The 55428-nt window shown below is 69.1% G+C and carries 54 protein-coding genes and 7 pseudogenes (1 of these 61 only partly in view); 35 read left to right on the forward strand and 26 right to left on the reverse strand.

Going from position 1 to position 55428, the window contains the following annotated elements; genetic code table 11:
• Positions 1-237 precede the first annotated feature (237 nt).
• Complete coding sequence (locus ACWC0C_RS34160) at positions 238-918, forward strand: DUF998 domain-containing protein (protein ID WP_450868007.1); 681 nt, start codon at positions 238-240, stop codon at positions 916-918.
• A gap of 287 nt (positions 919-1205) precedes the next feature.
• On the opposite strand, the gene ACWC0C_RS34165 is transcribed toward ACWC0C_RS34160, so the two are convergent.
• Together ACWC0C_RS34165 and ACWC0C_RS34170 are read right to left on the reverse strand one after the other, a co-directional pair.
• Positions 1206-1658 carry a hypothetical protein gene (locus ACWC0C_RS34165; RefSeq protein ID WP_450868009.1) on the reverse strand — a complete coding sequence of 151 codons (453 nt, stop codon included), beginning with the start codon at positions 1656-1658 and terminating at the stop codon, positions 1206-1208.
• A 178-nt stretch (positions 1659-1836) separates the two neighbouring features.
• The gene (locus ACWC0C_RS34170; protein WP_450868010.1) at positions 1837-2046 is read right to left on the reverse strand and encodes a transposase; all 210 of its coding nucleotides are present in this window, start codon (positions 2044-2046) and stop codon (positions 1837-1839) included.
• Positions 2047-2592: 546 nt separating this feature from the next.
• Here ACWC0C_RS34170 and ACWC0C_RS34175 point away from each other — a divergent pair.
• Positions 2593-3885 (forward strand): cytochrome P450 family protein, encoded by a 1293-nt coding sequence (locus ACWC0C_RS34175; protein ID WP_450868011.1) that lies wholly within the window; start codon positions 2593-2595, stop codon positions 3883-3885.
• A 391-nt stretch (positions 3886-4276) separates the two neighbouring features.
• Here the strand turns inward: ACWC0C_RS34175 and ACWC0C_RS34180 are convergent, their stop codons facing one another.
• Both ACWC0C_RS34180 and ACWC0C_RS34185 read right to left on the reverse strand, forming a co-directional pair.
• Complete coding sequence (locus tag ACWC0C_RS34180) at positions 4277-4741, reverse strand: DUF2199 domain-containing protein (protein WP_450868013.1); 465 nt, start codon at positions 4739-4741, stop codon at positions 4277-4279.
• A 700-nt stretch (positions 4742-5441) separates the two neighbouring features.
• The gene (locus ACWC0C_RS34185) at positions 5442-6149 is read right to left on the reverse strand and encodes an NAD(P)-dependent oxidoreductase (RefSeq protein WP_449196627.1); all 708 of its coding nucleotides are present in this window, start codon (positions 6147-6149) and stop codon (positions 5442-5444) included.
• A gap of 117 nt (positions 6150-6266) precedes the next feature.
• Here ACWC0C_RS34185 and ACWC0C_RS34190 point away from each other — a divergent pair, with 117 nt between their 5' ends.
• From ACWC0C_RS34190 to ACWC0C_RS34200, 3 genes are all read left to right on the forward strand, one after another.
• A complete protein-coding gene (locus ACWC0C_RS34190) occupies positions 6267-6983 on the forward strand; it encodes a TetR/AcrR family transcriptional regulator (protein WP_450868014.1) in 717 nt (238 codons plus the stop codon).
• Between the two features lie 60 nt (positions 6984-7043).
• Positions 7044-7529 (forward strand): transposase family protein, encoded by a 486-nt coding sequence (locus tag ACWC0C_RS34195; protein WP_450868016.1) that lies wholly within the window; start codon positions 7044-7046, stop codon positions 7527-7529.
• Between the two features lie 222 nt (positions 7530-7751).
• Entirely contained in the window at positions 7752-7964 is a 213-nt protein-coding gene (locus ACWC0C_RS34200) for a hypothetical protein (RefSeq protein ID WP_450868018.1), read from the forward strand.
• Between the two features lie 440 nt (positions 7965-8404).
• Here the strand turns inward: ACWC0C_RS34200 and ACWC0C_RS34205 are convergent, their stop codons facing one another.
• Positions 8405-8881, reverse strand: coding sequence for an alkylmercury lyase family protein (locus ACWC0C_RS34205; protein WP_450868020.1), 477 nt, complete (start codon positions 8879-8881; stop codon positions 8405-8407).
• Positions 8848-9282, reverse strand: a complete 435-nt coding sequence (locus ACWC0C_RS34210) for a hypothetical protein (protein ID WP_450868022.1) — start codon at positions 9280-9282, stop codon at positions 8848-8850. Before ACWC0C_RS34210 ends, ACWC0C_RS34205 begins: the two co-directional genes overlap by 34 nt.
• Positions 9283-9411: 129 nt before the next feature.
• On the opposite strand from ACWC0C_RS34210, the gene ACWC0C_RS34215 reads away from it, so the two are divergent.
• Positions 9412-9882 (forward strand): heavy metal-responsive transcriptional regulator, encoded by a 471-nt coding sequence (locus ACWC0C_RS34215; RefSeq protein ID WP_450868024.1) that lies wholly within the window; start codon positions 9412-9414, stop codon positions 9880-9882.
• Here the strand turns inward: ACWC0C_RS34215 and ACWC0C_RS34220 are convergent.
• From ACWC0C_RS34220 to ACWC0C_RS34230, 3 genes are all read right to left on the reverse strand, one after another.
• Entirely contained in the window at positions 9836-10918 is a 1083-nt protein-coding gene (locus ACWC0C_RS34220; protein ID WP_450868026.1) for a PP2C family protein-serine/threonine phosphatase, read from the reverse strand. The genes ACWC0C_RS34215 and ACWC0C_RS34220 overlap by 47 nt on opposite strands.
• Positions 10919-11300: 382 nt before the next feature.
• Entirely contained in the window at positions 11301-12059 is a 759-nt protein-coding gene (locus ACWC0C_RS34225) for an MBL fold metallo-hydrolase (protein ID WP_450868027.1), read from the reverse strand.
• Positions 12060-12162: 103 nt separating this feature from the next.
• Positions 12163-13140, reverse strand: coding sequence for a GlxA family transcriptional regulator (locus ACWC0C_RS34230; RefSeq protein ID WP_450868028.1), 978 nt, complete (start codon positions 13138-13140; stop codon positions 12163-12165).
• Positions 13141-13482: 342 nt separating this feature from the next.
• Between ACWC0C_RS34230 and ACWC0C_RS34235 the strand changes: the two genes are divergently transcribed.
• From ACWC0C_RS34235 to ACWC0C_RS34250, 4 genes are all read left to right on the forward strand, one after another.
• Positions 13483-14214, forward strand: coding sequence for a hypothetical protein (locus tag ACWC0C_RS34235; protein WP_450868029.1), 732 nt, complete (start codon positions 13483-13485; stop codon positions 14212-14214).
• 279 nt (positions 14215-14493) lie between these two features.
• A complete protein-coding gene (locus tag ACWC0C_RS34240) occupies positions 14494-14634 on the forward strand; it encodes a hypothetical protein (RefSeq protein ID WP_449196634.1) in 141 nt (46 codons plus the stop codon).
• Positions 14635-14681: 47 nt separating this feature from the next.
• Positions 14682-15128 (forward strand): hypothetical protein, encoded by a 447-nt coding sequence (locus tag ACWC0C_RS34245; RefSeq protein ID WP_450868167.1) that lies wholly within the window; start codon positions 14682-14684, stop codon positions 15126-15128.
• A gap of 303 nt (positions 15129-15431) precedes the next feature.
• The gene (locus ACWC0C_RS34250; RefSeq protein ID WP_450868031.1) at positions 15432-17885 is read left to right on the forward strand and encodes a tetratricopeptide repeat protein; all 2454 of its coding nucleotides are present in this window, start codon (positions 15432-15434) and stop codon (positions 17883-17885) included.
• Between the two features lie 303 nt (positions 17886-18188).
• On the opposite strand, the pseudogene ACWC0C_RS34255 reads toward ACWC0C_RS34250, so the two are convergent.
• Positions 18189-18965: pseudogene (locus ACWC0C_RS34255) on the reverse strand (NAD(P)H-dependent oxidoreductase); the annotation flags it as partial.
• A 137-nt stretch (positions 18966-19102) separates the two neighbouring features.
• Here ACWC0C_RS34255 and ACWC0C_RS34260 point away from each other — a divergent pair.
• Both ACWC0C_RS34260 and ACWC0C_RS34265 read left to right on the forward strand, forming a co-directional pair.
• Entirely contained in the window at positions 19103-19948 is an 846-nt protein-coding gene (locus ACWC0C_RS34260; RefSeq protein WP_450868033.1) for a helix-turn-helix transcriptional regulator, read from the forward strand.
• A 704-nt stretch (positions 19949-20652) separates the two neighbouring features.
• Positions 20653-21150, forward strand: coding sequence for a peptidylprolyl isomerase (locus ACWC0C_RS34265; RefSeq protein ID WP_450868035.1), 498 nt, complete (start codon positions 20653-20655; stop codon positions 21148-21150).
• Between the two features lie 959 nt (positions 21151-22109).
• On the opposite strand, the gene ACWC0C_RS34270 is transcribed toward ACWC0C_RS34265, so the two are convergent.
• Complete coding sequence (locus ACWC0C_RS34270; protein WP_450868037.1) at positions 22110-22670, reverse strand: hypothetical protein; 561 nt, start codon at positions 22668-22670, stop codon at positions 22110-22112.
• Positions 22671-22753: 83 nt separating this feature from the next.
• Entirely contained in the window at positions 22754-23971 is a 1218-nt protein-coding gene (locus ACWC0C_RS34275; RefSeq protein WP_450868038.1) for an alpha/beta hydrolase family protein, read from the reverse strand.
• Between the two features lie 111 nt (positions 23972-24082).
• Here ACWC0C_RS34275 and ACWC0C_RS34280 point away from each other — a divergent pair, with 111 nt between their 5' ends.
• Positions 24083-24706 carry a TetR-like C-terminal domain-containing protein gene (locus tag ACWC0C_RS34280; RefSeq protein ID WP_450868039.1) on the forward strand — a complete coding sequence of 208 codons (624 nt, stop codon included), beginning with the start codon at positions 24083-24085 and terminating at the stop codon, positions 24704-24706.
• A gap of 187 nt (positions 24707-24893) precedes the next feature.
• Here ACWC0C_RS34280 and ACWC0C_RS34285 read toward each other — a convergent pair whose 3' ends face one another.
• Positions 24894-25793 carry an MBL fold metallo-hydrolase gene (locus tag ACWC0C_RS34285; RefSeq protein ID WP_450868041.1) on the reverse strand — a complete coding sequence of 300 codons (900 nt, stop codon included), beginning with the start codon at positions 25791-25793 and terminating at the stop codon, positions 24894-24896.
• Positions 25794-26098: 305 nt separating this feature from the next.
• On the opposite strand from ACWC0C_RS34285, the gene ACWC0C_RS34290 reads away from it, so the two are divergent.
• Together ACWC0C_RS34290 and ACWC0C_RS34295 are read left to right on the forward strand one after the other, a co-directional pair.
• Entirely contained in the window at positions 26099-26674 is a 576-nt protein-coding gene (locus ACWC0C_RS34290) for a TetR/AcrR family transcriptional regulator (RefSeq protein WP_449199853.1), read from the forward strand.
• A gap of 381 nt (positions 26675-27055) precedes the next feature.
• The gene (locus ACWC0C_RS34295) at positions 27056-27889 is read left to right on the forward strand and encodes a PIG-L family deacetylase (RefSeq protein WP_450868042.1); all 834 of its coding nucleotides are present in this window, start codon (positions 27056-27058) and stop codon (positions 27887-27889) included.
• An 85-nt stretch (positions 27890-27974) separates the two neighbouring features.
• Here the strand turns inward: ACWC0C_RS34295 and ACWC0C_RS34300 are convergent, their stop codons facing one another.
• Complete coding sequence (locus ACWC0C_RS34300; protein WP_450868043.1) at positions 27975-29156, reverse strand: hypothetical protein; 1182 nt, start codon at positions 29154-29156, stop codon at positions 27975-27977.
• Between the two features lie 302 nt (positions 29157-29458).
• Here ACWC0C_RS34300 and ACWC0C_RS34305 point away from each other — a divergent pair, with 302 nt between their 5' ends.
• Positions 29459-29830 carry a hypothetical protein gene (locus ACWC0C_RS34305; protein WP_450868045.1) on the forward strand — a complete coding sequence of 124 codons (372 nt, stop codon included), beginning with the start codon at positions 29459-29461 and terminating at the stop codon, positions 29828-29830.
• Positions 29831-29849: 19 nt separating this feature from the next.
• Positions 29850-30049: pseudogene (locus ACWC0C_RS34310) on the forward strand (ISL3 family transposase); the annotation flags it as partial.
• 9 nt (positions 30050-30058) lie between these two features.
• Here the strand turns inward: ACWC0C_RS34310 and ACWC0C_RS34315 are convergent.
• Together ACWC0C_RS34315 and ACWC0C_RS34320 are read right to left on the reverse strand one after the other, a co-directional pair.
• Positions 30059-30532 (reverse strand): hypothetical protein, encoded by a 474-nt coding sequence (locus ACWC0C_RS34315; RefSeq protein WP_450868047.1) that lies wholly within the window; start codon positions 30530-30532, stop codon positions 30059-30061.
• Between the two features lie 149 nt (positions 30533-30681).
• The gene (locus ACWC0C_RS34320) at positions 30682-31290 is read right to left on the reverse strand and encodes a TetR/AcrR family transcriptional regulator (RefSeq protein WP_450868048.1); all 609 of its coding nucleotides are present in this window, start codon (positions 31288-31290) and stop codon (positions 30682-30684) included.
• A gap of 71 nt (positions 31291-31361) precedes the next feature.
• On the opposite strand from ACWC0C_RS34320, the gene ACWC0C_RS34325 reads away from it, so the two are divergent.
• A complete protein-coding gene (locus ACWC0C_RS34325) occupies positions 31362-31943 on the forward strand; it encodes an alpha/beta fold hydrolase (protein WP_449199859.1) in 582 nt (193 codons plus the stop codon).
• A 329-nt stretch (positions 31944-32272) separates the two neighbouring features.
• Here ACWC0C_RS34325 and ACWC0C_RS34330 read toward each other — a convergent pair.
• Positions 32273-32591 (reverse strand): annotated as a pseudogene (locus ACWC0C_RS34330) (VOC family protein); the annotation flags it as partial.
• Positions 32592-32719: 128 nt separating this feature from the next.
• Positions 32720-33016: an ArsR/SmtB family transcription factor gene (locus ACWC0C_RS34335; protein WP_449199860.1), complete on the reverse strand. Its 297-nt coding sequence runs from the start codon at positions 33014-33016 to the stop codon at positions 32720-32722.
• An 83-nt stretch (positions 33017-33099) separates the two neighbouring features.
• Here ACWC0C_RS34335 and ACWC0C_RS34340 point away from each other — a divergent pair, with 83 nt between their 5' ends.
• Complete coding sequence (locus ACWC0C_RS34340) at positions 33100-33477, forward strand: VOC family protein (RefSeq protein WP_450868051.1); 378 nt, start codon at positions 33100-33102, stop codon at positions 33475-33477.
• Between the two features lie 463 nt (positions 33478-33940).
• Here ACWC0C_RS34340 and ACWC0C_RS34345 read toward each other — a convergent pair whose 3' ends face one another.
• A complete protein-coding gene (locus tag ACWC0C_RS34345) occupies positions 33941-38314 on the reverse strand; it encodes a CHAT domain-containing protein (RefSeq protein ID WP_450868053.1) in 4374 nt (1457 codons plus the stop codon).
• 68 nt (positions 38315-38382) lie between these two features.
• Here ACWC0C_RS34345 and ACWC0C_RS34350 point away from each other — a divergent pair, with 68 nt between their 5' ends.
• The 5 genes and pseudogenes from ACWC0C_RS34350 to ACWC0C_RS34370 all read left to right on the forward strand — a co-directional run bounded on the left by ACWC0C_RS34350 (position 38383) and on the right by ACWC0C_RS34370 (position 42715).
• Positions 38383-38763, forward strand: coding sequence for a hypothetical protein (locus tag ACWC0C_RS34350; RefSeq protein WP_449199863.1), 381 nt, complete (start codon positions 38383-38385; stop codon positions 38761-38763).
• Positions 38764-38771: 8 nt separating this feature from the next.
• Positions 38772-39584 carry a hypothetical protein gene (locus ACWC0C_RS34355; protein ID WP_450868055.1) on the forward strand — a complete coding sequence of 271 codons (813 nt, stop codon included), beginning with the start codon at positions 38772-38774 and terminating at the stop codon, positions 39582-39584.
• Positions 39585-40343: 759 nt separating this feature from the next.
• Positions 40344-41816 (forward strand): glycosyltransferase family 39 protein, encoded by a 1473-nt coding sequence (locus ACWC0C_RS34360; protein ID WP_450868169.1) that lies wholly within the window; start codon positions 40344-40346, stop codon positions 41814-41816.
• A gap of 144 nt (positions 41817-41960) precedes the next feature.
• Positions 41961-42183: pseudogene (locus ACWC0C_RS34365) on the forward strand (IS630 family transposase); the annotation flags it as partial.
• 184 nt (positions 42184-42367) lie between these two features.
• Positions 42368-42715 (forward strand): VOC family protein, encoded by a 348-nt coding sequence (locus ACWC0C_RS34370; protein WP_449199868.1) that lies wholly within the window; start codon positions 42368-42370, stop codon positions 42713-42715.
• A 31-nt stretch (positions 42716-42746) separates the two neighbouring features.
• Here ACWC0C_RS34370 and ACWC0C_RS34375 read toward each other — a convergent pair.
• Positions 42747-43621 (reverse strand): IS5 family transposase gene (locus tag ACWC0C_RS34375; RefSeq protein WP_450868057.1). Its coding sequence is split into 2 segments (ribosomal slippage): positions 42747-43231 and positions 43231-43621, totalling 876 coding nucleotides; the frame shifts between segments, so codons are not numbered across the junction.
• A 101-nt stretch (positions 43622-43722) separates the two neighbouring features.
• On the opposite strand from ACWC0C_RS34375, the gene ACWC0C_RS34380 reads away from it, so the two are divergent.
• From ACWC0C_RS34380 to ACWC0C_RS34395, 4 genes are all read left to right on the forward strand, one after another.
• Positions 43723-44178, forward strand: coding sequence for a VOC family protein (locus ACWC0C_RS34380; protein WP_450868059.1), 456 nt, complete (start codon positions 43723-43725; stop codon positions 44176-44178).
• A gap of 153 nt (positions 44179-44331) precedes the next feature.
• On the forward strand, positions 44332-44958 hold the full coding sequence (locus tag ACWC0C_RS34385; protein ID WP_450868060.1) for a hypothetical protein: 627 nt from the start codon (positions 44332-44334) through the stop codon (positions 44956-44958).
• Positions 44959-45285: 327 nt separating this feature from the next.
• Positions 45286-45957 carry a hypothetical protein gene (locus ACWC0C_RS34390; protein WP_450868062.1) on the forward strand — a complete coding sequence of 224 codons (672 nt, stop codon included), beginning with the start codon at positions 45286-45288 and terminating at the stop codon, positions 45955-45957.
• A gap of 67 nt (positions 45958-46024) precedes the next feature.
• On the forward strand, positions 46025-46615 hold the full coding sequence (locus ACWC0C_RS34395) for a hypothetical protein (protein WP_450868064.1): 591 nt from the start codon (positions 46025-46027) through the stop codon (positions 46613-46615).
• 175 nt (positions 46616-46790) lie between these two features.
• Here ACWC0C_RS34395 and ACWC0C_RS34400 read toward each other — a convergent pair whose 3' ends face one another.
• Positions 46791-47006: a transposase gene (locus tag ACWC0C_RS34400; RefSeq protein WP_450868065.1), complete on the reverse strand. Its 216-nt coding sequence runs from the start codon at positions 47004-47006 to the stop codon at positions 46791-46793.
• A gap of 445 nt (positions 47007-47451) precedes the next feature.
• Here ACWC0C_RS34400 and ACWC0C_RS34405 point away from each other — a divergent pair, with 445 nt between their 5' ends.
• Positions 47452-48090, forward strand: a complete 639-nt coding sequence (locus tag ACWC0C_RS34405) for a transglycosylase family protein (RefSeq protein ID WP_450868067.1) — start codon at positions 47452-47454, stop codon at positions 48088-48090.
• Between the two features lie 568 nt (positions 48091-48658).
• Here the strand turns inward: ACWC0C_RS34405 and ACWC0C_RS34410 are convergent.
• On the reverse strand, positions 48659-49423 hold the full coding sequence (locus tag ACWC0C_RS34410) for a YqjF family protein (RefSeq protein ID WP_450868069.1): 765 nt from the start codon (positions 49421-49423) through the stop codon (positions 48659-48661).
• Between the two features lie 4 nt (positions 49424-49427).
• Positions 49428-49628, reverse strand: a complete 201-nt coding sequence (locus tag ACWC0C_RS34415; RefSeq protein ID WP_450868172.1) for a hypothetical protein — start codon at positions 49626-49628, stop codon at positions 49428-49430.
• Here ACWC0C_RS34415 and ACWC0C_RS34420 point away from each other — a divergent pair.
• From ACWC0C_RS34420 to ACWC0C_RS34435, 4 genes and pseudogenes are all read left to right on the forward strand, one after another.
• Positions 49593-50330: pseudogene (locus ACWC0C_RS34420) on the forward strand (transposase); the annotation flags it as partial. The gene ACWC0C_RS34415 and the pseudogene ACWC0C_RS34420 sit on opposite strands and share 36 nt — an antisense overlap.
• Before the next feature lie 175 nt (positions 50331-50505).
• Complete coding sequence (locus ACWC0C_RS34425; RefSeq protein ID WP_450868070.1) at positions 50506-51849, forward strand: lipase family protein; 1344 nt, start codon at positions 50506-50508, stop codon at positions 51847-51849.
• Positions 51850-52070: 221 nt separating this feature from the next.
• Positions 52071-52349 (forward strand): hypothetical protein, encoded by a 279-nt coding sequence (locus ACWC0C_RS34430; RefSeq protein ID WP_450868072.1) that lies wholly within the window; start codon positions 52071-52073, stop codon positions 52347-52349.
• 40 nt (positions 52350-52389) lie between these two features.
• Positions 52390-53253: an amidase domain-containing protein gene (locus ACWC0C_RS34435; RefSeq protein ID WP_450868074.1), complete on the forward strand. Its 864-nt coding sequence runs from the start codon at positions 52390-52392 to the stop codon at positions 53251-53253.
• Between the two features lie 105 nt (positions 53254-53358).
• Here the strand turns inward: ACWC0C_RS34435 and ACWC0C_RS34440 are convergent.
• Together ACWC0C_RS34440 and ACWC0C_RS34445 are read right to left on the reverse strand one after the other, a co-directional pair.
• Positions 53359-53463 (reverse strand): annotated as a pseudogene (locus ACWC0C_RS34440) (phosphotransferase-like protein); the annotation flags it as partial.
• A gap of 52 nt (positions 53464-53515) precedes the next feature.
• Positions 53516-53989 (reverse strand): MarR family winged helix-turn-helix transcriptional regulator, encoded by a 474-nt coding sequence (locus ACWC0C_RS34445; RefSeq protein WP_450868075.1) that lies wholly within the window; start codon positions 53987-53989, stop codon positions 53516-53518.
• A gap of 57 nt (positions 53990-54046) precedes the next feature.
• Here ACWC0C_RS34445 and ACWC0C_RS34450 point away from each other — a divergent pair, with 57 nt between their 5' ends.
• Positions 54047-54823 (forward strand): alpha/beta fold hydrolase, encoded by a 777-nt coding sequence (locus ACWC0C_RS34450; protein ID WP_450868077.1) that lies wholly within the window; start codon positions 54047-54049, stop codon positions 54821-54823.
• Positions 54824-54883: 60 nt separating this feature from the next.
• Positions 54884-54971, forward strand: a pseudogene (locus ACWC0C_RS34455) (transposase); the annotation flags it as partial.
• A gap of 208 nt (positions 54972-55179) precedes the next feature.
• Here ACWC0C_RS34455 and ACWC0C_RS34460 read toward each other — a convergent pair.
• Positions 55180-55428: the end of an FAD-dependent monooxygenase gene (locus tag ACWC0C_RS34460; RefSeq protein ID WP_450868078.1), read on the reverse strand. 1035 nt of this gene lie beyond the right edge of the window; the window shows 249 of its 1284 coding nt (coding positions 1036-1284); its start codon lies beyond the right edge, outside the window; it ends in the stop codon at positions 55180-55182.

A 55428-nucleotide genomic window follows, 5' to 3' on the forward strand; every position in this document is an offset into this window, starting at 1 on the left:
GAGCCCGCCCCCTTGCGGATACCTCATGTGACCGGCCTACCGCGACAACCACCACTTGTCAGCCACGACATCACGCCAACAAGGTCAGTAACCGCTAACCCAAAGCCAGCCTCGCCTTGCTCGCCTTGTTCCCGTGGGGTCTGCCCTACCTCGTACCCGGGGGCTTGCCGGAGTGCCCGAGGTCAGCGGCGCATGATCCGCTGTTCGCACGTGAACCGTGCGAGAGAAGGTGGATAGTTGAAGCCACGGATCGGATACGCCGCGTGGGTCGCTGGTGTGGCACAGTTCTTTGTGGCCCATGCGATCGTCGAGTCGGCCTGGACCAAGCCATACAGTTGGGCACAGAACAACATCAGCGACTTAGGGAACGCTCACTGCGCCATGCAGTCGAAGCCCGAGCCCCGCTACATCTGTTCGCCTGAACACGGCCTGATGGACGCCTCGTTCATCACTTTGGGAACGCTCCTCTTCGTCGGTGTCTTCTTCACCAGGTCCGTATGGCGTAGAGGCGCGACCGCGCTCGTGGCCCGAGGGCTGCTGGCCTGCGCCGGCGTGGGATTCGTGTTGGCCGGGCTAGCGCCCGCGGACGTCCACGAGAACCAGCATGTCCTCGGTGCGCTGCTCATCATGGCCCTGGGGAACATCGGTCTTGTGCTGGCGGGCTTCGGCCTCGCGGACGATGTGCCGAGACCGCTGCGCTGGGCGACCAGCCTGCTAGGAGCCATGGCGATCACGGCTTTCGGGCTCTTCCTCTCCCACCGCTATCTCGGACTCGGGATGGGAGGCATGGAGCGGGTAGCAGCATTTCCCCTTCTGGTATGGGCACTCGCAGCCGGAGTCCGCGGCTTGTTCCACCAGGCGACTCGGATGCAGGAGGCGCCACCGAGAAGGCATGGCACGCAGGCCGCCCGCAGCTGATGCGACGTCCTGTAGTCCGAGCGCTGGTGTGTGCGCGGTCGGTGAGGGGTCCTCGCTGAAGGCCCAGCGCGGCGCGTACGCCGAGGCGTAACCGTTTCTCCACATCGCCTGGGAACCCGGCGGCGACTCCGCGTACGGGACGGCGGCCGCCGGGTACGGACTCGTCCTGCATCGGCTGGGCCGCCTCGCGGAACCCATCGACCCACGGCGGCGCTGACGGCGTGACGCTGCCGACTGGAGTTCTAAATGGCGAAGTCAAGCTGTGTCGGAGGAACGGAATTCCGTGATCAGTCGAACCAGACCACGAGTCGCACGTGTTCGGGTCCATGCAGCTCGGCAAGTGTCCGCATCACGTCCCAGACCGGCGCCCAGTGGGTCCCCGGCCCGGCGACCGTGCTGCGGCTACGCGTGCCGGACCGATCGGTCTCGTCCCAGTCGGCGGCTGCCAACTCGGCCCAGCTGATCCACGTTGTTGCGGGTGCGTCCTGTGGCCCACCCCACGCGTTGAACACGGCCCGCAACCCGTCCGAGGCGTCGTCCGGCAGGCCACGGTCTTCGGTCAGCGGCTGGAATCCGAACGAGTTGCGGACGCCGAAGAGGCAGGCGAGTGCGTCATAGGCGTTGCCGGTGTTGAGAAGAAAGAGGTCGATGGCGGGGTGCCAAACCGCGTCCTCGTCATCCTCGCCCCAGATCCGGGCCAGAGGTCTGCACTCGATCATCCCGCTCACGTCGGTGGACATGTTGGCAGTCTGCCGAGAACGGACAAGGCTCGTCGACTCGATTGCGCTGCTGAACCTAACCGGTGGGCTGCGGTGGGGTGACTTCGTAGAGGCGCCGGTCCCGAACCAGGGCCCACAGCACGTTGATTCTGCCGAGGGCGAGGGCGAGGGCGATCACGGCCTGGTGTGGCGTTTGCCGTCAGCGCGCTTGCGATCGTAAAACGTCCCGGAGACCTCGGCGATAGTGACGGGGCCGGGTGCAGGTTGCCGTTCCGCTTCCCGGAATCGTGCGGCGCACCGGAGCCAGCCCGGCGAAGGCCGCGAGCGCGGACGGGCTCGTGAAGTCCGCGAGGTCGCTGCCGATCGCGGCGAGGAACTCGGTGCCCGGCAGTGGACCGATGCCGGGCATCCCGGCCAGGACCTCGGCGAGTTCGTGGGTCCGGAGTCTGGCCGCGATGAGCTGGTCGACCGCGGCGACCTTTAGGTTCAGGGCTTGGAACCGGAGCCCGATGATGGCCTCGTCGCTGGGGCCGCAGCGATTTCAGGTTCCGGCGGGTGCGGCCTGGTCAGCGATGACCAGCGCGTCGCGGGCGTCGGTCTTGCCGTCGCCCTTGTAGCCGTCACCGGCCCGGTTGACCACGTGGCAGGCAACGGCCATCTACAGCGTCGGACCTGGCCCACGAGCACGCTCAGGGGCGGGAGCCAACTGCGGCGCTCAGGCACAACATCCCCGAAGTCGTCACATGGCCGGCGACGCTGAATGTGCCGGACCTCCGTCACGGGCGTCGGCGGAGCCGAAGGCGAGGCCGGAGTTGCCGGCCCCCGGCTTCGGAAGTCAGCCGGGCTTGAGGGGCCGGGCCCTCGGTCGAGGCGTCCCGGCAGGACGGACTTGTACAACCAGCCTTCGATACCGCACTGTTGGCCGGTATTCGTCCATACGGTCAGGAGTCCCGGCTTGCCCTCCCACACCCCCGCTCTCGCCCACGTCGTCGACCCCGCCGGCGGCTGCCCGCACGCCCTGAACGCCGACCTGCGGGCCCGGGGGCCCGTTGCGGACATCGTCCTGCCCGGCGGGGTACCCGCAGCGGTCGTCCTGGGGCACGAAGCGCTCAAGGAGTTCCTCTCCCACCCCGACGTGGCCAAGGACGCCCGCCACTGCCCGGCCCTGAACGACGGCACGATCCCCGCGGACTGGCCGCTGCGGGTCTTCGCCAACGCCCAGGGCATGCACACCGCCGACGGCGCCGACCATCGTCGGCTGCGCTCCCTCGTCGGCAACGCCTTCACCGCCCGCCAGGTGGAGCGGCTGCGGCCGCGCATCGAGGAGCTGACCGCCGGACTCCTCGACGACCTCGGCCGGGCCGCCGCCGAGGACCCGGACGGCATCGCGGACCTGCGCACCCACTTCGCGCTCCCGCTCCCGATGAGCGTCATCTGCGAGCTGCTCGGCGTGGACCCCGAGCACCGCGGCCGACTGCACGACCTCACCTACACGGTGGTCATCGCCACCGACACCACTCCGGCGGAGGTGACGGCCGCCGTACGCGAGCTCGTCGAGCTGCTCGGCACGATCGCGGCCGCCCGCCGGGCCGCCCCCGGCGACGACCTGACCAGCGCCCTGATAGCCGTCCGCGAGGAGGGCGGCGATCGACTCAGCGAGGCCGAACTCATCGGCACGATGCGCCTGATGCTGGTCGCCGGCCACGAGACCACTCTCAACCTGATCAGCAATGCCGTACGGGCACTGTGCACCCACCGCGACCAGCTGGCGCTGGTCCTGGATGGCAAGGCCACCTGGTCGGACGTGGTGGACGAGACGCTGCGCTGGGACGGCCCGGTCAGCTGGTTCCCCTTCCGCTACCCCACCCGCGACCTGTCCCTCGGCGGCACCGTGATCCCGCAGGGCACCCCGGTCCTCGCCGGCTACACCGCCGCCGGGCGCGACGAGGCCTTCCACGGCCCGGACGCCGACCGCTTCGACGTCACCCGGCCCGGCGCGGCCCGGCACCTCTCCTTCGGCCAGGGCGCGCACTACTGCGTGGGCGCCCCGCTCGCCCGCCTCGAGGCCACGATCGCGCTGGAACGGCTCTTCACCCGCTTCCCGGACCTCAGCCTCGCCGTCCCCGAGGCCGAACTGCCCCGCCAGCGCAGTTTCATCGGCAACAGCGTCGAAGCGCTCCCGGTTCGGCCCGGTCCGCTCGGCCCGTCCGGTGCGCCCGGTCCGGCACTGAGGCGCGCTTCCCGCTGACCCCTACCGGCGTGCGGCGGGCAGCGACAGTTCTGTGCTCAGCCAGCCCAACGCGTCGGCGAACATCGCCCCAGATCTGGAAGTTGCGGCCGCGGACGAGGCGGACGAGGGACTTGACGCGGACCCCGCTGCCCGCCGCGGCCCGGACAAACGCCATGTGCGGGCCGCCGTCGTACGCAGCGGCCGACGGCAGCGCGAGGCCGGCCCCAGCGGTCCTGGAAGACCGCTGCCCGGTCGATCTCCGCAGCAGGGATCCCGCGCCCGATCCCACGTCGCGGTGGCGCCGGATGTCCTCCTGAGGGACACGGATGCCGTCCACCTCGACGACGAACCTCCGGGCTCTGCGGCTCGGTCCGGTGGGCAAGAGCGGGATCGCCGATAACGGAGTGGGTCACCGCTGCTCGTCGTCGCCGGAGTGGAGCACGGCCGCGGCGATCTCCCGCACGCGGTCCAGGGTGATCCCCATGCGCTGTTCGACGGCGAGGGGATGGTCGGTGGGCTCGAGCTCGACGCAGGGGCGCTCACCGACCGGGCGGGTGTGGACATGCGTCTTCAGGTTGAGGGTCGTGGTCGAGTAGACCGGCAGATCGGTGGTGAGCCAGCCGAAGTACGGCTTCTCAGCCTCGCGGCCGGGCCTGTCCCAAAGGTCCACCGCCTGGGAGAAGTTCTCGCGGCTGAGCGAGACCCAGACGCCCCAGGAGAACACGACGTCGCTGCCGATGACCGGTATCTCGATCAGGCCCTTGACGAAGTAGTGCTGCCTGCGGATCACGCACTGGTCCGACGAGAGCATGCAGTCGTCAGCGCCGGCGAAGGCCGGATCCCACACGGCCGGAGCCTCGGCCGAGTAGTTCATGGGCAGCTCAGGGTGGTGGGCCCCGCAGCACGTGCATGTGAATCCGAGATCACTGGTCATGGTGCTGGAGCTAGTGACGGGCTCCGGTACCACCTCGGGCGGGAGCCCCCTGCCGTCCGCTGCACGGCGGGCCATCCGCTCAGGCGGAGCGGCCCGGCACCCCTAGAACCCAACGGCCGACAGCGCTCCAGTCGGCGGGGCTGGTGGCACCGAGCGGCCTGCGGCGTGATCGCGGAGGCGCCGGGTCAGTTCCGGCAGGTCGGAGCCTGGGAAGCTCACCTGGAGCAGTCGCAGGCGGAACCGTGACGGGAGATCCTCCGTGAACATCGCCGCGTCCATCGGCTTGATTGTCATGCCCCACGCCCCACGCGCCCGGCGCCGCCCAGTGCGTCATCCGCACGTAGAACTCGAAGCATGTGGCTACGTTCCGGTCGCACTCGGCTGCTAGTACTGCATCGAGTTGCTGCCCGGCTCTCTGGCGGGATTGTGACTGAGCGACCTAGCCCGGTTCAGTCCGCGGTTGCGCGATGGCTACGGCCACATGCGGACCTGTCGCGCAGCTGGACGGGCAGCACCTCTCCGAGCCCATGTCTGGGCTGACGACACTGGAAGGCTGACCAACCAGGTTGGCTCAGACGGACGTTGCCCTGGCCCGTGGGGGAGTTCATGAGATCCCCCACGGGCACGTGGGCTGTGGCCTTCAGTAGCCGATGGTGAAGCGGCGCTGCACGAAGCGCGGCAGCTCCGCCTCATCGATCAAGGCCATGGCCGCGTCCTCCACCGAGATGCGGCTGCGACCGTCAGCGTCCAGGACCGGCTGGTCGCCGCCGATCCGGAAGTGGCCGGTGCGCTCGCCGGGGCTGATCTCCTCCGCGGGGCTGAAGTAGGTCCACAGCCGGTTCGAGGTCCGCAGGACGGCCAGGGCATCGCGGTGACCGCGTACCGCTGCGGCGTATTCGCGGGGCAACCCCAGCTGGTCGAGGGCGGCGTGCAGCAGCTCGTCGGAGTCTGCTCGCACCACTCCCGGTTCGATTTCGAGGCTGCCGGCGCCGCCGATCACGATGAGCCGGGTCCGTGGGTGGCTCTCCAGAGCCTTCAGCAGGGCCCGCGCCGCCGTCACATAGACGGTCGGGTCGGCGATCGAGCGCCGGACGGTGTCCGCGAAGTCCCTGGCGGCATTGCCCGGCTGGAATCCGCTGATCAGGACGTCGAGTCCGGGCAGGACGCCGGCGATGCTCTTCGGGTCCAGGACGTCGACGCTCGTCCAGGTGATGTTGTCCCGACGCTCCTCGCGCTGCGCCTGAACTGCGTCCCGGCTGAACGCCTTGACGTTGTGACCGCGGTCGAGAGCTTCGTTGACGACCCGGCTGCCGATGGTGCCCGTGGCTCCGATGACTCCGATGTGCATGGTTCTCCCCTGTGCATGCAGAAGTGGAACGTCACTATTGGTGACGCCGTGCAGAAACTATACGCCGTGAAGTCTTCTATACGGCACTCAGTAAGTCGACGCTGTAGAGTGCCGGGTGTGATAGTCACGGGAAACAGGGGAAGGCGCGAGCGGCTACGGGCCGAGACCACGGCCGAAATCAAGAAGGTGGCACTCGCGTTGATGGCCTCGGGCGGGCCGGACGCCATCACCCTGCGAGCCATCGCCCGGGAGATGGGCATGACCGCCAACGCGATCTACGGGTACTTCCCGACCAGGGACGACCTGGTCACCACGCTGATCAACGACGTGTACACCGCCTTGGCCGACGCTGTGGAAACGGCCTGGGAAACCACGCCCTGCACCGATCCCGCCGTCCGGATCGAGGCATGGGCCAACGCCTTCCGGACCTGGGCCCTGGTCAACCCCCAGGGGTTCCGCCTCATCTACGGTGACCCAGTGCCCGGCTACCTCGCCCCCGAGGGAGGCCCCGCCCCGGATGCCGCACGCCGGGTCTGCACCGGGCTCACCGCTCTCGCGGCAGCCGCCTGGCCCCACGCCCGGCACCTCTACCGGGACAGCGCCTTCGACTGGTCCGACTTCGACCCCGGGCTCCTCGAGAAGGTGCGTCCCGCCTTCCCCGACTTGCCGCCCGCAGCCGTCGCCCTCGCCCTGCGCATCTGGGGGCACCTGCATGGACTGGTGTCACTGGAGGTCTACGGCCACATGCACACCCAGACCACCAGCCCGGAGAAGCTCTTCCGGGAGGAACTCGCCCAGCTCGTACAGACGCTGGGCGTCCCGCGTCGGCGCTGAGCGTCCCAAGCGCCGACAGGCTCTGTGAACTGCGGAATTGGGCATGCCCAAAGTGTGAGGATGGAGAGGTTCGCAGATCTCCTACTCGCCGATCGGCGGGACGCAGCCGGGTGTGGTCTGCCGGGGCTGTGCCCGGATTGTGCTCAGCCCGTAACGCGTGTGCACAGTCGCTACTGGCCCCAGGTCACTGATCTGCCCGTTGTCAGCCAGCGGGTGGTCATTCCCCTTCGGGTTCGCCGGTTTCCGCGGGAGCAGGCCAGGTGCCGACGCAGGACCTTCGTGGAGCAGGTCCGCGGACTGACCGAACCGTTTCGGCGCGCCACGACGTCACTGCGCTCGGCGATGCGCGCGATCGCCATGGAGTTGGGTGGCCGTCCCGGCCAACGGCTCTGCCGCCAACTGCTCCTACATGGCGGACGGGCGGAGCTGCTGCGCCTGCTCAAAGCAGCATCCGCACCGGAGCATGATGTTCACCAAGGCCGTCCGTCGGGCCACTCCGCACGCCCAAGAAGTGGCGGGATCGCTGGCCCCCACTGGAGAACCTGACGGTGGCCGTGGAAAAGACCTGCCGCCAACGCCGCGACTGCCTGCGCGAGCACGTCACCCGGCACGTCCCAGTGCACGCCAATGAGCCTGCGCACATGCCCCCCACCCCGCTCCCTGGAACAGGGTCCGCAACGCCACCAGGACGTCCAGGCTCTGGCACGGGCAGGCTGGTCGCTCAGTGCGATCGGCCGGCGCCTGGGTCCAGGGGGCCTAACGCCCCATATGCCTTACATCCAAGCCCGCTTCGCCGCCGCCGGACGCACCGTCTCCCTCCAGCTCTACCGCGAGATCTGCGACCGCGGGTACACCGGCAGCCGCCACGTCGTCAGCCGTTACGTCGCCCAGCTCCGCGACGGCACTGCCGTGCCCGTTGCCGCGGTGATCCCCGCTCGACGCAGGATCACGGCCTGGATCATGCGCCCCGAGAGACGCTGAGCCGGATGGAGACCGCACCACTCGAAGACGCGCGGCTCGCCTGCCCAGACATCGCTGCGTCCTGCGACGTCGCCCGAGCCTTCACGGACCTGGTCCGCCATCGCCGTGGCCACCTGCTGATGGAATGGATCAAGCAGGCGGAGCGAGACGGGCCGTCGCCGATCCGCGGCTACGTCGGCTACCTCCGCCAGGACCTCGATGCCGTCACCGCCGGCCTGACACTCCGTACAGTTCCGGTGCGGTCGAGGGCCATGTCAATCGGATCAGGACCATCAAGCGCCAGATGTACGGGCGAGCCTCCTTCCCGCTGCTGAGAACCCGCACCCTCGTGCAGCGGTAGTCATCACGCAGGCGCACTTCCGGATGCGCCTGCAGCAGAGGGTCGTGTCGGGAATGCCCCCCTGCCCCTCACTGAGCCGGGCGGCACGTACGTCGCCTGATCAGACGGGCTGATTGCCGGCCGGCAGCGGCCCGAAGATCTGCCGCCCGATGGCCTCGGCCCGCTTCTGGCCGATGATCTGGCCGCGCACCTCCGGGTGCGCCTGCAGCCAGGCGTGGGCGGTGGCGGCGGAGGTGAAGAAGTTCAACGCGTCGCAGCACACCTCCGCGGCAGGGCCGGGACAAGAGCGGCGGCCGACGCCGACGACTGCCCCTGCCGGTTGCCAGACGGCGCGGCCGTCGCGGTTGGTGACCGTGACCGGGTCGCCGGTGATGGGATCGGATGAGTGGATTACGACGTCCTTCCCGAGCATTGCGGACATGCCGAGGGCGTCGATCGCGCACATCGACCACGCCTGTACCGTGCCGTCGATGACGACCCGGTGGGGGGTTGGCGTGGCGGAGAACGGGTACGCCGCCGCGATCCGTCCGTCCGCGTCCAGGCTCAGGAAGTCCTCCCCGGCCAGTTCGGCCAGCATTCCTGACCGGTGGCGGCGAAGTGACGCAGCACCGCCTGCTGCACAGCCCGCAGGCCCCGCTCCTGCAGAGCCAGCCGTCCGCGTCCGGCCCGGCCGACCGGATCGAGAACGTCGTTCTCGCAACAGGTGTTGTCGGGGTCATCCAGTCCGGCCGCGTCCAGCGCCTGGCGCAACTCGGCCAGGCTCGGGGCGCCGTCCGTGGTGCCGTCAGCGTGACGGTAGAGGCGACACGACACACTCGGCGCCGCCGTGCCCGGGGCGAAGGGATCGATGCCGTCGAAAAGGACGGTGGGCGATCCCGTCAAACCCCAGCGGGCCCCTTCCGCCTCAGTGAAGACCGTCACCGACTCCACCTCAGCCGCGCGTCCGGCCAGCGCGGTGTTGACGCGCTCCCGCGCCACGGGGCCATTGGGGCACTCGGGAACGGTCAGTACCGTGATCCGCATCGCCGCCTACCTCCCGGTCCGGTCCCTGCACCGACGACGCTAGACCTTCCAGTGCGCTGGAAGGTCAAGGGCTAGCCTGGAGGTGTGCGTATCGGGGACCTGGCCACCGCAAGCGGCGTGACCACCAAGACCGTCCGCTTCTACGAGCAGGCTGGTCTCCTCCCGGCACCACCACGGACCCCCGCCGGCTACCGCGACTACCCGGCCGAGACCGTCACCCGCCTGGCGTTCATCCGCGATGCCCAGCACGCGGGGCTCACCCTGGCCGAGATCCGCGGCATCCTCATCCTGCGCGAGAGCGGACAGCCTCCCTGCGACCACGTCGGCGACCTCATCCAGCAACACCTGACCGAGATCAGCCAGCGCATGGCCGAACTCCGCAAGACCCGCGCCATCCTCCGTGACCTTGCCCGCCGCACTGCCACGGTCGAGCCCGCCACCTGCACCGACACCGATATCTGCCGCATCATCCGCCAACCTGAGTTGGCCTGCTCTGGCCACGGTGGTGTCAGAGTGCGCGAGGGCCATGCAGCCTGCTCTCGCCTCCTTCGTTGAGCCGTTCAACGAGGAGCATCGCCGCGTCGTCCGCCAGGTAGCCGTGGGTGTGCCGGATCAGTTCCTGGTGCAGCTGTTCCAGGAACTCTGGCGGAGTACAGGGGTGCACCGATTCTGTGGCCTTGGGCAGGGGGAAGAAATCGCCGTTGGGGCTGCGGGCTTCGATCACGCCGTCGGTGTGCAGCAGAAGACGGTCACCCGGTGTGAATGGGTAGCTCTCCGCTTTGGCAGGCGGAACGGTGATGAAATCTTCCAGGCCCAGGGGCGGCAGTGGGCAGGCGGGAACGAGGGCCTTTACCTTGCCTTGGTGGAGCACCAGCGGGGGCGGATGGCCGCGATTGACGACCTGAACCACGAAGGCGTCCGAAACCTGTGCCACGAGCGCGGTGACGAAATCCTCGGTCAGATCGTCTTCGTCCGCCTGATCAACCGCGCTGAGCGCTGCCCGCTCGCGTTCCAGGGCTGCCGCGCAGTGATTCACCACCTCCGCCAGATCCTCGTCGTAGTGCGCAGCCTCCCGGAACGCACCCAGCACGGCTGCGGCCAGGCGCACGGCGGGCAGCCCCTTGCCGCGGACGTCTCCCACGATCATCCGGACCCCGTACCGGGTGTGCAATGCCTCGTACAGATCGCCACCGATCTGCGCGCCCATCTCTGCCGCCAGGTACTTGCTGGCCATCTGGACGGGACCGAGCCGGGGCGGCACAGGCCGCAGCAGAACCCGTTGTGCTGCCTCGGCGACCCGGCGAACCTGGTTGAGCTCACTCTGTCTGCGCGTGCGCACTGCACTACTCATGGTGACACTAGCTGTCGACACTACGAGGAGGGAGATGAGGTTGCTGTAGACCTGGCCTCCCCAGCTGTGGTGGAGGGTGGCCGTGATGACGGTGACGGCGAAGGCTCCGGCCGCTGCGGAAAGGGGGCCTTTGGGGCCCATCGTCAGCGAGGCCAATGCCGGCATGGCAGCGAGGAGAGGACCGGTGATCACCGCGTGTGCAGGGGAAAGCTCGATCCCCAGCGCGAGCAGTATGATCACGAATGGCACACACTGCGCGAGTCTGAAGAGGCCCCGGCTATGACCGCCCGCCACTGATGGACTGGATGGGCGGATGAGCGACCGCATGACTACAGCCTGCCTCCCCGATGTTGGGTGTTCCACCCGGCGCCGTCATGAGCGCTCGCGATCGTCATGCGGCCGCTGAATGCTGCGGTCGTCCGGATAGCCGTCGTACGGAGCCAGGTGCCGAAGCACCTCGCACAGTTCTGCCCAGCCCACCCTGGCCTGCATCCTATGTCTCCTCCACCGTCGAGGGCCCTGGCGGCTGCCGAAGCGGTACGGCTGGAGCCCGCAGCATGTCCGGGTGGGAGATCACGCCGGGCGACACGTGTAGGCGACGGCGCCCGAGCCGGCCTACCCGTCAGGCTGCGTCGTTTTCCGTACGGACTGAGATTCGTCCGGCTGCTTCGAGCCGGGACAGCCGTTCGTGTTCCCGGGAGGTCCAACGTCGGACCTGGTCGGGCTCCAGTGGGGCGCCGTGCCCAACGTGGAGTCTGGTGGGGTTCAGGGCAAGCATCTTCCGGAGGCTGGCCAGGTTGCGCAGCGGGTCGTCGTGGAAGGGAGGGTTGGCCGGCCTGCCCGGGATGAGGCCCATAAAGGAGTTGGCGATCAGGTCGCCCGCGACGAGGTCTCCTTGGTCAGTGAGGACGGAGATCGAACCGGCAGTGTGTCCGGGGGTGGGCATGATGCGCGCCGCGATCCCAAGGTCCTCCAGGTCCGTCTCACCCCGCACGAGTACGTCGGGGTGGAACGGTTCCGCCTGGATGTGCAGGTTCTTGTTCTTGGCCATGAGGCGGCCCATCGGGCCGGTGGGCAGGTATGGTTCGCGGACCCGGCCGTTGCGGAAAGGGCCGAGGTCGGCGATGTGTCCCGCTACCGGTGCCCCGGTCAGGCGGTGCAGTTCGGCAGCGGAGCCGAAGTGGTCGATGTGGCCGTGCGTGATGATGATCAGCGACACGTCGGTGGGGTCCACACCGTGTGCGGCGACCTGCTCGTAGATCCTTCGGCCGCTGCCGGGTGTCCCCGCGTCGACGATCACGGGCCGGCGGCCCAGCAGCAGGTATGCGTTGATGCTGTGCCGGCCCATGACCGGGATCGGGACGACCTTGGTTCGGGACACTGATTTCTCCCTGGTTGTGTCGTGTAATGCCGCTCACGCGGGCATGACCGTCTTCCGCCGGGCGGCGGTCCACGGGGCGGTCGGGGGAGGGGCTGCGTTGGGCTTAGCGGAAGCGGCGCCGGTATTGGGCGGGGGTGGTCCCGAGGCGGCGCCGGAAGGAACGGTGCAAGCTTTCCACGGAGCCGAGGCCGCTGATGGCGGCGATCTCCGGCAGGCTGCGGTCGCTGTCCTGGAGCAACTGGCGGGCGGCCTCCAGCCGGACGGACTCGACGTAGGCGGCCGGGGTGGTGCTGGTGCGCCGGCGGAACAGCCTTGAGAAGTGGCGCACGCTCAGGTGCAGCCGTGCAGCCAGGGCTTCGGCGGACAGATCCTCGGTGAGGTGCTCGCCGATCCACATACACAGGTCGTCGATCTGGTCGCCGGGGGCAGCCGGAACGGCGAGCGGGACACTGAACTGGCTCTGGCCACCAGCGCGTTTGACATACATGACCATCATGCGGGCGGTGGCCAGGGCGAGTTCGGGTCCGTGATCCACGGTGACCATAGCCAGCGCCATGTCTATCCCCGAGGTGATACCGGCACAGGTCCACAGACGGCCGGCCCGGATGAAGATCGGGTCCGGATCGACAGTCACACGCGGGTGGTCGGCGGCGAGCCGCGCGGCCGTCATCCAATGGGTCGTGGCGGAAAGGCCGTCCAGCAGGCCCGCCGCGGCCAGCAGGTGCGCGCCCGAGCAGATAGAGCCCACCCGGTGCGTCCCGGGCACCGCTTCACGCAGCCAGTCGATGATCCCGCTGTCGAGCACCGGCTCCACCCTGTGGTCGTCCACATGGACGGCACCCGACACGAGCAAGGTGTCCACGTTGCCGTTCACCTCGTCCAGTGTCAGGTCGGCCATCAGCCGGATCCCGCTGGAGGTGACCACCGGTGCACCTTCGGCTGTCGCGATGCGGACGACGTAGCCGGGTCGGCCGGTGCCGGCGACCCGCGTGGCGACCGAGAACACCTCGGCCGGACCTGTGACGTTGAGCAGTTCGACACCCGGGAAGGCGGCGATGACGACCCTGTGCGGTGGGAGCATGCGCCGATCATTTCGCCCCGCCGCGATGGCCGCAATGACCAGGTTCTGTCAGATCCGGACACGAGCAGACAGTCAGGCTCCAGGACCGGAGTCATCCAGTAGGGACCTCATGAGCGCCTTCAGCCTCCCCCGGCGGTCCCGACCCGTAAGCGGGGCGACCCCGTCACTGCGTCGCAGCACGAACCAACCGGGGAAGCCGATCGACCCTGGGGATGTTCACGGCTCTGGCCGCGATTTGGTGAAGCCGTCAGGAACGAAGCACGTCAGCTGAGTCAGGCGCTGCGCCCGGCAAACGCTGCCCGGTAGGCAGTGGACCGCCGTGGCTGCATAGGATCACCGGCCATGACCCCCAGCAGGCTGGGCGACCTGATCGCCATCGGATTGATCGACCGTCTCGACGCGCATGACAGGATGCTCCTGGAGCGCCGCGCACGTCTCAAGTCCGCTGGCGAGGAGCCTTTTCCCCTGGATCCTCGCGGCTGGTGGTACGCGGTGCCCGGTGCGACGTACGAAGGGCTTTTCGAGGCGCTCGGTCTGCACGACCGCTTCCCGGTCACCCTGGACGAGGGCGCCGACGTGGAGGACCTGCCGTTTCGCAGGGGTGCGCTTCCCACCTTCATCACTCCTGAACTGGACGGCTGGCGGCTGATCTTCGGCAACCTTGTCGATCTGGTCGGCCTCGGGTGGGACGAGTGGATGGGCGCGGTGGAACGGCTGAGCGCCCACTGCGGCCAGGCGCAGATGTTCTACGAGGACTCGGCGGCGGGTGCCGACATATGGGTGGTCGCCCACCATGGCCGCATCCGTCGGCGATACGCGGCAAGGAGCAGCCCGGAGTGGATCGGCGACCCACTCCCTGGGGAAGAACTCCGCATTGACGAAGCCGACTTCGATCCTAACCTCGACGGAGCTGTCCCGAATGAGGGGATGGCGAGCGTGGGTCACGCCTGCGGACGGCTGTCCGTCGATCCCCGCGCTATCGGCGCCACCACTCGTATGTGCGGCCACGGCTGGCTCGCGCTCAACCAACCAGGCATCGGCCACAAGAACCTGAACGCTCTCGTGTACCTGTGAGTCGGCGCTCACTCGACGAGACTGGCTTGCCGTGTCCCTGATGGGGCGATGGAACAGCCCGGAGATGCGCGATGGTCCGAGGCGAGGGGGACAAACATGGGGGCCAGCGGCATTTTCGGAGGTGTGCCGCGCGTCCCGCCGACATGTTCCGCTTCACGACCGGCGACCTGGCCCCGCTGTACGGAGCGGTCCCGTACACCTTCGGGGAGGCCGTCGAACGGCTCGGGACCGCGCTGAACCTGGACGAGGTGTGCGGGCGGCTGGCGCGGAGTGGGCTGGTTGGACGCGCTCACGGACGAGGATCTGGTTGCGGCACTGGGCAAGCTGGGGGAGTGGCAGCTGATTGACGTGGTGCAGAACCACGTTGACAACCACCGCACGGCCGAGGAGCACGAGCGCAGGACCTGCAGTGCTCGCTGACCCGGCGCGGAGAGGCCGTGTTCGTGGGCGTGCAGCGCGCCCACGCTGTGCCGGCCTCCTCCGGTGCCCTGCGGACGGCGGTGTTGGACGCCATCGCCGATCGGCTGTCCACCCTCGCCGAACTCCTCGTGGACGAGGGATCGGCCGACCGGCAGGTCTTCATCACGCTCCAGGAGCTGGAGGCAAGGGCGAGGCGGACACCGTGGCCTACCTGCCGACGTCTCCTCACCGATCCGACTCCGCCCGCTGAGCAGATAGCAGGCGTTGTCTGGGCCACACCTGACGCGGCTGCCGGGGGAGGACGCCGTGGCATGGGCGCCGTGGCATGGGCGCTTCACGGGCACCGCTGCCGATACCGAGGAAGACTCCTCCCAAGAACGCCGCCGTGCAGCAGGGCTCTCGGCCTGGTCTTGCTGAACACGTCACGACTGGCCGAGCTTCTGGGATGCGGTGGAACTCCTGAAGGACTGCTCGCACGGGATGCTGCGCACTGACGTGCGGTGCGCTGGCTTCGCTCGAACTGCCGACGCGCATGACCGGGAGACGCACTGCCGACCTACCGGAAGCCGAGGCTCTGGACAAGGCGGCCTTAGCTTTCGCAGAGCCGACGAGGCGGTCCCGTACGCCTGCCCAACCCGTCCCTGCACATCCCTTGCCGATCCAGGCGTGGAGCCGTGTCCGAGTGGGCATGTGCTGTTCGCTCAGCGGCGGTGGGGGTGGTGACCATAAGTCCCAGGCGACGACGTGAGGCGCTGATATTGGCGTCCGGCCCCGTCTTAGGGGCCGGTGTGGGCGCGGTGACGAATGTCGTCACCACCACCTGGAACTGGTGGCTCTTCGGCACGCTTCTCGTGCTGGTCACCCTTGCGGCCGTGGGTGCGGCTCTGGTGCCAGGCGGCGGCCCTTCCACGGACGATCCCGCCCCGGATGACGCGTCCGCAGGCCACAGCGGCGGCCCGAACACACTCCCACCGGGAACGGCAGTGTTCGCCGGCCGCGACAGCGCACTGGAGCGGCTCTTGACCGCCGAGCCAACCTCGGCTGCGGCACGGCCACTCGTCTGCCTCGTCACGGGCCGCTCGGGGAGCGGCAAGACGGAACTCGCCGTCCAGGCCGCTCACCTTCTCGTCGACCGTTACCCGGCCGGCCAGCTCTTTGTCGGGTACCGCAGCCATGCGGAATCGGCCGGCCGGCTCCGCCCGGAGGATGTCCTCGCCGCGGTGCTCGCCACCGTCAGGGCGGCTCCGGCGACGATGGACTTCGATCTGGAGAGCATGAGCAGTCAATGGCGGTCCGCCGTCGGGAACAGGCCGTTCGTCATCGTCCTCGACGACGTGGCCGAAGCAGCCCAGGTGCGGCACCTGCTTCCGGCATCCGCCCGTTCGATGGTCATCGTCACCAGCCGGCGCATGCTGCCCGGCCTGGACGCGGACGTGCACGTCGAGGTCGACGCCCTGAGCGAGGACGCCGCCCGGTCCGTGGTCAGCGACATTCTGCGCCGAGGCTCCCGCACCGTCGACGATACCGTGATCGCCGCGGTGGTGGCCCTGTACCGTCTGCCGTTGACCATTCGGCACATCGCCGACCGGATCGTTGCCGAGCAGACGCCCCTCGCCCTGCGCGCCGAGCCGCACCTGCCCGCGCTCGGCGAAGGGCTCGAACCGATGCTGGCGACGATCCAGGCGCTCGAGCCGGTGGACCACCTGGTCTTCCGCCGGATGGCACTCCACCCCGGGCCCCACGTCACTGCCGCGAGCGCGGCCGCCCTCGCCGACCTGTCTGTCCCGGAAACGGCCCGCGCGCTCGCCCTGCTGCATCGGCACGGTCTGGCGATCAGGCCCGATCCGCACGGCTACGGCTTCCACGACCTCGTACGGTCGCTGGCGCAGCGGGAGAGCTCATTGCGGGACGATCCCGCCGCGCGCACGCAGGCACGAGAGCGTCTGTTCCGGCTCGTGGCCCGACAACTGGTACGAGCCAACAACAGCATTCACGCCCCTCTCGTCATCGACGTCCCCGGAGCCGGCGGGCAAGAGTCTCAGTCCCCCATGACCGAAGCCGAGGCACTGGAGTGGCTCCGGCACTACTTCGACGACCTGCGGTCGGTGGCTCGGCTTGCCATCGACCATGGTTGGCCCCACAGTTGGCACCTGACAGCAGGGCTCGCCTACTTCATGCGCATCCGGCGGAACATCCCGCAAGCGGAGGAGCTGAACGATTCCGCGCTGCAGATCGCGCTCACTTCACAGGACGAAGCCGGACAGGCCCACTGCAGGGGGCAGTTGGCTGCCCTGCACCGCGCTTCAGGGCGGTACCGGACGGCCCTGGCGCTCGCCCAGGAGGCCACGGACACCTTTGAGGGGCTGGGCGACGTCCGCAATCAGGCGTACTGCATGAGTGAAGTCAGCATGAACCTCTACCACTTGGCCGACTACCCGTCGGCGCGCGCAAGGATGGTGCATGCCGTCGATCTCCACCGGCACGAGGGCCAGTGGCGCGGCGAGGCCAATGGCCTCGGAGTCCTCGGGATGATCAGCAGGGCGACCGGTGACTACCGAGGAGCACGGGACAAGCTGGCCCAAGCACTACACATCTACCGTGAGAAGGGGAACCACCGCAACGAGGCATGGATCCTCATCGAACTCGGCACCATCGACCGGCTCACCGGGGACTACGAGAGTGCCGAGAGACGGTTCGCGGCCGCACTGCGAATCAAATCCAGGGCGTCGGACCGGAACGGCTGTGCCTGGGCCCGACGCGAGATCGGGATCGTGAAGAGGATCCTCGGGCACTACAGCGAGGCGCAGTCCCTGCTCGAAGAGGCGTTGCGGGAGTTCACTCAACTGGATGGCAAGCGGAACATCGCGGACGCACACGTCGAACTCTGCACGCTCCAAAGGATGGCGGGGCACCTCGCCACGGCACGGGAACACGGCGACACCGCACTCCAGGCGTACAGAAGGATGGGAAATCTCCGAGGCGCCGCCTGGGCGGACGTGGAGTTGGGCGTCCTTGATGCCGAGGAAGGCCGATTGAGCTCCGCGGCCGAGCGGTTCGAGAGCGCGCGCGAGACGTATGCGCGGATCGGTGACCGTTCCGGCGCCGCCCGGGTCCTGCTGGAGCTCGGCAAACTCGCGCTGCTCCGGGGGCAGGCTCGGGCGGCGAGGCCGTATCTCGAAGAGGCACTGGCGCGCTACAGCGACCTCGGTGCGGCGCAGGTCGGGGAGGCGCGAGGCCTCCTCGAAAGGTGACCGGTTGGAGGCGGGGAGCGGATCGCGCTGCGCGCAGCCGAGACTGGCCGTGCGATCTTCTGCGACACCTGGCGCGATCCATCGGGGTACGCGGTCCTCATGCTGCACGGCACTTCCGGCAGCCGGGACCAGCCACACCCGCGCTCCTGCTGCTCTACCAACTCGGCATCCACCTCATCTCCTACGACCGCCCGGCGTACGGCCGTTGCACGCGTCTGCCGCGTCCGCACTCTCGCTCACGACGTGGCCGCCATCGCCGACCACCTTGGGCTGGAGGAACATCGGGTCCGCGCGTCGGGGTCGGCCGCGTACGTGCAGCCCGAAACCCGTGCGGCCCGCGGGCTCCAGTCCCTCCTTCAGGTGCAGCGAGGGGATCTCGTAGTCACCGAAGTTCTGCCGCCGGAACGCGATCGGCTCGGTCGACTCCAGGGTGAGCAGGCGTTGCTCCCAGGCCTTGGCGACGTCCGGGTAGTCCTCGCCGGTCAACCGGTCTGTGCCGTACAGCACGAACGGCGGCAGCACCTCGATGCCCGGGTAGTAGAGGATGCCGTGGTGGATCGGGAACAGCAGATCGTCGATGGGGCCGTTGATACCGCGAGCGGCGTAATGCGACTCCGGGCCGCCGGCGGTCACCGACAGCAGAGCCTTCCTGCCCGCGAGGGTGCCCTCACCGAAGCGCTCGCCGTACCTGGTGTCGCTGTGCTCGCCGACGCCGTACGCGAAGTGGTAGGTGAACACCCGGTCCACCCAGCCTTTGAGGATCGCGGGCATCGTGTACCACCACAGCGGGAACTGGAAGATGATCGTGTCGGCCCACAGCAGCTTCTCCTGCTCGGCGAGGACGTCCGGGGTGAGCGTCCCGGCGTCGAAGGCCCGGCCCGAGTCCAGGGCGACCTTCAGCGGATTTGAGGCGTGGGGGCCGTAGTCCGCGGCGTCCACGACCGCCTTCCAGTCCATCGCGTACAGATCGCTGACCCGTACCTCGTGCCCGGCGGCCTCCAATGTGGACACCGCGAGGTCCTTCAGCGAGCTGTTGAGCGACTTCGGCTCCGGGTGGGCGTAGACGATCAGCGTCTTCATGGGAACTCCTTCGGATGGGTGCCTTCGATTCTGGGCGCCGCGGCGCCCGGCGTTCAGGGGCGCCTCTTCCATCGGACGGGACTTCCTGGTACTGGCAGGACCACCTTCACGCGCACCACCGAGGCGATACTGGGCACATGGACGATCTAGCGGGCTTCCTGCGGACCCGGCGTTCCCGGGTCGACCCGGCGGCCGTCGGCATCCCCACCGACAGCCGCCGCCGCGTCGAAGGGCTGCGCCGCGAAGAGGTCGCGCACCTGTCCGGAGTCAGCGTCGACTACTACGTACGCCTGGAGCAGGGCCGCGCGACCCAGCCCTCCGAGCAGGTCCTCGACGCGCTCGCCCGCGTCCTCGGCCTCGACGAGACCGAACGCGGGCACCTCTACCGGCTCGCCCGGCAGCGCCGCCGCGCGAAGACGCCGGGCGGGAGGGTCCGGCCGGAACTGCTGCGCGTCCTCGACCTGGTCGCCGACGCACCCGCGCTGATCATCAACCACCGACTCGACGTGCTCGCCGGGAACCACCTCGCCGGGCTCCTCTACGGCCGGCCGATGCCGGGCCTGAACACCGCCCGGCACATCTTCCTCGAGGAGGCCGAGCGCGGCCTTTACGCGGACTGGGAGAAATGCACCCTCGACGTGGTCGGGCACCTGCGCCTGGCCGCCGGCAAATACCCCGAGGACCCCCGCCTGGCCTCGCTCATCGGCGAACTGGCGATGGGCAGCGAGCGCTTCCGCCGCCTCTGGGCCCGCGCGGACGTGCGCGCCCGCACGCATGGACGCAAGGCGTACCGGCACCCCCTGGTCGGACTGCTGGAACTGCACCAGGAGAACTTCGCGCTACCGGACGAATCAGGCATGGAGCTGCTGGTCCTGTCCGCGGCCCCCGACAGTCCCGCCGAGGACGGGCTGCGCCTGCTCGCGGGCCTGGGCGCGGACAGCGGCGCCGCGCATCCCCCAGTGAACGCTCAGGTCCGCGAGTAACTCAACGCGGGATCGACCCCCGCCCCGCCGTCCCCGCCCCCCGCGCTGCCGGCCTCCGCCGCCGTACGCCACCACTTCCCGCACCGCACCCTGGACGACGCGGTCATCCCTACCACCCTGCTGGACCTGGGCAGTCCAACTCGGCCTGTCGCTGATTCCCCGGAGTTGGCCCCGGAATCCTGGCTCAGACACCGGGGAACAAGTAACCCATTGACGGCTTTCAGGGCCTCGTGGCCGCAGTCCTCTTCGGCTGGCGGGGCACGGTCTTGGCCGCATCAAGGTCCTCCACGCCCTGCACGGCGATCGCGATTTGCCGGTGCGTCGAAGCAGAAGTAGGAGGCCTGCTGCAGGAGGCCAAGATCCAGTTTCGCGCCGACCGCGTAGGCCAGGGGGGACTGTGGGCCACGGCCGGGTAGGTCACTGGCGGCTGGGACGGGTGCGGCGGTGGGTGGGGGAGCGGGGGCGGTAGTGCTCCTCGGCGAGGTGGTCCAGCACGATGGCGGCGGGCTGCCGGATCGGCGCCGTTCGGCGACCTGCCCGCTGAGCGGTTCCTCCCCGCCTACCGAATACGGGCTCACTGCACATGGTGTGGCGGTACCCGGCCGTACGACCGCACCGCGCCCGGCGCTCAGTCCGTCCTGGGTGTCCGGTCACCGGCGAGCCCGTTCGGCGTGGCCGGCACGAGGGATGACAGGATGAGCCCCATGAGTAACGTGTACTTCGATATCAGCATCAACGGTACCCCCGCCGGCCGGATCGTCTTCAACCTCTTCGACGAGGTCGTCCCGAAGACCGCGCGCAACTTCCGTGAGCTGGCCACCGGCCAGAACGGCTATGGCTACGCCGGTTCGGGATTTCACCGCATCATCCCCCAGTTCATGCTGCAGGGCGGTGACTTCACCAACCACGACGGCACCGGTGGCAAGAGCATCTATGGCGAAGAGTTCGAGGACGAGAACTTCGAGCTGAAGCACGACCGCAAGTACTTGCTGTCGATGGCGAACGCCGGCCGCAACACCAACGGCTCGCAGTTCTTCATCACCACCGTCCCCACCCCCTGGCTCGACGGCAAGCACGTCGTCTTCGGCGAGGTCGTCCAGGGGAAGGAGCTCGTCGACCAGATCGAGGCCCTGGGCTCGCAGTCCGGCACCCCCAAGGGCAAGGTCGAGATCGTGGCCTCCGGCGTCGTCGACGGCCACTGATCCCCGGCCTCTCGCCCTGGTCCGGCCGACGACGGAAGGCGGGTGGACTGAGCTGGGCGTTTTCGGTGCGCAGTGAGCTCGGTGCGGTTGCGGCTGTTGCGTAGGGTGGTTGGCGCGCCTGCGGGGACGGCTCATGACGAGGCAGCGTCCGGATGAGCCGTCGCGGACCGGCCGGCCGCTCCCGCAGGTCGCACAGGGCCTTGCCCCCCCGTTGTCGACGGCCATAACGCGGTCGGACAACGGGCGGCTTGGTCCGACCGGATTCGCCGGGCTCGGCCGCCTGCACCTCGGCCCAGGCGATGGCGAGATCCTCATCCCGGTCCCGTGAGACGCTCGCAATGCGGCCTCCGGCAGGAGGCCCCGCCCCTGCCGGTCCGCTGGCGCGTCGCCATTCGGGGCAGCCGGTGCTGCGGCACCAAGGGGGCTGCTCCTGCGGCTGGCGAGGATTACCGCGGTACCCACTTGCGGTGGCACACCGCGGCGAATCCTCGCCCAGGACACACAACGCCCAGCAGGCCTTATCCAGTTCGTCGGCGAATGCCGCGTCCCAGTTGGCCCGCCCGTAGACTCGGCCGACCGTGATGCCGACCGCCGTTGCGGCCTTGTCCACGGCAGTCCCGGCAGCGATGAGCTGCCCTAGGCCGTGTGCCTGAGGAGGACGCACTGCAGCCCCCCGGAGGTCGCCGCCCTCGCCAAGGACAGCATCCCCGGTGCCATCGCTCTGTCACCTGAAGACGCGAGGCGGGTGTACGACGTCATCAAGCCCGGTGCACGGGTGGAGATCAAGGGCCGGCAGGCCACGAGCGCGGCCCCGGGCTCCGTGTGCTACGACCGCCGGCCGATCACCGGCCCTCGCTGACACCGAACTGCCGACGCGCCGCCCAGGAGGAAGGAGGAAGGAGGAAGAAGGAACCGCTCGCGCGCGAAGCGTCCGCACGGAGGGTGGCTCTGCCCGCTTGTCAGGCGAACGGGCCGTCCAGCGCGAAGCGGCGCAGGTGGCGGGCGGAGATTTCGGCTTCGCCCGGCGGCCACGAGGACAGGCTCCCCATCGGGTTGGCGGCGAGCCGCGCACGCAGCTCGGCCGCGGTCAGCCGGCCTTGCTCGGTGAGAACGAGCAGGTGTGCGCACCGGTCGGTGGGGTCGGGTTCGCGCCGGATGAGGCCGCCGTTCTCCACTGCCTGGCCCATGCCTTCGGCCAGCTTCCCGTGCAGCTGCGTGCGGGTGGTGCGCCGCAGCAGGATGCCCCCGTGCGTCCGCGATCTCGTGTTAGCGAACCCGACCGGCTCCTCAACAGCACAGAGGTCTACGTCTTCGCCGACCTCGCCCCCGACGACCGCTTCAGCCGCATCGAAGAAACCACCAGCGCCCGCTGCGGCCGGGTTGACACCTCGGGGGAGCCACGGCCGACCCAGGTCCACAGCGGCTTTAACGGCCCCGAAGAGCCCGGGCTCCGCCACCACGAAGGCCTCGTCTTCCGCCCCGACTGGGGGAATCGAATATCGCCTCACTGCCCTGGTCACCGTCGACAGCGTCTATGGCCTCTGCCGGACATCCACCCGCAACATCCCCGGCGACCGCGAGGAGTCGGAAAGACAACAGCTGCTCAGCTGCTGGGCTGAGCCGCCGAGGACAGGGTCGTGTCGAGCCAGTCGAAGGTGATCTGGTGGAAGCGGGACATGGCTCCCATGTGGCAGTGCTCGCCCGCGCCCTCGGCCTCAGGGAGGGTGATGAGGGCGTGCGGGCAGGTCAGGGCGGCCTGGACGCGCTGGGGCTGGCCGCGGAAGAACTGGTCGTTCTCGGCGTCCAGGATGAGGGTGGGACAGTCGATGAGCTGGGCTACGCCGTCGAGGGTGTAGTCGGCGGTACGGCGGATGTAGTCCGCCACCGAGGCCGCGCCGAACGCCCAGACGCCGTTGCGCAGGGCCCAGCGGAGCTGGGTGTTGCCCTTCATGAGCAGGTTCGCGACGGGGTTGGCGAGGTCGTCTTGTCCGGTCTCGACCCACTCCCGCAGGAACGGCGGCATGACCAGGGTGTGCGCGTCGTAGTAGTTGTAGAGGCCGTCGTCCAGGATCAGGGCGGCCAGGCGGTGTTCGTGGGCGGCGGCGCGGGCGGTGAGGTATCCGCCGAGGCTGTAGCCCAAGAGGGCGAGCTGGTCGCGGGCGATCTCGGGGCGGGTCAGCGCGTAGTCGACCACCGGGGTGACCACGGTCTCCCAGTCCGGGCGGAAGACCAGTTGCTGCTCGCGCAGCGCCGCCCCCTGGCCGGGCCCGTCGTAGGCCAGCACGTTGTAGCCGCGGCGCAGCGCTGCCGCGGCGACGGCGAAGTAGGCCTCCTCCAAGGTGGAGTCGAAGCCGCTGGTGAAGATGATGGTGGGGCGAGGAGTGCCAGAGTCGTCGACGAGGAAGAGGTAGCCGGGCAGGCTGCTGTCCCCGTAGGGGATGCGTACGGCTTCGACGGGAGTGTCCATCAGGGCCGCGGCGGCTGCGAAGGTCTCGCGGGAGAGCTGGGAGAGACGCTTGGCCTCGGGGTCGTTGGCGGGGTCGTCGCGACGGTAGAACTCGGCGGTGCGGTAGTAGTTCGATGCGCGCAGCAGGGCTTCGCGAGCGCTGACCCGGTGCCCGGCCGCCAGGGCGCGGTCGCCGATGGCGTGCACGCGCTCCGCGGTGCTCTTCCACTCGCGCAGCCAGGCCTCTTCGTCGCTCTCGCCGACGTTCCGGACGGTGGCCACGACCTCGCCCAGGTCGGCGCCGCCGTAGTTGGCGAACCCGGCCGCGCGCAACGTCTCGAAGGAGAACGACTCGTCCTCGAACAGGAATCGCATGGTGTATCCCCAACCCGCTGTCGAGACGGTACCGTTCCGTCTCGTCTAAGTAGGGACTCTAGCCTCCACCTAGTCGAGACGCAAGCGTTCCGTCTGGTGTACGTTCAGGGCATGTCCAGCTCGCCCACGCCTCAGACTCCCGCCCCCGCCCCCGAGCGCCGGCTCCCTGGAGGGCCCGTGCTGCAGGACTCGGTGACCGAGGCGATCTCGGCCGCCTTCTTCGAGGAGCTGGCATCGGTCGGCTATGCGCGGCTCTCCCTGGAAGCGGTCGCCAGGCGGGCGGGAGCGGGTAAGGCCGCCATCTACCGCCGCTGGCCGTCCAAGCTGGAGATGACCGTCGCCCTGGTCTCCGCCATCGCTGTGGACGCACCCGAGGTCGCGGACAGCGGCACGCTGCGCGGCGACGTGCTCGCTCTCCTTACCGAGATCGCCGGCGCTCTGCGCCACCCGCTCCCCGCGAAGATCGTCCCCGACCTGCTCGCCGAGAGCGCCCGTAACCCCGAGCTGGAACAGGCACTTTTCACCGCTGTCCGCGACACCCGCCGCGGCAAGGCCACCCACATCCTGGAACGGGCGATCGAGCGCGGCGAACTTCCCTCGGACGTGGACCTCGAACTCGCCCTCGACCTCCTCGCCGGCCCGCTCTACTGGCGTCTCGCGGTCATCCGGACCCCGACCGACCCCGACTACCTCGACCGCCTCACCGACAAGCTCCTCGCCGCCTTCGCCGCCTGACCGCCGGCCGTCGAACACCGTGGGCTGTGCAGGCAATAGTGGCAATAGAAGTCGCACAGGGCCCCCGACTGCAGGGCCTCACGGGCTCGGCAGACCGGATCCCGTGACCCGACGGCGGTGCCCCGAGCGGGGCGAGCTGCTCGGCCCGCCCTGCGTGTCACTGGGTTCCCGCCCTGCAAGCGGTCTGTCAGGCCGGGAAGACGGGCCGCAGTCCGTAGGCGTCTCCTCGTTGGATCACGCGGCCGGCCGTGGGCGGTGCGAAGTGGGTGCCGAGGACGAGGGAGTCCGTGCCCGCGAGGGAGCCGAGCAACTCGCGGCGGGTGGCTTCGGACTGCAAGGGGTCGATGTCGACACAGGCGCCGATGGCGGGGTGGGCGAGCTGGACCGGATGGTGGATGCAGTCGCCGGTGATCAGCGCCGTCTCGCCCCGGCTGGTCAGCTCCACGGCGACATGGCCGGGGGTGTGACCGGGCGTGGGCCTCAGGCGCAGGCCCGGGGCGACCTCCGCGCCCGCGGCCGGGACGTCGACCAGATCCAGCAGACCCGCCTGCTCGACCGGGACCACGGAGTCGCGGAACATCTGCTCACGCGCCGCGTCCATGTTGTAAGAGGCCCAGAATTCCCGTTCGGTGCGGGCGGTGAGGTAGCGCGCGTTGCGGAAGGTGGGTACCCATTCGCCGTTCACCTCGCGGGTGTTCCAGCCGACGTGGTCGGCGTGCAGGTGGGTGAGGATCACCAGGTCGACGGAGTCCGGGGGGAAGCCGCCGGCCGTGAGGCGGTCCAGGAAGTCCGTGTGCAGGTTGTGCCAGGCCGGATTGGCCCGCTGCTTGCCGTTGCCGATTCCGGTGTCGACGATGATGCGCAGTCCGCTGGCGACGAACGCGAAGCTGTGGCTGTCGAGGTGCAACGTGCCCTCGTGATCGGCGAAGTGGGGGTGCAGCCAGTCCTCGCCAGTCACCATTTCGGGCGTGGCGCCGGGCAGCAGCCACGCCCCGGTCGGGGGTGGCAGTGGAACCTCGTCGACGCGGTGGACGGTCACGTCGCCCACGGTCCAGCGGGGGAGGGGCGTGCCGGGGGAGGTCTGCATGGTCCACCGTTCCTTCGTTCGTGCGGCGTTCAGCGCGGCGGTCGTCGGCAGGCGTTCGTCGGCAGCTTCGGTCCGCTCCAGCGCCGTGACAGGTCGTCACCGCCCACCGCTACCCGCTTAACGCAATCAGTTCGCTTTAAGGCACCGTAGAGCCTACGATCGTTTAAGGCAAATACTTTGCTTTTGGTGCTCCCCTGTCGCGCTCGCACCGACGACCAGGAAAGAGGCTTCCATGTCCGTCGCCCAGTCACCCACGGGAGAGCGGGGCACGAGTAAACGCAAGGATTGTGCTTTAAGGTGGGCCTATGAGCCGCAAGCAGATGGTGCGCCCCGGCGGACGCAGCGCCCGGGTCCAGGCGTCGGTGCACACTGCTGTACGCGAACTCCTGTCGGAGGTGGACCGCGCTGCACTGACGGTGCCGCTGGTCGCCCAGCGCGCGGGGGTCACCCCCTCGACGATCTACCGCCGCTGGGGCGACCTGCAGGAGCTGCTGTCGGACGTCGCCGTGGAGCGCCTCCGTCCCGAGACGGCACCGCGGGACCTCGGTGACCTACGGGCCGACCTGACGGCCTGGGCCGAACAATTCCTCGACGAGATGGCCTCTCCCGCCGGCCGCGACTACGTTCGCGACGCTCTGCTCGGCGACCCGGACGGTAGTAACGCGGGGCAGTGCTCGGCTTATGCGGCCGAGCAGATCGACGTCATTCTCGCCCGTGCGGCCGGCCGGGGGGAGGCCGTCCCTGAAACCGAGACGGTCATGGACCGCGTCGTCGCCCCCTTGGTGTACCGCATCCTCTTCCGTTCCGCCGGGCTCGACGCCGCCCACGCCCGCCGGCTCGTGACCGAGCTCCTCAGGACCGGCACGGGGCCGGCCCCGTGACCGGCTGATCGTTGACACCGGATGGGGCTGGCCCGACAAGCAGCACAGCTCCATCGGCTGCGCCGCACCGATACGGTGCTGCAAGGCGGTTCGCGAGATGGAAAGGCACCGATGGCCCCACCGAGCACGGCATGAAGGTCGAGGACCTAGAAGGTCGTGGGATGGACGATGGCGGTCCAGTCTCCGTGCGGGTTCAGCTAGGTCGCGAGCACGACCTCCGCCGAGGCCAGGCCCGGATGGGCAGCGACGTCCGTCCCACCGCCGAGACGGGGCTCCCGGCTCGGCATGAGCCCCACGTCCGGTCACCCCGGTATTGCGGGCGACCGCCTGCCCGGGCACCGCAGACTCAGACCGAGCACTCTTTAACTGGAGGACTGTTTCATGAATGACCGGCCCTTGACGCTGATGGCGGTGCACGCCCACCCCGACGACGAGGCCACTGGAACCGGAGGTGTCCTCGCGCGCTACGCGGAGGAGGGCATTCGCACGGTGCTCGTCACGTGTACCGACGGCGGTTGCGGTGACGGGCCGGGGGGTGTCAAGCCGGGCGAGCCCGGGCACGATCCGCAGGCCGTCGCCGCGATGCGGCGTCAAGAGCTCAAAGCGAGCTGTGAAGTCCTGAAGGTCAGTCACCTGGAGATGCTGGACTACGCCGACTCCGGGATGATGGGCTGGCCGACCAACGACGCCCCCGGATCCTTCTGGCAGACCCCCGTGGAGGAGGGCGCAGCCCGCCTCGCCGAACTCCTGCGGCACTACCAGCCCGATGTAGTCGTGACCTACGATGAGAACGGGTTCTACGGCCACCCCGACCACATCCAGGCAAACCGCATCACGATGGCGGCGCTGGCGATGACCACGCTGACACCGAAGGTGTACTGGACGACAGCGCCCCGCTCGATGATGCAGCGATTCGGGGAGACCATGCGCGAGTTCGGTGCGGACTGGCAGGAGCCGGATCCCGCCGAGTCCGCCGCGATGGCCGAGATCGGACTCCCCGATGAGGAGATCACCACCTGGGTGGACACCACCGATTTCGGCGGTCAGAAGTTCGATGCGCTGGCCGCGCACGCCAGCCAGGGCGAGAACATCTTCTTCCTGAGGATGGGCAGGGAGAGGTTCACAGAGCTGATGGGCGTGGAGACCTTCGTCCGGGTTCAGGACACCACCGGCGCGGCCGTGCCCGAGAACGACCTCTTCGCCGGGCTGCGCTGATCATCACCCTTGTACCTGCCGAAAGCGATGTGTTGTGCGAGGCACGGGATGGGCATGACGGCGTCAGCGCCGAGTACCACGGTCGTCAGATGGCGTACGGCCAGACGGTGAGCATGTACGCGCCATACCAGCAGCCGAACAACGAACCGCCGCTCAGAACGATCGCGACGGTGCTGGTGCTCGCTCGGGCGAGGGGGCGTGCGAGGGGGATGAGGAAGAGCACGGCTGGGATCACCAGGCGCAGCTTGGAGTGGTAGAAGCTGCTCTGCCCGAGCGTCAGGACCAGGATGCCGGTGCCGTAGACGAGCAGGGGCGGCCAGGTGCTCCGGCGCCAGGTGACGCCCGTGGCGTCGATGAGGGCGAGCAGGAGGATCGCGGTGCTGACTGGGACCCACCCGTCACCGTGCGCCAGCGTCGCGCCGAGGAAATGGAGGAAGGAACTGCCGCTGTCCCAGTGGGTGTCCCAGCCGGCCTTCTCAATGGTGAACCAGGCGTCCAGTCGGCCGGCCCGCTGGCCCACCCACCATAGGTAGCCGGGCGTACCCATGCAGGCGAGTGCGACGGCCGTCAGGGGGCGCCAGGCCGATCGACGTGTCCGCGCCAGGGACAGGGCGACGGCGACGGCGAGAGCCGCCACGGCGGCCACGCCGGTCGGCCGCGTCAGGCCGGCCAGCGTGGCCGAGGCGCCAGCGGTGAGCCATGCCCCCCGTCGAGCGGCCAGCAGAGTGCCGGCGGACAGGGCGAGGAACAGTGACTCGCTGTAGGCCATGACGAAGGCCAGGGCCATGGGCTGCGCCGCGGCCAGCAGCAGGACAGCGATGACGGCCGTACGCCGTCCGTACAGCTCGGTCAGCAGCACAGCGATGGTGATCAGCGCGGTGACGAAGGCAAGATTGGCGGTGACGATCGCGGCAGTGCCATAGTCCAGGCGGGTGACGGTGTGAACGGCGCGGATCAGTAGTGGGAACAGCGGAAAGAAGGCGAGGTTGTTGCCGGTGAGCTGACCCGCAGGCGCATGGGTGAAACCGTTGGGATAGCCGTGTGCGGCGATCTGCGTGAACAGTTGGCCGTCCCAGGCGAGCAGCCGGTCACTGAGGCTGGGCCCACCCGGTGGGATCATGACAGCCAGAACGACCAGGTGCAGCAGCGTGGACGCGCCGTAGACCACGAGCGCCGGCCATCCCACGTGCACGAGCCGAAAACGCCGGCGGCCGACGAGCTCCCTCGGCAGCGCCGAGCCGAAGCACCGCGCCGCATTCCGGAACAAGCGACAACTCACCTCACCTCTCACCGCCACGGGCCGTGGGCCGACCTTGACCCGATACTGCGCCTCATCTGCGCCTGCTGCGACTTCGACAACCCACCCGGCGGTCTGGGCGGCCTGAGCGCCGCGAACCCACCGGCCGCCTCGATCACGCCACCGGAGGTCGTGTCCTCGACGCCCTCCTCACCGCCGCCGACCACACGGCGCGGCCCTAGTCGTCACCACCCACGATCCCGCCGTGGCCGCCCGCCTCACTACCCGGCGCGCCATGCGCGACGGCCGGCTGCTCGCACCGAGGAAGTGCCGTGATCGGCTTGTGGACGGCCGGCCTGGCCCGCCGACGCACCAGACGCCTGCCGACTGCGCTGGCCGGCATCGCCCTCGCGGTCACCCTCGTCGCCGCGCTGGGCGGCTTCCTCACCGCGTCCAAGGAGACCAGGACCCGACGCGCCGTGCGCTCGCTCGCCGTCGACTGGCAGGCCCAGGTACAGCCCGGCGCCGTCATGTCCTTGGTCCGCAAGGCGCCGGGCACCCGCGCCGCCCTGAGCATCGGCTTCGCCCACACCACCGGCGTGCTGCTGGGTCCTGCTGGCACAGCAGACCGACTCCAACCTGCACGCCGCCCCGGCGCCACTCCCAACCGGTCGGGCCCCGGCCGTCATCGCCCCGCGCCGTGACCCGCTGGCTCCTGAGCACGCCCTCGCCCAGCACGTACCGACCTTCGCCCACATGGTTACGGACCTGCACGGTGACCAACTGCCGAGTGGATCGAATCCGCCAGAACCGCTCCTGACCTGCCCAGTCTCAGCCGGTTCGCCTGGAACTCCGGTGTCGTGGAAGGCCATGTCAACCGCATCAAGATGCTCAAGCGCCAGATACAAAGCCACGAAGTATGAGTCGGTGCGTCACTGCTCATCCAGGGATGCCTGCCGGGCAAGGAACTCCTCGAACGCCGCCTTCTGCTTCGGATCCATGAAGCCTTGGCGGACACTGCGGGCCTTCTCCTGGAGCCAGCGCGCCTCGTCGGGGTCCAACAGCTCGGCGACCACCACGCCTTCGCGAGCAACCGCCGTCCGCCCTCCTACGCGACGACGAAAAAGCGTGAACGCGCCGAATTCCGCTGGGTGGGCAAGTTCCGGCTCCTCCGCCTCAGCCTGGTCCTCTTCCCCAGGGTCACTCGTCGGGTAGAGGGTGGGGGCCCAATGCTCCCAGAGCGCCAGCGTGGCCGCGGGCACCAGCACCGCGCGTTCCGCTTCTTTGCGCCCCTCCCACATGAACGTGACAGTGACGGGCTCGCCGACCGCCTCGGCCAGCCCGAGCACCCTCTCCATCTCATCGTTGATCGGGTAAGCCACCACTACGTCGATCTGAATGCCCATGGTGCCTGAGGCTACTGGCCGCTTCCGACATGCCAGCCCACAGCTCCTGTGCCTCGTCGACCACGGCGCACCAGGTGGACCGTCCAACACCGGTGATGGCCAGAGCCCGAGAAGCGGCAGCACCGGAGTGGGCCGCCTGTCGATGGGCCCTACTGCCCGTGTCGCACACGAAGTCCGTGCAGCAGTTGGTCGATGTGGGCAGGGACTTGGGCGGGGTCGAGGGGTTGGTGGCCGACCAGGAGGCGGTACCAGAACAGTCCGAAGACATGGTCGGTGGTGGCGTCCAGGTCGGCGGTGGCGGGGAGTTCCCCGCGTTCCACGCCCCTAGTGAGCAGGGTGAGCATGACGGCCCGCCGGCTCTCCACCCACTCGCGGAAAGGCTCGGCGAAAGCGGGGTCGAGCTGGGCTTCCGCCATGAGGCCGCGCAGGGTCTTGACTCGGATGGGGTGCGCGGTGACGCCGTACAGGGCGGTGACGAAGGCGGTCAGGTCACCGGTGAGTGAGCCGGTGTCGGGTTCGGGCATCCGCTGTTCGACGGCAGTGCGGTAGGCGTCCATGACGAGGGGCGCTTTCGATTTCCACCAGCGGTAGATGGTGCTCTTGGCGACGTCGGCGCGGGTGGCGATGCGTTCGATGGTGACGGCCTGGTAGCCGAGTTCCTCGACGAGCTCGATCGTGGTGGCGAGTACGGCGTTGTGGGCGTCCTCGCTGCGGATCCGTCCGCCGGTCCGGCGGCTTGAGGTTTCTCCTGTGGGCACTGCGACACCGTAGCAGCGTGCTATCTTCAATCGAAACGCTACGGAGCGTTTTGATTAGGGAGGGATCGATCATGAGCGAAATCGTGGTGTCGCACGGCTACGGCTCGAGCGAGGACAGCGTCTGGTTCCCGTACCTGACAGAGCGGCTCGCGGCGGCCGGACACCGGGTCACCGTGCCCCGCCTGCCGCAGACCGCCGCCCCACGGCTGGAGCCCTGGCGAAAGACCTACGGCGAGGCTGTCCTGGCCGCCGGCCCCGCCGAGTCCACGGTGCTGGTCGGCCACAGCATCGGTGGAGTCAACGTGCTGCGCTTCCTGGAGCAGCACGACCCCGAGGCACACGGGGTGTTCGCGGGCGTGCTGCTGGTGGCGACCTCGGCGCACGAGGTCGGCTACGACGAACTCGCCGAGTTCTTCGAAGGTGGCTTCGACTGGGAGCGGATCCGCCGCTCGGCCCGGCACTTCCGGGTCCTCCAGGCCATGGACGACCCGGTCAACCAGCCCGACCCGACCGAGCACGTCCGGCTGCTCGTCGACGGCCTCGGTGCGACCGCCGTTGTGACGCCTACCGGCGCGCACTTCGGGGCCACCCCGGATGACCACGTCGAGGTGCCAGAGGCCGTCCGCCTGGTCACCGAACTGCTCGCGGCCTGACCGACCCAGGGCCCTGCCTGAGGCAGGTGGGGATCTTCGTCGCCTACGTCCCGCACGGCGGCCCTCGCGGGTCCGACGTGCGGGACGTGGTCATGTTCGGCGGAGGCGCGGTGGCACAGCGGCGCGGTGGCCTTCCCCTGCGGCGCCACCTCACCCACGATGCCCTCGAAACCGCCACGCCCTGGCGAGTGCGGTCCGAACCCGTGAGTATTTCGGCGCCTGTGGATCGGTCAGGTACCTCCCGAAGTCGTGAACGTCCGCAGCGCGCGGACTGTCAGCCAACACGCGCCGAGCCCTGACCGACGGTCAGGCCATCGGCCTCAGTCGCATCAGGCGTGCTCCTCAGTGTCGCAGCGACCGACGCCCGATGGGGTGATCCCCACAGCTTCCAGGTTCCGCGCCTCCTGACTGGCCGGATCAAAGGGCTTCGCCGCAGTGAAAACGATCCGGTGGTTCTCGGGGGGTGATCAACGCCACGTCGTGGGTGTTCTAGGGGGTATCGGGCGGACCATCGACCGAGTTCGAGTGCGACCCACGACAGGCCTCGGCCAGGGAATCGATCCGGCTGAGCACGCGCGCGAAACTCAAGCTCATCGCTGGTGTCTGCTCCGGAACGCCCGCCCCCGGCACGAAGAGTACGTCCTGGAACGGCCCGCCGCGAGTACGAGAACCGCGTCAACGCGCCCCCCATGACCGACGCCCGGCACTGACGGGCCGTCAGAACAAGGGCAGGACGGCAGAGGGCCCCGTCCTCGCCGGGTCGTCAGCCGCGCCACTCATCGCCCGTCTTCAGCCAATACGGCTGCAAGGAGTCCCGGGAATCGGGCATCGAGATCGGCGCGGCGCAGAGCCATCAAGCGAGCCTTTCCCACCCGACGGGTCTGGGTGATTCCGGCTTCGCGCAGGATCCGCCAATGATTGGACAGCGTAGATCTGGGCACGTCCACGCCGTCTGGGCTGCATGCACTCTCGCCGTCGTCAGCCATCCGGCGGACCAATGCCAACCGAACCGGATCGCCCAGGGCATGGAGCACTACAGCCAAGTCCATGTCCGCATCGTCGGGCTGCCCCACTGGCCCTCCTCGTCGTCGCCCATATGACACCCGTAGTATGCAGATCACTTCGACGTTTCGGGAAAGTCGAAATGATCTGGGAGATGACCGTGCCAGTGCTCGCCACCCTTGCCCGCGTCTACGTCGACGATCTCGACGCGGCGCTGCCCACCTTCGTCGAGCTCACCGGAGAGCAGCCACGACTCCGGTTCAGCTACCGCGGCCTGGACCTCGCGAGCGTCGGCGGCTATCTGCTGCTCGCGGGTTCAGAAGAAGCCCTCGCTCCATACCGCGGCACCCACGCCACCACAATCGTCGAGTCCCTGGACCAGGTCGTGCAGCTCACCGAGCAACACGGCGGAAAGATCATCGACGGGCCCAACGAGGTCCCTACCGGTCGCAACATGACCGTGCGGCACCCCGGAGGCGCGACCATCGAGTACGTGCAGTTCCACGCAACCGCACGGTCAGCACTTTCATGAGTCAACCAGTCGCCCCGAAGTGGATGCGCGACAAGCGCTGTCGTGAGACGGGTTCCGGCTCGCTTGCCGTGACACGGCCACGCTGAGTAACTGCTCCTGGCATTAGGGGTCTTTTGCCTGGGAGGTCTTACGGGAGGCCGGAATCGATCCGGCGCCTGAACGTGGCTCCAGCGCGTGGGCCGGCTTCCTGCGCTTTTGCCCGCCCGGTTCCTGATTCGGGATCGGGACAGGGACGGAAACGTCCCCGTGCTGTTCGATGAGGTGTGGAAGGACGCGGGCGGCCAGCGCGAGCGGTCGATGGGCCGGCTGATCTTGGCACCGTCCCTCAGCGCTGTGGAGCTTCAGATGAGCAGAGCCCTACGGCGATCCCTTTGGGTGCCGTTTGACCGGCGGCGATGACGGTTGTCGAACCGCCGTGGATGTTGTGCCGGAACTCGCGGTACCCCTTGTCGCGGACCCGCGGTCAGGCGCCGGCGTGGACGTAGGCCGCCCAGACGTGGGGGCTGTCGGGTATCCGGCGTCGTAGCGCTCGGACGGTGTGGTGCAAGGCGTGTGCGGGTGCCTCGGCGCCGTCACCCGTCGTGCGCCGGTAGAAGTCCCGGGTGACGCGGTCCGCGTGAGTGCTGTCGATCTCCCAGAGCGTGCCGATCGCTGCGGGAAAACCGGCGAGCAGGAAGGCGCTGGTGATGTGGAGGGCCTCGTCGCTGAGCCGTTCGGACGTACGGGCGGTGCCGCAGGCCGCGAGAAAGGCGAGCCGTGCCGAGCGCGGCCGAGCCCGGCAGATCTCGAGGACGTTGAGCGACTCACCGCTCGGCAGGTGGAGCAGGGCGCCGGAGGGTGCCGTCGGGTCGGTGGCCGCATGGCAGCCGAAGTGCACCCAAGAGGTGCTGCCGAGTGCGGCGAGCACGGCCGCGCGGGTCGCGACGGCGCCGACCAGAGTCCGGCCCTCACCCAGTAGTCCGGCCGCGAAGTCGGCTGCCGCCGCCACGCCGGGCAACTCGTCCTCGGGCGATGCGACCAGCAGGGCACCGCCACGGTCCGCGGAGGCGCGGTGCTCGGCCCGGGTGCGCGCGTAGGCCAGCGTCTGGAACCCCGGCACGTACGATGACACCACGGTGTCGAGGGCCGCGCCGCAGCCGCCGAGTTCGCAGTCGGGCTGCGTGCACTGGGCCGCGTGCAGAGGCAGGGCGTTGAAGGCGCCCGTGGGCATCCACCAGATCCGCGGCCACGGCCCGGGAGCGGGAACCGGGGCGCCTGCCCCCACGAGTTCGAGAACCGGGCGCACGATCTTGTGCCAGGTCCAGGACAGCGTCCGGCGCATCGTGGCCCCGGCAGCGACGAGTTCGGCAGGGGACCGCCGTGACGGACCGCGGGCATTGATGGCGCCGATGGCTTCCCGCAGGTTCAGGGCCGCTTCGGCGATCTCGTCCGACTCGGCGTCGAGGCACAGGGCCGTGATCGACCCGGCCGTCACGACGAGTGCGTGGCAGAAGTGCCGCGCATGATTGAGTACGACGACCGGTCCGTCGGCTGCCAGGGTGCGCAGCTGCTGGGCGGACAGTGGACGCAGGAAGTCGTCGAACCCCGGTTGGCTGCGGATACGCTCGACCAGTTCGTCGAGTCCACGCGACGCGCGCAGTCGAGCGAGCCGGGACCGCTCAGCGTGTCCGGCGGGGGCCGGGTCCGGCGCCTCGGGTTCGGCGGCGAGCTGGTCGGTCAGCCGCTCGAAGTTGCCGGCCAGCACCGGGTGGGCTGACCGCAGCTCGCCGAGATCCGCGCGGGCCTCAAGCCGCCGGGACAGCAGGAGTCCGCGGCCGCGCTCCAGCAGCTCGGTGGCACGGTCGACGTCGGGGCCACCGATGACACGCAACGGGGCGCGGGGAGGCTTGGGCAGCGCATCGGGCAGACCCCGCCCCTCGGAGGCGGCCGTGACGATTGCTTCCAGGGCCGCGACATGCTCCTCCGCGGCTGCCACGTAGTCGTTCATCCGGTCGAGGCCGTCCCGCTGGAGAACCGCCACCAGGATCAGCTCGACGATGGCCCGTATGTCCCCTTCGAACGACGTCAGGCCGTGCTCGGCGGACTGCTGGTCGCTTCCCCGGTCGGTGATGCCGGGCATCGCCTCGACAGCCGCTTCCAGGTGGGACAGGGCGAGGTCGATGCGCGGCTCCGGCCTGCCCAGCGCGCCTGCCGCGGCCCCGATTTCCCCGTGCGCCCGGAACCAGACCGGGAGCGTGGGGTCGCGCAGCGCGGCGGGATCGGCGATGCCCGCCAGGCGGTTCAGGAGCGGCCTCAGCATGGCCTCGAGGGCGTTCGCCGGTTCCGCGGCCGGGCCTTCGGGCGCCCGCTCCGACGAGACCGGCGGCAGGCGTCGGCCCAGGATCCCGGCGGCGACCATGGCGACGAAGGGGCGCATCATGCCGGCCCAGCCATCGGGTGCGTCCGCCTCGACGGCGTCGACCAGGTGACCGGCCTCGCCCACGAGCCGCAGCGCGTGTTCCCGATCGGCCTCGCGGATCTCCAGGGCGCGCAGAGCCAGCGCCCGGACGAGCGTCATCGCGGTGGAGACCCGCCTCGGGTGGCCGGGCGGACACGCCGCGAACGTCCGGCGGCACCGCTCGACCAGGTCGTCGCTGATGCCGGGCTTCGGGCCGCCGCCCGGTCCCACCGTGTCCAGCAGATTGAGATACTCCTCGCCCAACACGTCGAGCTCTGGCGGTCGTTCGCCCGCCCCGGCATCCGCGGCACCGCCGAGCGCCTGCAGCCGCTGCGCGATCTCCCGGGCCCGGTCGAGCTGGCCCGGTTCGTGGCCGGTCAGGTAGTTCTGCAGGGCGTTGTGGAACTCCGTGTGGGCTGACAGAACCGCGCTTCCGACGTCAGCGGGGTACCCTCCGGCTGTCGCCCCGGTCAGCAGTACGGCCGCCTCGCGTGCGGCTTCCGGGTCGAGGCGTCCGGCCCCCGTCGCCGTGAGCGCCCGGGCGAGGATCGCGTCGATGCCTTCCGGGAGGTCGGACGCGTGCGAGCGGGCGTAGCGCAGCAGCCGCACGATCTCGTCGAGGTGGGCGGGATCACGGAGGGAGGACAGCGCGCTGCCGAGCGCCGCAGACAGGTGAGCCCGTTCGACGGTCTCGTCGTCGCCGAGCCCCTCGAGCAGTTCTCGTATGACGGCGCTGTCGGCTTCCAGGTGGTCGGGGTCGTTGAGGCGGATGTCGGTCATCCGGGACAGGCGGGAGACGGCCCTGGCCATGTCCGGGTCCGCCCTGCCGTCCGGTTCGCCGGTGAGAATCGTCAGCACGGCGACGGGAAGCGCTGCGTCGTAACCGCCTTTGCGCAGCAGTCCGGGCAGCAGCAGGCCGATCGGTGCCGTGGCTGCCGTTTCCTCCGTCAGCGCCCGCGCCTCCGCGTCGAGCCGGGCGGCCCTGGTGGGTTGTGCCTCGCTCAGCTCCCGCGCCCGCAGACCGGTGAGGGATGCGAGTACGGCCGTGTAGGCGTAACGGTCCGGCTTGTCCGCGGGCAGTGCGGCCAGGGCGGTACGGTAGCGGGCGATTTGTTGGTCGGAGGCCGCGCCGGTGGTGAGCGTGGCCGCGAGGGCAAGGGTTTCCAGGTCGATGTCCGGGGCCCCACCGCGTTCGGCGGCATCTTCCCTGAACTGGTTGACCAGACGGTCGATCAGCGGCCCGGCAGCGCGCAGCCGCTCCGGATCGCCGTCCTGCGCCAGCTCGTGCAATTGCCGGAAAACGGCGAGCTGTTCGTTGGCGGCGTCTCCCAGGGCGTCGGTCTTTTCGAGGGCGGCGAGCAGGTCGGCCGCTTCGCGGGCAGCCTCGGCGTCGCCGCGCTCCCGGCCAAGGGCGTCGAGCGCCTCGCTGAGCGTGGCGGTGACGAGGAGGTGGGCCGGGTGGTCGGCGGGGGTGTGCTCCAGGGCTGTGCGCAGGCGCCGTACGGCGCACGCGATACGGGCCGGGTCGTGCTCCTGAATGCCCGCTTCGGCGATGGCCGCCCCGACCTGCAGGTCGCGCTGCCCCGGCCAGGCGACGGGCTCGGCGTGCAACGCGCGCAGCAAGCGCAGGCCCTCCTCGGCCTCAGGGGCGAGCGCCCCGGCCGGGGCCGCCGCGACCAGCCGCTCGACCTCGGCGAGCGGGGGATCCCCGAGCAGCCGAGCCGCGTCCAGCACGGTGGCGAGAGCGAGCGCGCGTGTCTCGGTCTCTGCCCGGCCGACGAGACCCGGCGCGGCGGCGGCCAACCGCTCGCACACCGCCCGCCCATGCCGGGCCGCCCTGGCCAGCGCCTCCGGCTCCGCCGCCAGCTGGAACCGCGCCACCTCGATCCCGAGGGCCTGCACCGTCAGCTCGACGAAGCCCTCGTGCTCCTCGGGAAGGAGCCGCCGCGCCGTGTCCGACCAGGCGAGCGCACGGTCCAGCGCGGCCAGCCGGTCGGGCTCGGCCAGATCGGGCGCGTTGAGCACGTCGGCGTGCGCCGAGCCGACCAGGTACGCGAACCGTGCGTCGTGAGCCGGGTCGGCGGGATCGAAGGACTCCCGCAGGGGCTCGGGAAGACGTACGTGTGCGGGAACCCGTGGCTGCAGGAAACCGAAGGTGCTGACCACGACCGAGGTGTCCCGCTGCGCCTCCGGTGTGTCGGGGCCGTGATGGCCGAACCAGAAGGTCCAGAACACGGCGATCACGGCATCGAGGTCGATGGATCCCCCGGGCGACGGCGCGGCCTCGCGCAGCAGCGCGAACGCGTCGGCGGCCGCATCCGGCTCGCGCAGTGGAGCGGGGTCCTGAGCGTTCTGAGCTGCCAGCAGGCGTGCCGTGACTCGTTCCCGTAGCTCGGTCATCACTCGTTACAGTAGTTTGATTCACCGTCAGAGCACAGCGGTTCTCCTGCATAGGTGAGGGGGTTGCGATGGGCGAGGGGGCGAGGGCGCACCGGTTGTACGAGGATGCCGTCGACTACCTGTGCCGCAACGCGGACGCGCTGCGCGAACTGATCGGCCCCGCGCTCTGGGAAGCGCCCTTCGCCGTCGTCCGGGACGGTGACCCGGCGACCGACGAATGGCGCGCCGCCGTGCGGGCACTGCACGACGCGGCCGAGGCGGCCGGGATTCCCGGCGGGCTCGGTCTGCGCGCCACGATGGGCGTGGGCGACTGGCCGGCCGGGCCCACGCCGCGATCGGTCGGCTGGGTCTGCCCCACCGGCCGCTGCTCCCGGGTGGACCTGCGCGACGCGTCTTCGCAGACGCCGACGTGTGCCCTGGGCCGCAGCCCGATGCACCTGGTGGACTGAGGACCGCGGTGGGGCTGCTCGTCGAACTCCAAAAGCGCATACCTGACGGGTGGTTCCTGCGGCGGATGCTGCCCGCCGTGCTGTTCGTCGTGGTCGCGGCCGTGGGCGGTGGTCAGCTCGGACAACGTCACTGGAACGACCTCGCCCGCGCCCGCGACGGCATCGCCGGCACGCTGCGGCCGGGCGCAGGCGCCACAGCCCACGGTGCCGCGGCACTCGTGCTCGTCGCCGTGGCGGCGGCCGGGGCCGCGTTCGCGGTGCCCTACGCGGCGGGCGCGGTCGGCGCGCTGGCGTCCGGGGCCTGGCCCTGGTGGCTCGCGCCACTGGGACGGCGACTGACCCGGTGGCGGGTACGACGTTGGGTACATCCCACGGACCTGGCCCGGGAAGCCGTGCGGGCCCGCGGCGCCGGACGGGAACTGCGCGCGGCCCGGCTCGATGCGCGCCGGGCCCGCTCGACACCGGTCGAGCCCGGCTGTCCCACGTGGTCGGGCGACCGGCTCCGCGCGGTGGAGGAACGCGTCCGAACGGAGACGGGCGTCGAGATCGCCGACGAGTGGACCAAGCTGCTCCTCGTGGTGCCGGACACCTCGCGCGCCACGCTGAGCGAGGCCCGGGACACCTTCGACGCGGCCTGCGAGTCCCTGGTGTGGAGCATCGCGTTCACGCTCGTCGGTATCGAGTGGTGGCCAGCGGCAGTCCTCGGAGCCGTCCTCTGGCTGGCGTCCTGGCAATCCTTGCGCCGTGCGGTGGAGACACTGTGCCGCACCACCGAAGCGGTGTTCGCACTGCAGTACACCGTGCGCCCCACCCAGCCGTGACCCTTTCCGGGCAGAGTAGGGCGAGGCGCGCCGCTAGCGGCCGACGGGGGCGAGGCCGGGCATCGTGTCACTGGCGATGCCAGGCCGTCCGGGATATGACGGAGCGTCGGGCGAGGCCCGTTTGCCTTTACTGGGGACCAAGGGTGGAGACGGAGCGGACGCCTACGGCGTGGCGTTACGGTCACGGATGACCGGGGCGGGCGGACGAGGGCGTGAGCATGCGGGGGGAGGCATCGACAGCACCGGCCGCCACGACAGGGGCTGCGGTGGTGGACGCTGCGGGGACTGGGGCGGCGGTTTCCGGACCGGGGGCATCGGCTTAAGTGATGTCGAGGCCGCTTCCGGCTTCCGCCGACGGCCCCGCCGATGCTGGTGATGTGGATCGGTATGGTCGTGGCGCACAGGCCTGGCCCTCGACGGTCCAGCGCCACCCCTGACGAGCCGAAGTCAGGTAGACACTCCCCGCCGGTCTCATGGGCCGGCCCAGCGAGCGGCCGCAACGGCGGGTGTGAGGCATAAGGGGCGGCTAGGGTTCGGCTGGCTGGTAGTCGGTCTGGACGGCAGTGGTCTGTGAGGGGGATGGGATCCGTGGCGAGGGTGGCAGGAGCGGTCGGGCCAGGGAGTCTGCTCGCTCGTGGACGTTCTACGATCGATGCCTTCTGGACGCTGGTGTCTGCGGGTTCCCTCGAGCGAGGGGTGGCGTGGCGTGACGAGCGGTGGCTGGAGCGCCGGTATCGGCAGTCTCTTGCGTTGCTGCTCGTGGTGGCGGCGTTGGTGTTGGGCTGGTGGAAGTTGAGCCGTGACGATTCGTCATGGCGTGATGAGACGGTCAGCTACGCAGTCGGCAAGCGATCGTTCGGCCAGTTATGGCACCTACTGCACAACATTGATGCCGTGCACGGCCTCTACTACTTCCTGGCTCACCTGGTGCTGTCGGTCTGGGACGAGGGGGTGGTGTCCCTTCGGGTTGTGTCCGTGGTGGGCACGGTGGCCGCAGTGCTGGGTGTCAACGCGATCGGCCGGTATCTCGCCGGCCCCGCAGCCGGATTCCTGTCCGGCTTGGCTTTCTTGTGTGTGCCGCAGGTGCAGTTCTATGCGCAAGAGGCCCGCTCCTACGCTCTGGTCGCTGCCACGGTGGTTTGGGCGACTTGGTTCCTTGTTCGTGCCCTGCACGAGCAACAGCGCAGGTGGTGGGTCGGCTACACGGGGCTGCTCGTGCTGGGCGGCTGGTTGCACGAGTTCGCTCTCCTGGTGCTGCTCGCCCATGCCGTCACGCTGTGGCGTAGCGGGCGTTTGGCCTCGCATGGGCGGCGGTGGCTGTCGGCGAGTGTGATCGTGGGGGCCATGGTGAGCCCGCTGGCCGTGATCAGCGCGGGCCAGGCTCAGGCCCAGTTGGACTGGCTGGGTCGTCCGGGGCTGGGCGAGTGGCTTGGGTGGGGCGTCCCCGTGATCGCCGCGGTAGCTCTTGCACTGAGCCTGCACCGACACAGCAACAAGCGATCAGGCTCGGATGCTGGGCCGCTGAGCGTGCAGGCCGTGGGGCTGCCGTTGCTGGTGGCACCGGCCGGGTTCCTCCTGGCTGTCTCCCTCATACACCCCTGGTACGTGGACCGGTACGTGCTCTATGGCTGGGCTGGACTGGCGCTGCTGATCGGACCTGCGCTCAGGCAGGGACAGTTGGCACTGCGGGCCGTGGCGGATCCGCGGCGACGCCGTCGCACCGTGAGGTGCGTCATCGCCTGTGCTTTGGCCGGAGCGTCCGTGCTGGGGGTCATCTACTGGCAGGATCGGTTGCCCTCGAGCCGGACCGACACGGTGGAGAGCTTTTGGGGACTGACGGCCACTGAGCCGGGAGAGATCGAGCCGATCGTGTTCCAGCCTGCCCGGCGTCGCGCATGGATCCTCGGCCGCCCTGCCGGCTTCGGCCCGCTCGACGACATCGCTCTCAAACAGACGCCGCAGACGTCGGGCACGTTGTACGGGGTGGAAGAGCCTCCGGACGTCATCCGCAGGCGCATGCTGCAGTATCCGCGGCTGACGGTCTTGCGGGACCGCCCGGGCCAACCACAGGACCAGACCCCGGCGGAGATCACCAAGCGGGCAGTACTGCACAGGTACTTCCAGCTGTGCTGGGCCATTCCGATCCGAGGTGGAGAGTGGACCACCTACATCCGGCGCGACCACGCGCCAACCGATCCATTGTGTGCCCCCGGACGCGACATCTACAGCTGAGCGACGCTTGAGACGCTGCCGGCGGCGCGTGAACCGTGATCCGGCCGAAGAACCGAAGCGCCGCTACTCGTCCACTTTTCCGCCGTCGCTGACATACCACGGGACACGGCCACCGCCCCAGGCCCATCTGAGACGTCTCGGTGCGCGGGAGGCCCTCCCGGCCGACTCAGCCCTGAGGACGAGGACTTCGTCATCTAGACAGCCACCACCCGCCCGAACCAAGCTCGGCCAACCCTTCACCCGCTGGTCCCGGCGCAAACTGGCCGCTTGCCTGCGCAAGGTCCGCGGCCGGGTCATCCAGATCGGCCGCGAGACCTTACGCTGCCTGCTCGCCCGCCGCCGCGTGCTCACGTACCGCTGGGCCACGCGCCGTTGCCTGTGGTGGCCGTAGCCATGGCCGGCAGGAACCTCATCCGGCCAGTGTGCAGGGCGGACGCGTGTCCGGTCGGCAGGGGCCTTCTAGGACGCGTATCGAAAGTGCGTGCGGCGGTGGACGTGTCGTAGTACTCCTGGGGAGACAGAGGCACCTTGGTTCTCGTTTGGAGTCGTCGATGGCCGTTCGCCGTGTCGTGCCCAACATCCAGTCGGAGGCCGCGCAGGAGAGCCGGCAGTTCTATGGCCTGCTGGGCTTCGAGGAGGTCATGAACCACGGTTGGATCATGACGCTCGCGTCCCCGTCCAGCCCGGCAGCGCAGATCAGCGTCATGACCAGCGACAAGACCGCGCCTGTCGCCCCTGACATGAGTGTCGAGGTGGACGACGTGGATGCGGCTTATGCGGTCATGCAGGCGAGCGGCGCGGAGATCATTCACCCCTTGCAGGACGAGGAGTGGGGAGTGCGGCGGTTCTTCGTCCGTGACCCCGGCGGACGGGTGGTCAACGTGCTGGGTCACCGCTGACGGCCCTCCAGCACCCTGGTGAAAGTGCTGGTCACAGCCACTCGTTGATGGCCGCCACGAGGACGGTTGCTTCGTAGCGGACCGCGAGTTTGTCGTACAGCGTAGCCACGGCACGGTGCCTTTTGAGGCGATTGATACCGCACTCGACTGCGTGCCGAGCCTTGTAGTCCTCGGCGTCGAACTTGAGTGGCCGGCCGCCGCGGGAGCCGAGCTTCTTGCGGTTGCGAGTCTGGTCGGCCTTGTCTGGGATGGTGCAGCGGATGCCCCGGCGGCGCAGGTAGGCGCGGTTCTTGAGGGAGGCGTACGCCTTGTCGGCGCGGACCCGGTCGGGCCGGGTCCGTGGCATACCGACACCCAGGCGGGCGACACGGACCTTCTTCAAAACGGGCTCGAACTGTGGAGAGTCGCCACGTTGCCCGGCGGTGATCACGATGGACATGGGCTTTTGCCCCTGCTCAACGGCCAGGTGAAGCTTGGTAGTCAGGCCGCCGCGCGAGCGTCCGAGGCCGTGGTCGTCCGGCTCGACGGTGGTGCCGCCGGGCGGCTCAGCCTGGAGAACCCCCTTTTCCTCGCCCCGGCGGCGTGCTGGTGGGCCCGGCACACCGTGGAGTCGATGTTGAGGTCCCAGGTGATGAGCTCCTTGGCGTCGGCCTGGGCCTGCAGCGCGTTGAAGATCCGCTGCCAGGTGCCGTCCCGCTGCCAGCGACGGAAGAGGTCGTACACCCGCGCCCACGGCCCGTACCGCTCCGACACGTCCCGCCACGGGACGCCGGTGCGAGTGCGAAACCGTATGCCGTCGATCAGCTGGCGCCTGGTCCATATCGGCGGCCGCCCCGGCTTCTCGGCTCTGGGCAACAACGGCTCCAGGCGGGCCCACTGCGCATCCGTCAGATCTCCACGTGCCACGAAACAAGATCATCTCACCTCAAGATCCACTTCCGATACACGCCCTAGGGCCTCGTTGCGAAAGTGGATCGTCTGTCAGACCTGCCTGGGATGCTCTGAGCATGGAGATGACAGTGCAGCTGACGATCGACTGTTCCGATCCGCAGAGAATGATGAGTTTCTGGGCCGAGGCCCTGGGCTACGTGCCTGAGCCTCCGCCGGGCGGGCACGCCACGTGGCGTGCTTACTGGGCGGCGGTGGGGGTGCCCGAGGCAGAGTTGCCGGCCGGTGCCGGGGATGTTCCGGAGTCGATCATCGATCCTGCGGGACGTGGACCGAGGGTGTGGTTCCAGCAGGTTCCGGAGCCGAAGGTCGCCAAGAACCGGTGGCACTTCGACCTGAAGGTCGGTGGGGGCCGTGACGTCCCACTGGACGTCCGCACACAGCGGGTCAAGGCTACGGTGGAACGGCTGGTCAAAGCTGGTGCCACCGTGCTGCGGATCAAGGATGAGCCGGACACGGGGCTCTACGCCGCCGCTCTGCAAGACCCCGAGGGCAACGAATTCGACGTCGTCTGAGGGCCGTTGATGGGGATCACCGAAAATGGCTCTGGCCGCGACGTCGTGCATCTGCAAGTCGTCCACCACCAGGATCGGTGTCTGCCCCCACCAGGGAGGAATCAGGTCACCCCGGTCCTCACGGGGTGTCGAAGCCGAACTAGTCTTCGGTCCATGGCCTTGCGACCTGACGAGTTCTACGACCACGCGCTTGCCGCTACGGATGGTGAGCGTCGGCTCCCGCTCGCGCGCATGACAGGGTGGGAAATCAGCCCGTTCGAACCGGAAGGATTGCGCGTCGCGCCGCTGCGCCCTCCGGTTCTGCCCGAGCCTCCGCGACACGGCGAGGACCCTTCGGACTGCGAGGCGTGCCGTGACCGAGGCAACGGGATCTGGTGCAACGACAGTTGGCGGCTCACCCGGATCACGGGAGTTGGCGTGCCACTGGTGCTCATGCTGCATCCGCTTGAGCACTATGACATGGCTGACCTACCCGATGAGCTGGCAGCCGAGCTGGGGATCCTGTCCACTCACATCGTCCGCCACATGCAGGCCCTGCCATACATTTCGCGTGCCCACGTCTACCGCATCGGAGATGGAGGCGCACACCTGCACATCTGGTTCTTCGCCCGGCCCGAGGGACAGACCCAGTTGTACGGATCATGGATGCCCGTCTGGGACGATCTGCTACCGGAATACCCGGCAGATGTTGCCGAGGCAGACGCGGCGATCGTGGTAGACGCATTGGTCGCCTCCATCGGGGGGCGTCGCTCGGCTGCCGGCGAATCCCCGCACGACTGATCTGCCGGCGGACCCAACGCTCGATCTCGACACTCACTTGCTGAAGCACGGTCATGTTCGGGGAGTCCCATCACCGCCAAGCGGCTTGACCGGCCGTGGGCGGTGATCGGCTCATCCCGTGTGGGCGGGCCACCGAGGCCCAAAAGCGGCGCCAGCCCGGTCGACCGCGCACGGCCGGGCAAAACGCGCCGCCGAGGCTTCATCCGTCCGAGGCGACCACCGGACATGATGGCGACTCCCAAGCATCGAACCACTACCGAGCAGCACGGCGGTGGTGGCGTTCATGCGGGACAGTTGAGCGGTGGACGTCCGGTTAGAGTGACCGGCATGTATGAGGTCGAAGGCGTCAGAGCCACGCCCGGGGGACGTGTACGTGTCCAATTCCATGACCACGGCTTCGTCGTCAGACGCGACCGGCTCGCCGGCCGCATCGCTGAAGCGTTCCTCGGCGATACGGCCGGGTGTGTCACGCTCGTGGCACTGCTCGCTTCAGTGGGCCTCTACAGCCTGCTGAACAAGGTCGATGCACCGCATGTCGTCGCCGTGGGTTGCCTCTGGGTGTTCATCGTCTCGGCCTGCTACGCGACGCTCCTCGCGCTGCTGCGGTGGGCGGCTGGGGTGGTGGGGAACATCGTGGTCTTCTTCGTCGTCGTGGTGACCCTCCCGGGTCTGTTGTTTCCGGGTTATCGGCGGAAAGTGCTGCGCCGATGGCGCGGTGGCGGCCCGGAGTCCGAGGCGGGGTGGGTGCCTGCCACTGCCCTCGGCGGAGTGTGGCTGGGCCAGGAGGATCCGAGCACCGGCGCCGTGGTGACGCTCCAACTCGTCGACGGATCCGTCGTCGCCTATACCGCCCCGCCCGACAAGTCCCGGAAACTGCATGGCGGGTTCGACGCGCTGCTGCGCACCCGCCGCCCAGCACCCATGACGATGCCGCATCAGCAATCTGCGCCAGGACCCGCGCCGTACCAGTCCTGGCGTCCGGGGCCACCCCGCAGCTGACAACGACCGACGTCGCCGCGCGTGACTGTCCCGGCCCCAACGCCCCGTTTTCGGAGCCGATACGACCATGTCCTTCTTCAGCAAGCGCCGTACCATCCGGCTCTCCGAGCACCGTACGGCCGACAGCCCGTTCGGCCCGATGCGTATCAGCTACAGCCCCGGGCTGCTGACTGTCATCGCGCTCGTCCAAGGGCCCGGCATGCCGCCCGTCACGGTCGTGCCCGGCCGTGACCGCGGCACCCTCAGCATCAACAAGCAGGTCATCCCCACACGGCGCGGGAACGACAGCCGCTGGGCCCTGCGCCGCAGAACGCGCACCCGCACGGCCCTGGTGGGCGACCGCAGCTATGAGCTGCGGCCCATCGGGCTCTGCCGGGCCCGGCTCCTCCGTAACGGCACGCCCATCGCCGAAGCGCGTGGCACTCTGCGCTCGTACGGCTCTCTCCGTGACATTCCCGGCATCGTCGCCAGGCTGACCTGGTCCCACGGCCTCGACCCCACCGACGTGGCGATCGGTCAGGCCATGGTGTTCGCCTTCTGCCCTGTGCCTCGTAAGTCGGTTGATGCCGCACTCAACCGCATGCCGAGCCTTGTAGTCCTGGGCGTCAAATCTGGGCGGCCGGCCGCCTCGAGAGCCCAGCTTCTCGCGTTTCTCTAGGACGGGTTCGAACTGCGGCGAGTCCCCGCGCTGTCCAGCGGTGAGCACGATGGACATGGGCTTCTGTCCCTGCTCGACGGCCAGGTGCAGCTTGGTGGTGAACCCGCCGTGCGAACGTCCCAGCCCGTGATCGGAGGGCTCTGTGAATGCGCCGCCGGGTGGTTCTTTCTGCAGGTCACCGGAACAGGTCGTAGATCCGGCCCCACCGCCCGTACTCAACAGGGACGTCCCTCCATGGAACACCGGTACGAACCCGGAACCGTATGCCGTCGATGGGCTGCCGCCGGGACCAGACGGGCGGCCCCCTGCCTTCCACCCCTTCGGCAACAACGGCTCCAACACCGCCCACTGTGCATCCGCGAGATCTCCCCGCGCCATGAACCGTGATCATTCATCACCCAAGATCCACTTTCGATACACGCCCTAGTTCATCCCCTTGTCTTGTCCAAGACGCGGATCATCGCGCGGTGGGTGGTCATGTGCGCCTCCTGGCCCGTTCGCACGGTGCCGGGTACTGCAACGGCGCTGTCGTAGCCGCCGCACGAGGGCGGCGTGCTCCCATACCGGCCGCAGATGTGCGCTGTGCCTGCGGCCTGCCGCCGAAGTGCAGCGCTTTCCTGAGCCACGGCGGCTGAACTGCCGTGCGCCCATGCCCACTTGCGTGTCGGCATCCCAACGCAGCTGACGGATCGTCAGTGACGCTCAAGGTGGCGCGTAGCGGCGCATGACCATCCGTGAACTCCTCACGCCTTGTGAGTGGCCGGGCGGCACTGCCGTACTGCCTTCAGCCCACCGGAGCGCACCGGTGGGCGGGATCCGCAGTGGAGAGGAAGGCCATGACCGCACGACCACGGCACCGCCGCACCATGTCCCCACGGCTCCTGTCGTCGCTCCGCACCGTTCTCACCATCGGCAGCTTCGGTGTCCTTCTGCCGCTTCTCACCCCGGCCGCCGGCGAAGCGGCATCCGGCACCACCTGGGACCGGGTCGCCGACTGCGAGAGCGGTGGCAACTGGGGCAGCAACACCGGCAACGGCAACTACGGCGGGTTGCAGTTCACTCAGCCGACGTGGGTGGCGTACGGCGGTACCGTGTACGCCCCGCGAGCCGATCTGGCGAGCCGAGCGGAACAGATCACCGTGGCCGAAGCGGTGCTCGCCCGGCAGGGGCCGGGAGCATGGCCGGTCTGCTCGGTGCGGGCGCGCCTCCGGCGCGGCGGCGGGCAGAGCGAACCAGTGGTACGTCCCGCCGGTCCGCGACACGCCGTGCTCGAGTCCCCCTCGCATGCCCACACCGACCGCCGCCCCGGCACGTCGTACACAGTGCGGGTCGGTGACACCCTGTCCAGCGTCGCGCGGCAGGCTGCCGTCTTCGGCGGCTGGCAGCGGCTGTACGAAGCCAACCGGAAGGTCATCGGCCCCGACCCGGATGTGATCTATCCGGGGCAGCGGCTCACTGTGCCGTCCGCCGACTGACACCTGCGGCGGCAGTGCGCTGAAGCCCGCTGAGCCACCGCCGGTCCGCATCCGTACGGGGTCTGCGCCGCCGCGACGGCGCGGACCCCCGGTTGCACCACCTCCCGCGAGAGCGCCCGGAACGTGGGTTTTCCCGAGTTTGCCCATGGGCACGGCATGCGTGCCTTTGCCGCGACCGTGGTCAGCCGAAGGCTCACCTGCGGCACGTGTTTACGGCCATCGCCGTCAACACCGAGCGCCTCGGCCGTCTGCTGCCGACCGACGAGCCAACCCCGGACCGGCCGCCGACCGCCAACCGCCTTCCAGGACTTCCTGGACTTCCTGGATCAGTGCGGGATCCCTCACGTTCGGCGACAGAAGCCACAGGGCAGGCGAATCGGGCCAGACCGCCTGAGGCAGGGGCCAGATCGACGACGGGACATCAGAAGTAGGTCCTGGCGCCGAAGGGCTCCTGACCTGTCGCACGAGGCTCTCCGCTGCCTCACCCACGGTCTGTTGGTTGCCTTGTGCCACGTACCGAACCGCGCTACCGCGTTCCGGTTCCTGCCCGGCCGCCGCCTGCGTGGGCTCAGGGGGTGGGTATGCCGCCCGGGCTGGTGGGGCGGCCGAAGCGGACTGGCACGCCAGGGGAGTACAGCACGCTCACCGGCGGCCCGAGCGGCGTCGGTAGCCCGGCTGCGGGCACCAACTCATCTTCGCAGTAAAGTAGTTCGGCCCGGTGTAGCGGCCAGCGCGGGTGGGTGTTGGGTAGATACACCGGTCGGCCGAAGAAGACGTTGTGCATGCCCCAGCGGGCGGTCAGGAAGTGTTCGAGGGCGGTCGGCTCCTCGATCCGCTCGCCGACCCGCACTCCGATCCGACAGCGCGCACCGCGCGGCCCCGGCCAGCGCCTGCTGCTGGTGTAGGTGATGGTGTCCGCGTTGCGGTGGATCGCCATCCTGGCCCACATGTAGGGCATCCGGAAGGCGCTGCGGGCGACGGCGACCGGCAGCAACCGTGATGCCTCCAGCGAGCAGAACACCACGCCGCGTCGGCCGTGTCGGTCCACCGAGTAGAGCCTCACGTTCGTCTCGGGAAAGGTGCCGAGGTACGGGATGCCCGGCACCCTGAACCAGCCCACCCGGTACATCCGGAACGCCACGAGACCGATGTAGGTGAGCCCGTCGTGCGTGTCCGGCATGGTCCCGGCCGGCAGCAGCGGCGCCACGTCCGCAGGGTCGGCGGCCCAGTGCAGGAACGACAGGTCGAGCCAGGACTGGGTGAGCAGCGTGTCCGGTACCTCGCGCACCGGATCGGGCGTTATCGGCTCCGCGGGGACAGGAACGAGCGACATCGCATCAGCGTGCCACACGCTTACGGCCGTCGACCCGAGCACCCCCGGCTCGCCCACCGCAGCGCATGCCGCACCGCTGCTGCAGCCCCACTGCACGGCACACGAACTCCGCTGCCTGGTCCGGTACGTCGTAGGGCTCGGCCAAGAGCGAGGCCTGTGCGGGGCACTGCACCAGCCACTGCCCCAGGACAGCGACCTTGCCCATGCCATCGCTGTGCTTGCTCGCGCCCAGCGGGACGCCATCTGGAACCGGCAGCAGCTGTCCAACCAGCTCCGTTCCCTGCTGCGCGAGCACCCCAGCCGCCCTGGAAGCCTTCGCTGTCTGGGCGAACGGGCTGTGTCGGCCCGAGGCTCGCGCGGTCCTGGCCCTCGCACCAGCTCCGACCCGGGCGGCAGGCCTCTCGCGTGCCCAACTCCCCTCTGCGCTCAAGCGGGCTGGGCGGGCTCGGGGCATCGAAGCCGAGGCTGACCGCATGCGGGAAGTCTTCCGCGGCGACGACACCCACCAAGCGCCGCTGGCCGAGGACGCGCTGGGCCAGCTGATGCCCGCCCTGTTCCGGCAGCTGATGGCCGCGTGCACGGCCGCTGCCGACGACCTCACCGAGGCGGTCGAGGAGGCTTTTGCGCAGCACCCGGATGCTGACGTGACCCTCAGCTTCCCCGGGTCTCGGCGTCCAGCTCGGCGCCCGGGTGCTCGACGAGATCGGGGACGGCCGCGAGCGGTTCGCCGACTGCCCGCGGCTTGAAGGCCTACGCCGGCTCGGCCCCCATCCCCCGGGCCTCCGGCGACAAGCACCATGTCGGCCGCCGCAGGGTGAAGAACGATCCGCTCATTCACACCGGCCACCTGTGGGCCTTCACCTCGCTGAAGGCCTCGCCCGACGCAAACGCCCACCACCGGCGCCGAGGCCGCCTTCAGTGAGGGGAACTGCTCGACGAACAAGCCTCGTTCGCCTCTCTCCTGCCTGAAAAATCCCGGAACGGCACCGGACTTTTCCGCGAGACTCTACACAGACGTGTTACCTGTTGGTAACTTGAATCCGAATCAACTGCGTGATCCGTTTCACGGCCCCGGGGGAGTCATGAGAAAGAGCGCCATTCACCTGGCGACGGCCATCGTTGCCGCGCTGGCTGTCACCGCAACTTCGGCGGCCACTGCCGTGGCCGCCCCTTCGGCACCGCCGGAGGTTGTGGCGAAGGACCCGTTCTACACCTACGACGACAGCAAGCCGCTGTCCTCGTACACGCCCGGCGCCGTGCTGAAGAAGCGGACGCTGACGTACCACATCGCGGGAATTCCCACGCCGGTGAAGGCGGTCCAACTGCTCTACCGCACGACCGACGCGCAGGGCCGGCCGGCTGCCAACGTGACTACGGTGGTGCGCAGTCTGCGCGGTGACAGCACCATGGCGGTGTCCTACCAGTCGTACTACGACTCCCTCAACCCTGAGGACGGGCCGTCCCGGGCCGTCGCCGGTGACGTCAGTCTGGGCGGTGTCATGGCCAATTCCGAGAACCTCTTCCTGGTGCCGCTGCTGTTGCAGGGTTACAACGTCGTCATCCCCGACACCGAGGGGCAGACCGCCGACTTCGCGGCCGGGCCGGAGTACGCGGCCAACACGCTGGACTCGATCCGGGCCGCGACCCGGTCGTCCGCGGACACCGGCATGAATGCCGACACCCGGGTCGGCCTGCTCGGCTACTCGGGCGGTTCCATCGCGACCAGTTGGGCGGCCGCGCTCGCGCCGAGCTACGCGCCCGAGGTGAACGAGCGGCTGGTGGGCTTCGCCGAGGGCGGCCTGCTCGTTGACCCGGCGCACAACCTCAAGTACGTCGACGGCTCCCTCGTGTGGTCCGGGGTCATCCCGATGGCGATCATCGGGGCCGACCGGGCGTACGGCATCGACCTCAAGCCGTACCTGAGCAGCTATGGCCTGGAGGTGTACAACAAGCTGGAGCACGGCTCGCTCCTCGACGCGCTGGGCCACTACCCCGGGCTGACGTGGAAGAAGATGATGAAGCCGCAGTACGCCGACCCGAACTCGGTGCTCCCGTTCGTCGAGGCGGTGAACAAGTTGAACCTTGGGTCGGCCGCCACCCCGACCGTGCCCGGGTTCATAGCAGAGGGCGGCCAGGGCGTCACGGAGGGAACCTTCAGTAGCCCTGAGGGTATCGGATCCGGCGATGGGGTCATGGTCGCCGGCGACGTCCGTGCGCTCGCCCGGCAGTACTGCTCCACCGGCAACGAATCGATCAGGTTCCAGCAGTACAACCTGCTCAGCCACGTTCCCACGGCCGCGGCCTGGGCGCCCGGTGCGATGGGCTGGCTGAGTGACCGGTTCGCGGGCAGGACGGCTCCGTCCGACTGTGGTCACATACCCGCGGGAAACTCCCTGGCGCCGGAGAATCCGACGTCCACGTCCTGACACCTGGCGCCCCCGGAGGCCCTGGCGTACCCGAGTCCCGCATGAAAGGAACGGAACACCGCCGAGGGCCTTATCAACAAGCTCAGGTCCTGTGCGGTCGAGCGGGCACCGGGCGGTCACATGGGTTGCAGGATCCTGGCAAGTGCATCCCTAAGTTCCGGGGTGGTGTACCCCTAGCCTGGTCGGCGAGTTGATGCCCCATCAATGAGGAGTGACCTGTCATGCGTCGCCGCTCCCTGCTTCTCTCGGGACTGGGCGCCACCACGGCCGCCGCCACCGCCCTCACCGGGGCCGCGCCCGCGCGGGCCACCGATCGGACACAGCAGAGCCGCGACCGCGACGGCGGACTTCCCGCCGCGCAACACCGCCAACTGACTCTGCTGGTACAGCAGTACCTCGCCGACCGGGCGGCCCGGGTGACCGCCGCCCGGCCGGCCGGCACCGAACCAGGCCGCGGCCCTCTCCCTCACCTCCGGTCTGCTCCGCGACTACCGCGGTGACGCCGACCGCCTCGACCACGTCCGCGACCAGACCGCCGCGTTGCACAGCGGGTACACCCGCGCCCGCACCACTGCCGAGCTCACCGATGTCACGGTGCACGGCGGCACCATCACTGCCCGAGCCGTGGAACACACCGCGCTGTATTTCGCCCGCATCGCGCCCGGCGCCCCGGCAAGCACCCGCTACCGCAGCGCGCACCGGGTGGTCTTCCACCGGATCAACGGTGCCTGGGCGCTGGCGGATTGCCGCTACCTGCCGCCCAATGCGTACTCGCGCCCGCTGACCCAGTTCCCCGAGTCGATACCGGAGCCGATGCGTCCCCGGGTGGTACCGAACGCGGTCCCGCAGGCCGGTCGGCGCCTGGCCAAGGCCGATCCGTCCGGCCGACAGCCCGCTGCCAAGCCCGCGGACGGCGGTTACGACTACAGCGCCATGATCTCCTACGCCGAGCAGTGGTGGAACGACCGCAACTTCCTCGCGTACCCGGTCTACGACGATGACTGCACCAACTTCATATCGCAGTGCCTTGTCACCGGCGGCTGGCTGACCGAAGGCTCCTGGCCGGACAATTCCCGCGACGACAACTCCTGCTGGTACTGCTACGGGTTCTTCTACAACACCTCCTACACCTGGGCCGGCGCCGAGAACTTCTTCGTCTACGCCACCCAGAACTCCAAGCGCACCACCGTGCTCGACAACGCCTATGACCTCACCCCGTCGGACATCCTGCAGTACAACTTCTCCCACGCCCCCAACGACATCCAGCACACCCAGATCTGCACCGGCTGGAACGAATCACCACTGATGACCCAGCACACCGACGACTACGCCGACCGCCCCCTCTCCGAGATCCTGGCCGATCCCGCCAACGGCAGTGCGTGGCTCTACCCCCTACAGACCTGAGGGCCCCAGCAGAGCAGGAACGGACACTGTCTCGCTCCAAGCAGCGTCGTAGCCCTCCGTAACCGTTCATCCAGGATTGGGCGCGCTCGCCCACCCAGCGTTTGCGTGGAAGAAGACGCCGTCGTTCAGGATGTCCAGAAGTTCGTGGGCGATGCTCGACTTCCCGGAGCTGGAGGTGCCGTTGAGGAAGATGATTCGACCTGGCGTCATATCTGCGTGATCACACGTCGCCAGCGCCGCGTTCGGCCTCATCCGGCCTGGCTCAGTCGACATCGACGTTGCCCATGAGTTCGAGAAGGCGGGAGAGGACTCGGAGGCAGGTGTCGACCTCGGCGTGGGTGAGGTCTCCGCCGACTTGGCGCAGCACTGCGCGTTCGCGGTCGAGTACGGCGGTGATGGCGCTCTCGCCCTGTTCGGTCAGCTGGATGAGGGAGGACCTTTTGTGGGCCGGGTTGGGGGCGGGCTTGATCAGATCTCGTGCGGCCGCGTCGTTGACCATGCGCTGGACGAACTGGCGGCTCAATGTCTGCGCCCGCCCCATCTGAGGGACGGTCATGGCCCCGTGTTCGAGGAGCATGCTGAGCACGGCCCGCACCCCCACCGACAGCCCCTCGACGGACACATTCTGCTCCACCTTGCGCTGCGTACGCCGGTACAGCGGGCCTACCAGGTCGAACACCTCGGCGAGTCGGGCGGTCAGCTCTTCGGACGCCAGGCCGCGATCTGTCTCATTCATGCCACCATGATGACACCTTGGTTGTCATTCACCTCCAAGAATGACACCTTGGTTGTCATGAGTGATCTTTTCTGGCTCGACACCGGCACTGGCCAACCCCTCGTCCTGCTGCACGGTGGCTTCCTGGACCACCGCATGTGGAACGATCAGATCCCCGCCCTCGCCGCGCGGTACCGCGTCATCGCGCCCGACGCACGCGGTCACGGCCGGTCCGCCAACGCCACCGAGCCGTTCCGGCACACCGACGACCTCGCCGCGCTGCTACGAGACTTGGGCGTCGGCCCCGCAGTCCTGGTGGGCGTCTCTATGGGAGGAAGCATCGCGGTTGACACCGCGCTGGAGTATCCGGAACTGGTCAGCGCCGTGGTGGTCAGCGGCGCCGGGACCGGTGAAGCGTACTTCACCGACCCCTGGACCACTCGAACCTGGACCGCGTGGCAATCGGCGATGGCAGCTGGCGACCTGGACGCCGCCGTCGAGGCGTTCACACTCTTCGCCGCGGGCCCACACCGCACCCTCGACGATCTCGACCCGGAAGTCGTCGGCTGCCTGCGCGAGATGACGCGCAGCACCCTGTCCAAGCACACCCCAGACGAACCCGACCTGCGGATCCCCATCCCCGACACCTGGAACCGCGCCGCCAAGATCGACGTGCCCGTGCTGGCCATCAACGGCGCCATCGACTCACCTGACCACATCGGCATGGCCGAACGCCTGGCCAACACCGTCGCCAACGGCGGCGTGACATCGATCGACGGAACTGCCCACTACCCCAACATGGAGCGCCCGAACGTCTTCAACAGGGCCCTCGAAGACTTCCTACGTACCGTGTGACGACCGGGCACCTTCCCACGGGTCGAGCCCGGCTATGGGCACGGCAATTGGTGCGGTGCCGTTGACGAGACCGGCGACCTGAAGAAGGGCACCCGCACCGTCGGTGTCCAGCGCCAGTACACCGGCACCGCCGGCCGGATCGAATACGCCCAGGTCGCCGCCGTCTACCTCGCCGGCGGTCGCCCGGGTGGGGCGCAGCCAGTAATGAGGCTTCATGAGCAAGACGTGACACGGAGTCGACGAGCGAGGGCAGCCACCGTTGGCCTTTGCGAGTTGTGAGGACAACGTCGCGGGCGTTCGTCGGGTTACTTCTTGACCATTCCGCAAGCCGGCCCGGCAGCGGGAGCGAGCACTCCTTACTCCACCCCGAGGCCGTTACCAAGGTCGCCCGCGGGACCGCCCCGACCTCCTGATGCGGCGGGCGACGGCGGGTAGTCGTCGACGGTCACGGAGTTGTAGTGGCGTGCGCTCTTGGTGGTGAGGCGAACGAGGGCGCGGCTGGGGCCCGCGGGAAGGGCGGAGATCAGGCGCGCGCCCTGGGCCAGTCCCCACGCGCCGAGGCGGGTTGCGGGGATCAGGGTCTTCGCCGCGCTCAGCGCGACCGC

It is taken from the genome of Streptomyces sp. NPDC001709 (genome assembly GCF_053596375.1).

Excerpts from the sequence above, each read along its gene's own strand:
- ACWC0C_RS34200 (WP_450868018.1), top strand. The coding sequence starts at position 7,752 with ATGCCTTACATCCAAGCCCGCTTCGCCGCCGCCGGACGCACCGTCTCC.
- ACWC0C_RS34410 (WP_450868069.1), bottom strand. The coding sequence starts at position 49,423 with ATGTCGCTCGTTCCTGTCCCCGCGGAGCCGATAACGCCCGATCCGGTG.
- ACWC0C_RS34295 (WP_450868042.1), top strand. The coding sequence starts at position 27,056 with ATGAATGACCGGCCCTTGACGCTGATGGCGGTGCACGCCCACCCCGAC.
- ACWC0C_RS34170 (WP_450868010.1), bottom strand. The coding sequence starts at position 2,046 with ATGCCCGGCATCGGTCCACTGCCGGGCACCGAGTTCCTCGCCGCGATC.
- ACWC0C_RS34340 (WP_450868051.1), top strand. The coding sequence starts at position 33,100 with ATGACCGTGCCAGTGCTCGCCACCCTTGCCCGCGTCTACGTCGACGAT.
- ACWC0C_RS34185 (WP_449196627.1), bottom strand. The coding sequence starts at position 6,149 with ATGCACATCGGAGTCATCGGAGCCACGGGCACCATCGGCAGCCGGGTC.
- ACWC0C_RS34450 (WP_450868077.1), top strand. The coding sequence starts at position 54,047 with ATGAGTGATCTTTTCTGGCTCGACACCGGCACTGGCCAACCCCTCGTC.
- ACWC0C_RS34350 (WP_449199863.1), top strand. The coding sequence starts at position 38,383 with ATGGGCGAGGGGGCGAGGGCGCACCGGTTGTACGAGGATGCCGTCGAC.
- ACWC0C_RS34395 (WP_450868064.1), top strand. The coding sequence starts at position 46,025 with ATGTCCTTCTTCAGCAAGCGCCGTACCATCCGGCTCTCCGAGCACCGT.
- ACWC0C_RS34345 (WP_450868053.1), bottom strand. The coding sequence starts at position 38,314 with ATGACCGAGCTACGGGAACGAGTCACGGCACGCCTGCTGGCAGCTCAG.
- ACWC0C_RS34385 (WP_450868060.1), top strand. The coding sequence starts at position 44,332 with ATGGCCTTGCGACCTGACGAGTTCTACGACCACGCGCTTGCCGCTACG.
- ACWC0C_RS34315 (WP_450868047.1), bottom strand. The coding sequence starts at position 30,532 with ATGGGCATTCAGATCGACGTAGTGGTGGCTTACCCGATCAACGATGAG.
- ACWC0C_RS34380 (WP_450868059.1), top strand. The coding sequence starts at position 43,723 with ATGGAGATGACAGTGCAGCTGACGATCGACTGTTCCGATCCGCAGAGA.
- ACWC0C_RS34265 (WP_450868035.1), top strand. The coding sequence starts at position 20,653 with ATGAGTAACGTGTACTTCGATATCAGCATCAACGGTACCCCCGCCGGC.
- ACWC0C_RS34390 (WP_450868062.1), top strand. The coding sequence starts at position 45,286 with ATGTATGAGGTCGAAGGCGTCAGAGCCACGCCCGGGGGACGTGTACGT.
- ACWC0C_RS34180 (WP_450868013.1), bottom strand. The coding sequence starts at position 4,741 with ATGAACTACTCGGCCGAGGCTCCGGCCGTGTGGGATCCGGCCTTCGCC.
- ACWC0C_RS34425 (WP_450868070.1), top strand. The coding sequence starts at position 50,506 with ATGAGAAAGAGCGCCATTCACCTGGCGACGGCCATCGTTGCCGCGCTG.
- ACWC0C_RS34280 (WP_450868039.1), top strand. The coding sequence starts at position 24,083 with ATGTCCAGCTCGCCCACGCCTCAGACTCCCGCCCCCGCCCCCGAGCGC.
- ACWC0C_RS34230 (WP_450868028.1), bottom strand. The coding sequence starts at position 13,140 with ATGCTCCCACCGCACAGGGTCGTCATCGCCGCCTTCCCGGGTGTCGAA.
- ACWC0C_RS34205 (WP_450868020.1), bottom strand. The coding sequence starts at position 8,881 with ATGCTGGCCGAACTGGCCGGGGAGGACTTCCTGAGCCTGGACGCGGAC.
- ACWC0C_RS34415 (WP_450868172.1), bottom strand. The coding sequence starts at position 49,628 with ATGGGCAAGGTCGCTGTCCTGGGGCAGTGGCTGGTGCAGTGCCCCGCA.
- ACWC0C_RS34195 (WP_450868016.1), top strand. The coding sequence starts at position 7,044 with ATGGAGAGGTTCGCAGATCTCCTACTCGCCGATCGGCGGGACGCAGCC.
- ACWC0C_RS34400 (WP_450868065.1), bottom strand. The coding sequence starts at position 47,006 with ATGATCACGGTTCATGGCGCGGGGAGATCTCGCGGATGCACAGTGGGC.
- ACWC0C_RS34325 (WP_449199859.1), top strand. The coding sequence starts at position 31,362 with ATGAGCGAAATCGTGGTGTCGCACGGCTACGGCTCGAGCGAGGACAGC.
- ACWC0C_RS34370 (WP_449199868.1), top strand. The coding sequence starts at position 42,368 with ATGGCCGTTCGCCGTGTCGTGCCCAACATCCAGTCGGAGGCCGCGCAG.
- ACWC0C_RS34260 (WP_450868033.1), top strand. The coding sequence starts at position 19,103 with ATGGACGATCTAGCGGGCTTCCTGCGGACCCGGCGTTCCCGGGTCGAC.
- ACWC0C_RS34165 (WP_450868009.1), bottom strand. The coding sequence starts at position 1,658 with ATGTCCACCGACGTGAGCGGGATGATCGAGTGCAGACCTCTGGCCCGG.
- ACWC0C_RS34430 (WP_450868072.1), top strand. The coding sequence starts at position 52,071 with ATGCGTCGCCGCTCCCTGCTTCTCTCGGGACTGGGCGCCACCACGGCC.
- ACWC0C_RS34290 (WP_449199853.1), top strand. The coding sequence starts at position 26,099 with ATGAGCCGCAAGCAGATGGTGCGCCCCGGCGGACGCAGCGCCCGGGTC.
- ACWC0C_RS34405 (WP_450868067.1), top strand. The coding sequence starts at position 47,452 with ATGACCGCACGACCACGGCACCGCCGCACCATGTCCCCACGGCTCCTG.
- ACWC0C_RS34285 (WP_450868041.1), bottom strand. The coding sequence starts at position 25,793 with ATGCAGACCTCCCCCGGCACGCCCCTCCCCCGCTGGACCGTGGGCGAC.
- ACWC0C_RS34445 (WP_450868075.1), bottom strand. The coding sequence starts at position 53,989 with ATGAATGAGACAGATCGCGGCCTGGCGTCCGAAGAGCTGACCGCCCGA.
- ACWC0C_RS34235 (WP_450868029.1), top strand. The coding sequence starts at position 13,483 with ATGACCCCCAGCAGGCTGGGCGACCTGATCGCCATCGGATTGATCGAC.
- ACWC0C_RS34275 (WP_450868038.1), bottom strand. The coding sequence starts at position 23,971 with ATGCGATTCCTGTTCGAGGACGAGTCGTTCTCCTTCGAGACGTTGCGC.